The organism is Lysobacter tyrosinilyticus, assembly GCF_054779815.1.
The window spans coordinates 1,396,324-1,451,893 of record NZ_BAAGXN010000001.1; the positions used below are offsets into that span (position 1 = coordinate 1,396,324).

Genomic DNA, 55,570 nt, shown 5'->3' on the forward strand with positions numbered 1-55,570 from the left:
GATGCACGCAGCAGGGCGCGCAGCTGGGTCTCGAGCAGATTGCCGCGCGCCAGCGAGAGGCGCACGCCGCGCAGGCCGAGCGCGGGGTTGGGTTCGTCGCGCAATGCCAAGCCAGTCCGGTCGGCCTTGTCCGCGCCCAGGTCCAGCGTGCGGATGGTGACGGGGCGGCCACTCATGCCCAGCACGACGTCGCGGTAGGCCCGGAACTGTTCCTCCTCGTCCGGCAGTTCCATGCGCTGCAGGAACAGGAACTCGGTGCGATACAGGCCGATGCCCGTGGCGCCGAGCGCGTGCGCTTCGGCCACGTCCTCGCGCGATTCGGCGTTGGCGTAGAGGTTGATGTCGACGCCGTCGAGGGTGCGCGTCGGTTCGCGACGAAGCCGGTGCAGTTCCTTGCGCTCGCGGATGTATTCGCGTTCGCGCGTGCGATGCGCGCGGAGGTCGGCGGGACCGGGTTCGGCCACGACGAGGCCGCTGCCGCCGTCGACGACCAATGCGTCACCGTCGTTGATCTTCAGCAGCGCGCCGGGCACGCCGACGATCAATGGCAGGTGCAGGCTGCGGGCGAGGATCGCGCTGTGCGAAAGCGCGCTGCCGACGGCGGTCACGATCGCCACCACGCCTTGCGCCTGCAACTGCGCAAGTTCGGCAGGCGCGACGTTGTCGGTGATCAGGATCTCGCCGGCGACGCCCTCGGTACCGTTGTCGCGGCTGTGCAGGGCGGCATGGATGCGGCCGACGACCTGGTCGATATCGTCGATGCGACTGCGCAGGTACGGATCGTCCATGCCGGAAAAGACGGCGGCAATGCGGTCGCGCTGCAGACGCAGGGCATAGTCGGCCGTGTAGCGGCCGGTGCGGATCAGTGTGTCGAGGCCTTGCAGGAGCTCAGGGTCGTCCAGCAGCAATGCATGCAGATCCAGGAATTCGCCGATCTCGTGCGCCAGGGCGCCATGCAGACGCTCGCGCAGGGCATGCATCTCCACGCGCACCATGTCGATCGCGCGCTGCAGGCGTGCGCGCTCGGCGTCGACCTGCGATTCGGGAATATGTTCTTCGGCGACTTCCAGGGCGTGTGGCAAGCGGACACGTGCGCGGCCGAGCGCGCTGCCGCGCGATGCGCCGAGTCCCTTGAATTCCTGCCGCATCCGTTAGCGGTCCTTACGCGTCTTCGTCGAAGCGGCGTTCGAACAGCGCGCACACGGCGTCGGCCGTGGCGGCTTCGTCCTCGCCTTCCACACGCAATTTGACCTGCGTGCCCTGGCCGGCGGCGAGCAGCATCACGCCCATGATGCTCTTGGCATTCACTTCACGGCCCTTGGCGGTGAGCGTGGTCGTGCTGCGGTAAGCCGAGAGCAGCTGCACGAGCTTGGCTGTGGCGCGCGCATGCAGGCCGAGGCGATTGCTGACGGTGAGTTCCCTTTCGATCATCGTCTCAAGTCTCGTTTCAGGCCTCGTCAATGATCACGCCGTTGCGCGCACCGGCGGATGCGACGTTCGGCAGTTCGTCCAGGTCCTGCTCGGCGTAATTCATCACCCGCAGCAGCATCGGCAGGCTCAGGGCCGAAACGCGCCGCACCGGGGTGCCCAGGCGCGCGACCTTGGCCGCGAGGTTGCTTGGTGTGGCGCCATAGAGGTCGGTAAGCACGAGCACACCCTGGCCGCTGTCGACGCGTCGCAACGCGGCGCTGGCGAGCGGGAGTAGGGCGTCAGGGTCGCCGTCGAACGGCACCTCCAGCGCTTCGGTGCGCAAGGGCAGCGTGCGCAGCAGGCGCGTGGCGACGGCCAGCAGGGCCGAGCCGATGCCTTCGTGGGTAATGAGCAGGATGCCGACGGACATGCCTGCAACTTAGCAGAGCCGGGTTACGCTCAGGAAGCGTCCGGGCGGACTAGCTTGCAACAGTGCTGGTTGAAGCCGCTGCTAATCAAGCTCGCGGTGATGGACGGCGACTTCCTGCCATCCCCGCTGCCGTGCGTGCTCGGCCAGCCGTTCGGCCAGGTAGACCGAGCGATGGCGGCCACCCGTGCAGCCGAAGGCGATGGTCACGTAGCTGCGCGTTCCTTCCGACTTGAGCTTGGGCAACCAGGTGTCGAGGAATTCGGTCACCTGCCCGACGAACAGGGCGACGTCCGGCTCGGCATCGAGGTATTGGCGCACATCGGCATCCCGGCCGGATAGCGGACGCAGACTGGGGTCCCAATGCGGATTGGGAAGGGCGCGGGCATCCAGCACGAAGTCGGCGTCGCTGGGCACGCCACGGCGATACGCGAACGACTCGAACAGCAGCGAGACCGTCGTATCGCCGCCAATGGCGAATTCGGTGATGACGTGCCGGCGCAGCTTGTGCACGTTCATGTCGCTGGTGTCGACGATGGCATCGGCGATCTGCCGCAGCGGTCGCAGCACCTGGCGCTCCAGGGAAATCGCATCGAACAGGGGCAGCCCCAGCGTGCTGAGCGGATGCCGACGGCGGGTGTCGGCATAGCGCTTGAGCAGCACTTCGTCGCTCGCATCGAAAAACACCAGCTTCGGGTCGAGCCCGAGCGCGCCGACCGCCGACAACCATTCGGGCAGGTTGGCGAGATCGCGGCGGTTGCGCACGTCGATACCGACCGCGAGCTTCTCCGGTGCATTGTTCTGAGCGGTCACACTCTGCACGAACTGCGGCAGCAGTTCCGCCGGCAGGTTGTCGACGCAGTAGAAATCCAGGTCTTCGAACGTATTGAGCGCCACCGACTTGCCGGAGCCGGACATGCCGCTGACGATGATGAGGGTGGGGGCTGGCGTGGTATTCACGTCGGATCGCGTGGGCGTGAGTTGAAGGTCGCGGTCATTCCGCGCGTTCGAGGAAATGACTGTGCCGCGCCATGAAGGCCGCGGCCGGATCGACGCCCTTGGCTCGTAGGATGTGCGTGCGCGTCGCCGCTTCGGTCAGCACCGCAAGGTTGCGGCCGGGCATGACGGGCAGGGTGATCATCGGCACGTCCAGATCGAGTACGCGACGCGAACTCAGATCGCCGGTCAGTCGCTCCATGCCGCTGGGTTGCGGCTCGAGCGCAGGCTTGGTGAGGTGGACGATCAGGCGCAAGTACTTGTTTTTCTTGACCGAGGTGTCGCCGAACATCTGGCGCACGTTGAGCACGCCCAGGCCGCGCACCTCCAGCAGGTCCTGCAGCAGGTCCGGACAGGTGCCGTCGAGCACGTCCGGGGCGATCTGGGTGAATTCCGGCGCATCGTCGGCGACCAGGCGATGGCCACGGGTAACCAGCTCGAGCGCGAGTTCGCTCTTGCCGGCGCCAGACTCGCCGGTGATCAGCACGCCGATCGAATAGATCTCCATGAAGACACCATGCAGCGTCACACGCGGCGCAAGCTTGCGCGCGAGGTGGTACTGGATGTGATTGAACAGCTCGTGCCCACGCCGAGGTGAAACCCACAGGGGTGTATCGCTTTCTTCCGCGAGCCGGCGCAGATCTTCGGGGCAGGACTGGTTCTTGCTGATGACCAGTGCTAGTGGCTTGAAGTCGATGATCTTGACGATGGTGTCCCAGCGCTGGCGCGAATCGAGCGCGTCCAGCCAGGCCAGCTCCTCGCTGCCGAGGATCTGCACCTTGTTGGGATAGATGATGTTGAGATAGCCCGCCAGCGACGGACGGCGCGCGACGGTGTCACCGGCTTCGAGCACACGCTGGCCGCCGATATGTTGGCCAGCCAGCCAGCGCAGCCCCAGCTTGTCGTGTTGCTGTTCGAACAGCTGTGCCGCGCTGATGCTCAGGTTCATGCCACCGTCCCGATGGGGTCCTGGCGCCCATGGTAACTGGGCAATTGAGTGGCGCCCAAACGGCGGCGGGGACGGATCCCTGCGAATCCGTCCCCGCGCAGCTTTTGATTCAATGGGCAGCCCTAAGGCGGCGCTGTGGCTCAGGCGTAATCGCCGTTGCGGGCCAGGCTTTCGCCGCGATGGTGGTCGACGATCTTTTCCTTGTGTTTCATCAGCAGGCGATCGAGCTTGTCGGCCAACAGGTCGATCGCAGCGTACATGTCGATCGCGGCGGCATCGGCGTGGAGCACGCGACCGGAAAACGTAACCGTGGCCTCGGCCTTGTGATCGGGTTTGTCCAGGCTTAGCTGGGTGCGGACATCGAAGGGTTGATCGAAGTGGCGCTTCAATCGCGCCAGCTTGCTTTCAACGTAGTCCCGCAACGCAGTGGTGACCTCGATCTGCTGGCCATAGGTTTCGATACGCATCGTTGACCTCCTTACATCGCTGGCTACGGGATGGATCCATTCAACGCCTCTTTGGCGGGAATGGCAATGCAACGTAAGGGTGGGGAAAAACGGACGAAAGAAACCGTTATTCCGGTAGCAGATCGGGATGAATGCAACCGGTTCAAGCGAGCCTGGAGGTGCCCAGGAAGGGACTCAGATCCGCACACGATCCTGGGACGACGGGATGCTCATGGCTTCGCGGTACTTGGCGACCGTTCGTCGGGCGACGGGAACGCCAGTGGCCTTGAGCGTCTCAGCCAGGCGTGCGTCCGAAAGCGGCTTGCGCGGGTTCTCGGCCTCGATCAGCTGGCGGATCATGGCCTGGATCGCGGTGCTGGACGCCTCGCCGCCCGCGCCCGTCTCGATGCCGGAGGCGAAGAAGGAGCGCAGCGGGACGGTGCCACGCGGGGTCCGCGCGTATTTGCGGGCGACCGCACGCGAGACCGTGGATTCGTGGAGGCCGATTTCGGCGGCGACTTCGCGCAGGGTCAGCGGGCGTAGCGCACTGTCGCCGAACTCGAGGAATGCCGCCTGCTCATGCAGCAGGCAGCGCATGACCTTGAGCAGCGTCTCGCCGCGCGCTTCCAGGCTCTTGAGCAACCAGCGCGCTTCCTGCAGATGGCCGCGCAGGTAATGCGCGTCGGAGGCGTTGGCATGGCGGATCATGCCTTCGTAGCCGCGATGGATGCTGACGCGCGGACGCATGCTGTCGGACAGTGCGACGCGCCACAGCCCGTGCTGTCGCCAGATCACGACGTCCGGTGCAACGTAGGTGTCGCTGCTGATCGCGCCGATCTGCAAGCCGGGCTTGGGGTCGAGCGAGCGCAACAGGTGCACGGCAGTCTCGACTTCATTCACATCGAGCTTGAGCTCGGCGGCGATACCGGTCGCACCGACTTTTGGCAGACGCTCCAGGGGACCGTTCGCCAAGGTATGAGCCAATGCCTTGCCCGGCGTGTCGCCGGGCAGCGTGGAAAGCTGCAGGCGCAGGCATTCGCCCAGACTGCGTGCGCCGACGCCAACTGGATCGAAGCGTTGCACCTGATGCAATGCAGTGAGGATTTCCTCCGGCTGCGCATGGAAGTCGGAGCCGAGCGTCTCGGCGATGTTTTCCAGCGACTCGCGCAGATAGCCGTCGTCTTCGATCGCTTCGATCAGTGTGACAGCGATGAGGCGGTCGCGCGGAGAGAGTGGGCTGAGATGCAACTGCCAGAGCAGGTGGTCCTGCAGCGACTCGCCTTCGGCAACCTGTTCGGCGGCGGGAGTCTCGTCATCGGCATCGGCAGGCCCGGTGCGTTCGTACCACGCTTCGCCATCACCCGGTCCCCAGTCGGCTTCACCGGGGGCGAGGGTTTCGGTTTCGTAAGCGCCTTCGGATTTGCTGCCGTCGCTTGCGCCATCGGCTGGCGCGGCGTCGCCATTGGTCGTGAGGCTGGTTTCGGTCCAGTCGAGCAGTGGATTGCTTTCGACGGCCTGTGCGATTTCGATCTCCAGCTCGGCGGCGGACAACTGCAACAGGCGAATGGCCTGCCGCAGTTGCGGCGTCATCACCAGCTGCTGTCCTAGCGTGGCCTGGAGGCGGGGCTTCATAAAAAATTTGAACGGATTGTGGCGGTACCGACGGCCTGTCCGTCAGGAAGCCACGCCATGATGCACCGCGCCGAGGGGTGCGTCGATGCTGCCTGTTCAGCCCCGAAGCAACGGAACTACGGTTCCGGAACCACGATCACAAGCGGAAGGTGTCGCCCAGATAGACGCGACGCACGTCCGGGTTGGACAGAAGTGCGTCGGGCGAGCCCTGCGCCAGCACTTTGCCTTCCGCGAGAATGTACGCACGGTCGCAGATGCCCAGGGTTTCACGGACGTTGTGATCGGTGATCAGCACGCCGATGCCACGGTTCTTGAGATGGCGAACGATGCGCTGGATCTCGCCGACCGAAATCGGGTCGACGCCGGCGAACGGTTCGTCGAGCAGCATCAGGCGTGGCTTCGCGGCGAGCGCGCGCGCGATCTCGACACGGCGGCGTTCGCCGCCGGAGAGGCTCGCGCCGATCTGGTCGGCGACGTGCGTGATCTGCAGCTCGTCCATCAGGCTGGCGAGCTCCTTTTCGATGCCTGCCTTGTCCAGGTCATCGCGCAGTTCCAGCACCAGGCGGATATTGTCGGCGACGCTGAGCTTGCGGAACACCGAAGGTTCCTGCGGCAGGTAGCCGACGCCGTGCTTGGCGCGTGCGTACATCGGCTGTCCGGTGATGTCCTTGCCGTCCAGGATGATCTGGCCGGCATCGGCCGGGACCAGGCCGACGATCATGTAGAAGCAGGTGGTCTTGCCGGCGCCGTTGGGGCCGAGCAGGCCGACGACTTCACCAGCGTCCAGCGTGAGGGCGAAATCGCGGACGATTTCCCGGGAACGATAGGCCTTGCGCAGGCCCTTTGCGGCCAGCATCAGTTCGTTCCCTTCTTCGCAGGGGCAGCAGGCTTGGCCGTCGGCGTCGGCGTCGGCGCCGGCGCGGCAGGCTGCTGGCGCGGCTGGATAGTCATCTTCACGCGACCGCTGCTGTCGGAGCTGCTGTTCACCATGCCCGTCTTCATGTTGTAGACCACGCGCGGACCCGACAGGCTGCCACGCGGCTGCTGGATGTTGACCTTGTCGTTGAAGATCACGACTTCCGTGCTGAGGTCGTAGTCGACCTTGCCCGCGGTGGCATTCATCGGTGTGCCGTCGTCGAGCAGCTGTTTGAGTTTCACTGGGTTGCCGGTGAACACGGCACGGACCGGTTCGCCGCCGCGGGTCGTGACGGTCGCCGAAGCGGCTTCGATCTGTAGCGAGCCCTGGACGATGGTGACGCCATTCGAAAACACGGTCGGATGACGGTCATCGAGCGCACCGGTGGTGTTGCCGGCCTCGATCGTCATGATCTGGCCCCGGTCCGCGGACTTGGCCCACAGCACGGGCGATGCCACCGCGAGCCCGACGACCAGGGCTGCAGCCGCGAGGGCAACGTTGGATTGCTTAGCGTGCGGTGCGGGCATATTGATAGCGGACCTCGGACTTGAACGAGTACTGCTTGCTGGCCAGATCCAGTTCCAGGCCGCGGCCGCTCAGTATAGAACCGGGGCGGTTGATCACCACTTGACCCGGCGAGCTGGCGCGCCGGGCATCCGGGTAAACATTCAGTTCGCGCGTGCTCAGCGTAGTAGCTGGACCGGAGAGGCCGGAACTGACGCCTTTCACGGTGCCGCGCAGACGCAGCTCATCGCCGTCGGCGCTGACCCAGCCATTCTTCGAACGTACTTCCCAGGCATCGCTACCGGTGCTTTCGCCCGGCGGGATCAGGAACAGCGGCGTGGCGATGTCGAGGGTGCGAGTGCTGGGATCGCGCGCGAGACGCGGGGCGCGCAGCGTGAAGGACTCCTTGCCCTGCTCGTTCAGTGCCGTGAGCTCGAAATCCATCAGCACGTAGTCCGAGCGCGCCGCGGCGCCGGTGGGAAGGACGTCCTTGCTGCGCTGGTTCCAGACCGACCAGCCGCTGGCGATCGCGCCGGCGAGCAGCAACAAAGTGATGATCGCGCGCCAATTCACGCCGTGCCCTCGATGCGTTCGCCTTCCACGCGCGTGACTTCGGCGAGCAACGCTTCGGCATGGCCTTGCGCCGCCAGCACCAGGTCGCAGAACTCGCGTGCGGCGCCGTCACCTGCGCGCGCGCTGGTGCGCCAATGCACGCGTTCGCGGACCCAGGCATGGGCATTCGTGGGCGCGACCGCGAAGCCGACCTGCGACATCACGCGCAGGTCTGGCAGGTCGTCGCCCATGAAGGAGACTTCATCCATGCCGACGCCCAGTCGCGCGGCGATCTGCTGCACGCAGGCGAGCTTGTCCTTCACGCCGGTATGCGCTTCCAGACCGAGTTCAGCCGCGCGCTGCTCAGCGATGGCGCTGGCGCGTGCGGTGACGAAGGCCACCGCAATGCCGGCCTTGCGCAGCAGCACCAGCCCCTGGCCATCGTGCACGTGGAACGCCTTCAGCTCGACGCCTTCGCTATCGAAGAACAGCCGGCCATCGGTCAGCGTGCCATCGACGTCGAAGCACGCCAGACGCACGCGTGCGGCGCGTTGGCGGATGTCGGCGGGATAGTCGTTGAGATGGCTGTACGGCATGGAGGCAGTGGTCGCTTCGCAGTAGTTCAGTGGCGGGTCGGATCGGTCGAGTTCCGACCGACTATCGACGGAGGGTTCCGTTAGACCACCCGGGCCCGCAACAGGTCATGAATGTTCAAAGCGCCGACCACGCGGCGATCGGCATCGATCACCAGCAGGCCGCCGATCTTGTGCGCTTCCATCAGCTGCGCGGCTTCCACGGCGAGTGCGTTGGAGCCGATGGTCTTGGGTGAGCGCGTCATCACGTCGGCGATGCGTGTGCTGCGCACGTCGACGTTCTTGTCGTCGAGTGCGCGGCGCAGGTCGCCGTCGGTGAACAGACCCAGCAAGCGGCCCTCGGCATCGACGATCGCGGTCATGCCTAGGCGCTTGCGGCTCATCTCGACCAGCGCTTCGCTGAGCGTGGCGTCCGCTTCGACGCGCGGCACGTCGTCGCCGGCATGCATCACGTCGGCGATGTGCAGCAGCAGCCGGCGACCCAGCGCGCCGGCCGGATGCGAGCGAGCGAAGTCGTCGGCGGTGAAGCCGCGTGCGTCGAGCAGCGCCACGGCCAACGCATCGCCCATCGCCAGTGAGGCGGTGGTGCTGGAGGTCGGGGCGAGGGCGAGCGGGCAGGCCTCTGCGGGGACGCTGACGTCCAGATGCACGTCGGATTCGCGCGCCATCGAGGAATTTGGCCGGCCGGTCATCGCGATCAGCTTGTTGCCCTGGCGACGCAGCACCGGGAGCAGCAGCAGGATCTCGTCGCTCTCGCCCGAGTAGGACAGGGCCAGCACGACATCGGCGTCGGTGATCATGCCCAGATCGCCGTGCGCGGCTTCGCCTGGGTGCACGTAGAAGGCCGGCGTGCCGGTCGAGGCAAGCGTCGCTGCGATCTTGCGGGCGATATGGCCGGATTTGCCCATGCCGGTGCAGACCACGCGGCCGCGGGTCTGGAGCATCAGGCGACAGGCTGCGGTGAATTCGCCGTCCAGGCGGGCGGCGACGGCGGCCAGGGCCTCGGCTTCAACGGCGAAGACGCGACGGCCGCTTTCGGCCAGGCCGATGGCGGAGTCGGGGAGGGAATGAGAGGGCGAAGTCGCCATTTCGGACATTGCCATTTAAGGCCGGGGGGCTTTCCGTTAGGCTAATCCGTTCATTTTATGCGCAAAGTGCCGTGCGATGCCCGTACGGTGCCGCCGCACCGCCCAAACATTGGATTTGAGCAGACCGACTTGAACGCCGAAACCATCCGTCAATTGATCGAACAGGGCCTGCCGGGCGCCCGCGCCGATGTGCGCGGCGACGACGGGGTCCATTTTGAGGCCACCGTCGTGGCCGAAGCCTTCCGCGGCAAGCTGCCGCTGGCCCGCCACCGCATGGTCTACGCCACGCTCGGAGAGCGCATGGGCGGCGAGATCCATGCCCTGGCACTGAAGACCGTCACGCCGGACGAGGCTGCCTGATGGACAAGATCGTGGTGGAAGGTGGCCAGCCGTTGAACGGCGAGGTCCAGATCTCCGGTGCCAAGAACGCAGTCCTGCCGATCCTGTGCGCCACCTTGCTGGCGGACGAACCGGTCGAGATCAGCAACGTCCCGCATTTGCACGACGTGGTGACCACCGCCAAGCTGCTGGCCGGGCTCGGCGCGGGCATTACCGTCGACCAGGGCACCATTGGCAAGGGCAGCGAGAGCGGCGTCATCGTCGACCCGCGCAGCGTCAACAGCCATGTCGCACCCTACGAGCTGGTCAAGACCATGCGCGCGTCGGTGCTGGTGCTGGGCCCGTTGCTGGCCAAATACGGCGATGCGGAAGTGTCGCTGCCGGGCGGCTGCGCGATCGGCTCGCGTCCGGTCGACCTGCACATCAAGGGACTGCAGGCGCTGGGCGCCAACATCAGCGTCGATCACGGTTTCATCAAGGCCAGCGCCAAGCGGCTCAAGGGCGCTCGCCACGTGTTCGAGATTGTCAGCGTCGGCGCGACCGAGAACGTGATGATGGCGGCCACGCTGGCCGAAGGCACCACCGTGCTCGAGAACGCGGCGATGGAGCCTGAAATCGTCGATCTGGCCGAGTGCCTCAAGACGATGGGCGCGAAGATCGAAGGCGCCGGTACCGGCCGTATCGTCATCGAGGGTGTCGAGCGCCTGCACGGCGGCCGGCATGCCGTGGTCGCCGATCGCATCGAAACCGGTACGTTCCTGGTTGCCGGCGCGATGACCGGTGGTCGCGTGATCGCACGCAAGGCGCGTCCGGACACGCTCGATGCCGTGCTCGACAAGCTCACCGAAGCCGGCGCGGACATCACGGTCGACGGCGACCGCATCACCCTGGACATGCATGGCCGCCGGCCGAAGGCGGTGAACATCACCACTGCGCCGCATCCGGCGTTCCCGACCGACATGCAGGCGCAATTCATGGCGATGAACTGCGTTGCCGATGGCGTCGGCGTGATCAATGAAACGATCTTCGAAAACCGCTTCATGCACGTCAACGAGCTGCTGCGACTGGGCGCCGACATCCGCGTCGACGGCCATACCGCCGTGGTCCGCGGCGTGGGGCAGCTCAGCGGTGCGCCGGTGATGGCGACTGACCTGCGTGCGTCGGCTTCGCTGATCCTCGCCGGCCTGGTGGCCGATGGTGAAACCATCATCGACCGCATCTACCACCTCGATCGCGGCTACGAGAATATCGAGGAAAAGTTGTCGGGCCTGGGGGCACGGATCCGCCGTATCAGCTGAGGCGATGCAACGAAAAAAGCCCCGCTCTGGCGGGGCTTTTTGTTGGACGATCGCTTTGCCGTCTCAGTGCAGCGCCTGCAGTCGCAGATCCATTTCGTCCTGCCCATCCTTGCGGCGGAGGATGCGTGCGGGGACCGGCATCCCGTCGACGAGCCACAGCATTTCCTGCTTGTCGCCATCCACGCGGATGACCTTGGTGGCCTGCCGCGCCTTGCCCGCCACGGTAATCGTTTCCTTGCCGCTGACCTGGTAGTTCAGCTGCTTGGCGCGGCCATCGTCGACCATGCGATAGCGCAGCGGCTTGCCGGCGGCGACGTCGCGCGCGATGGCGAGGTTGATCATCATCGCGTCGAGGTCGCCACTCTGCAGCTTCACCGGGCCGGCGCGCTCGGGCTTCACATCGCCGCTCCAGCGTGCCTCACCGCGCGACCAGTCGTAAATCGCATTCTTCTGCTTGCGCTTGATCAGCACGGCGGAGGTATCGCTGTTGGAAATCGGGCGCCATTGGCCGTTGCTGTCCTCGAACACGGTGGTCTGGTTGAGGTTGGCCATCGAGCCGCCGATGTCGAGGCTGTACTTCCAGCGATTCGCACCGGCCTGCGCGAGCACCATGCGGCCGATGCCTGCGATGCCCATGTAATTGGCTTGATAGTCGGCGGTGAACGGCTTGACCTCGCCCGCGGACACCATCGCGCTGGCCAGCAGCGCGGCAGCGCCGAGCAGCGAGGTGAGGATGTGCTTGGTTTTCGTCATTGTCATTGCGCTCCCTTGTACTCCACCAGGCGCAGGTCGTACTTGTCCGCACCGTTCTCGCGCTGCAGCAGCCGTACCGGCGTGGGTACGCCATCGACCACCCACAGCACCGTTTCTTCGTTGCCGGACTGGATACGAGCGACTCGCATCGCGCTGTAGCTCAGATCACCGACCTTCACTTCTTCCAGTTGCGTGGACACATCGTAGCGATGGTCGCGAACGCGACCGTCGTCAACGAAGCGGTAGTTCAGCGATTTGCCCGGCTGAGCATCGCGGATCACTGCCAGATTGATCAGCAGGCCGCTCTGATCGCCGTCCTGCAGGCCGACCGGGGCCCGGCGCGATTCCTTCACATCGCCGGTCCAGCGTGCCTGATGCGAGCGCCAATCGTAGACGCCTACAGTCTGCTTCTTCGTGAACAAGGTCTTGCGCAGTGTGCTTTGCGCCAGAGGGCGGTAAGTCGTGCCGGCGACATCGAAAACCGTGCTTTGCTGCGCGGCGAGGCCAGCAAGGCCAATCAAGCCCTCGGTCCCGCGAATATTCAGATCGACACGCCAGCGGTGGGCATCGTTCCGGACGACTTGCATCAGGGCTTCGCCCAGCACGCGGCCGTCCTTGTATACCTGGTATTGCGCGACAAATGGTTCGAGCTGGCGCGGGCCGCTGGTTGTACCGGCGGTGGTCGTCGCGGACGAGTCATCGGCCAGGGCAGGGACCGTGAACAACATGAGCAGTGCGAACAGGCCACGATGTAGAAGCGTCATGCGCTGATTTCCCCGGTCAGTCGATTGTTGTCGTCGAGCTGCAAGGGTGCGACCAATGCATGACCATCGAAATGTACCCGGCCATCGCGTAACGCAATGCGACCGGCCGCCAGTTCCCGCAACGTGGCGATGAGCAGCGGGTGTTCGCGCTGCAGGACCCGTGAGGCCAACCGTTCGGCGTCGTCGTCGGCTTCCACCGGGACGCGCGCCTGCGAGATCACGGGGCCGCCATCGAGTTCGGGGGTGACGAAGTGCACGCTGGCCCCATGCACCCGCGCCTGCGCATCGAGCGCCTGCTGGTGCGTGTGCAGGCCCTTGAAGTCGGGCAGCAACGAGGGGTGGATGTTGATCATGCGTCCGATCCGTGCAGCGACGGCGGTGTCGCCGATCAGGCGCATATATCCGGCACAGACGATGAGATCGGGCTGAACTGCTTCGACCAGACTGAACAGGTGTTCATCGAAAACCGCGCGCGACGGGAAGTCGCGCGGCGAGAGCGCCTGTGCGGGCACGTTCGCATTACGTGCATGCATGAGCGCGGGCGCCGCGGGCTTGTCGGAAAACACGCCCGCGACTTGCGCATCGAGGTCGCCGCGAGCGATGGCGTCGAATATGGCCAGCAGATTGCTGCCGCGGCCGGACGCGAGGACGGCAAGACGCATCAGTGCGGTTGGCGCTTAGAAAATGCGCAGGCGTTCGTCGCCCGTGGCCGGAACGACCTGCCCGATCTGCCAGTGCGCCAGGCCCAGACGATCCAGGTCCGCATTGATCGCGGCGACGTCGCCCGGCGCCACCATCAGCACGAAACCGACACCGCAGTTGAAGGTGCGCCACATCTCCTCGCGCGGCACGTTGCCTTCGCGCTGCAGCCAGTCGAACACCGGCGGCAACGGCCAGGACGAGGTGTCGATCTCGAGGCCGAGCGGCTTGGGGACCACGCGGATAATCTTCTCAACCAATGCACCTCCGGTCACGTGGGCCATCGCGTGGATGTCGTGTTTGGCGAGCAGTTCCAGCACCGGCTTCACGTAGATGCGGGTGGGTTCCATCAGTGCGTCGGCCAGCTTCACGCCGCCGACGTCGAGATCCAGAGGATTGCCGGCGCGGGCGAGGATCTTGCGGATCAGCGAATAGCCGTTGGAGTGCGGGCCGCTGGAAGCGATGCCGATCAGCACATCGCCGGGCTGCACGCGGCTGCCGTCGATCAGCTTGGCCTTTTCGACGGCGCCGACAGTGAAGCCGGCCAGGTCGTATTCGCCCGGCGGATACATGTCGGGCATCTCGGCGGTTTCGCCGCCGATCAGCGCGCATCCGGCGATCTCGCAGCCCTTGGCGATGCCGCCGACCACGTCGACCGTGGTGGCCACGTCGAGCTTGCCGGTGGCGAAATAATCGAGGAAGAACAGCGGCTCGGCGCCCTGCACCAGCACGTCATTGACGCACATCGCGACCAGATCCTGGCCGATGGTGTCGTGGCGGTTGAGCTGCTTGGCGAGGATCAGCTTGGTGCCCACGCCGTCGGTGCCGGACACCATCACCGGCTCCTTGTACTTGCCCGACAGGTCGAACAGGCCGCCGAAGCCGCCGATCCCGCCACCCAGCACTTCGGGCCGCAGGGTGCGCTTGATCGCGGGCTTGATGCGTTCGACGACTTCATTACCCGCGTCGATGTCGACGCCGGCGTCACGGTAGGTGAGCGGGGTGGTGTTGGTCACGGGGGGCAGTACAGGACGGAAGAGCGACGATTTTACCAGTCGTGACCGGTGCGAATGGACGTCTCGGGGTCCGTACGGCACCATTTCCGACGGTTCCACCCATCAGGGACAGCAATGGTTCGCGCATTTCGAGGGTTCTGGCTGGCTGCTTTGCTGCTGGCGAGCTTTACCGCCACGGCGCAACGCGTTGAAGGCGACCGTGCCGGCGCCCAAGGGCCCTACGAGGCCGAGGTGACTGTGAACGGGCAGGGCGAGCCCGAGCGCAACACTGGATTCGCCCGCGCCCTGTCGACGGTGCTGGGCCGGCTTTCCGGCAATCGCAGCGTGGCGGGCCAGCCAGGCGTAGGCCAGGAGCTGCGCCGGGCGAAGGATCTGGTGAAGAGTTACGACTATCGCCAGGACGAAGGTGTGGGCCCGACCGGGGCGCCGACCTTCGGCACCACCCTGATCGTCCGCTTCGATCAGCAAGAGATCGACGACCTGATCGAGACCCTCGGCCTGCCCGTTTGGCCGATGCCCCGGCCCAAGCCGGTGCTGTGGCTGGGCATCGATGATGGCAAGGGGCCGCGCCTGGTCGGCCTGCCGCAGGCCAATGCCGCGCGCACCGCGCTGAACCGGGCCAAGGAGCGCGGCTACGCGCTCGGGCTGCCGACCGGCAATGCCGCGGAACAGGCCACCATCGGCGCGATCTGGCGCGGAGACAGTGCCGCGGTGGCGCGGGCCTCGCTGCGCTATGCGCCGCCCATGCAGCTGATCGGCAAGGTCTATCGCAGTGCCGAGGGCTGGAAGGGCGACTGGACCTTCGTCGACAACGGCAAGGTGCTGGCGAACTGGAGCATCACCGATACCGATGCGCGGCGCGTGATCGCCTCCGGCGCGGACGGCGCGGCGGACGCATTGACCAAGCGCTACGCCAAGCGCGGAACGGCTGGTCCGCCGGGCAGTTATGCGGTGACCTTCACCGGTATCCACAGCAGCGATGACTACATGCGCCTGGCGGGTTATCTCGACAAGCTCGCGATCGTGCGCAAGATCACGCCGCAGCATGCGACGCCGGATAGCGTCACGTTCGCGCTCGATCTCGCTTCCGGACTCAGCGGCTTCAACCGCATGGCCGATCGCGACGGCGTAATCGTGCCGGCCGACGGCGAGACGGCCGTGTACCGGCTGCGTTGACGGGACCTTAGCGATGGAGTCCCAAGGCTCGTTGTACGAGATCGCCCGCTTCCTGCGCCGGCTGCAATGGACCGCGCTCGGCCTGGGCGCCCTGTGGCTGCTGTGGTTGCTGGCGCCGGTGCTGACGCCCTTCGTGGTTGCGGCGATGCTGGGGTGGCTGGGCGATCCGCTGGTCGATGGCCTCCAGCGTCGGGGGCGTTCGCGCAATACGGCGGTGACCCTGGTGTTCACCGCGATGGCATTGGTGGTGATCCTGGTGATGGTGATCCTGGTGCCGCTGATCGAGCGGCAGATCGCCACGCTCATCGCCTCCATGCCGCATTACCGCGATTGGCTGGTGCAGATCGCGATCCCGTGGCTGGAAGCGCACACCCGGATCGAGATCTCCGACTGGCTCGACTTCAATCACCTGATCGAACTGGTGCGCAGCAACTGGGAACGCGCGGGCGGTATCGCCACGACCCTGCTGGGTTACCTCTCGCGTTCCGGCTTCGCCATCCTTGCGCTGGTGGCCAACGTCGCGTTGCTGCCGGTGCTGACGTTCTTCTTCCTGCGCGACTGGGACCTGCTGGTGGCGCGCGTGGCATCACTGATCCCGCGCGATCACCTCGAAACGGCTTCGCGTCTGGCGCGCGAGTCCAGCGACGTGCTGGGCGCGTTCCTGCGCGGGCAGTTCCTGGTGATGATCATCCTGGGCGTGATGTATGGCGTCGGTCTGTGGGGCGTGGGGCTCGACCTGGGCATCCTGATCGGCCTCATCGCCGGCCTGCTGACCTTCGTGCCGTACCTGGGCCCCGCGAGCGGCATCATCCTGGGCTGTGTCGCGGCGCTGGTGCAGTTCGGCGATTGGGAACACATCGCGGGTGTGCTCGCCGTATTCGGCGTCGGCCAGGTCATCGAAAGCTATTGGCTGACGCCCAAGCTGGTGGGCGACCGCATCGGGCTGCATCCGGCGGCCGTGATCTTCGCGGTGCTGGCGGGCGGGCAGCTGTTCGGCTTCCTCGGCATGCTGCTGGCGCTACCGGTGGCGGCCGTGGCGAACGTGCTGCTGCGCTACGCCGAACAGCGCTACACGCATAGCCGGCTGTATGCAGGCGAACAGGCACCCGCGATCGCCGCCGCGGCGAAGGCGGCCGCCGCCGCTGAAGAAGTGGAGCACACGCCCGAGTGAGCCGTACCGTGCAAGGGGTGCCGCAACTGCCGCTGACATTGCGCTACCCGCCCGATCAGCGCCTGGAAACGTTCGTAGGCGCGCCGGATGGCGCGATCGGGTTGCTACGTGCGGCGGCAGCCGAAGCCGCCACGTCGGCGGCACGCGATGCGTTGTATCTGGCCGGTCCGTCCGGCGTCGGCAAGACGCACCTGTTGTTGGCGACCTGCGCCGCTACCGAAAGCGCCGGCCGCCGTGCCGCGTACTTGCCGATGGTTGCCGCGGCAGGGCGCGTGCGCGACGCGCTGCAGGCGCTGGAGGGCAATGATCTGATCGCGCTGGACGGCCTGGACGTAATCGCCGGCCAGCGCGACGACGAAATCGCCCTGTTCGATGCGCACAACCGGGCGCGCGCCGCCGGTGTGGCACTCGTGTATGCGGCGCGGGACATTCCCGATTCGATCGGGCTGGTGTTGCCCGACCTGCGTTCGCGCCTCGGGCAATGCACACGCATCACGCTCGCGCCGCTGGAAGAGGAAGGTCGGCGCGAAGTGCTGCAGCAACGCGCGCAGCGCCGCGGGCTGATTCTCGAGGACGCGGCATTGGACTGGCTGCTCAAGCGCGTGGGGCGTGATCTCGGCGGCCTGACGGCGTTGCTCGACAAGCTCGATCGTGCCTCGTTGGCGGCGCAGCGCCGTCTTACGGTGCCGTTCCTGCGGCAGACGCTCGACCTGTAACGACCGAGCGCCGATAGCCGGTGGCTTAGTTCGCCGCTGCGGGCTTGAGGTTCACCGACCAGATCACCGAGGCGATCTTCCAGCCGTCCTGCGTCCGCAGCAGGTGCCAGGCTTCCTGTCCGTGATTGGTTTCCTTCCCGTTCCTGAGGAAGGCATAGTCGAAATGGACCGACGCGATATCGCCGTCGGTATCGATCTTCACGTTGGAGAACGTTTCCTCGGAACTGTCCTTGTCCGCGACGATGCCGGCAATGAAGGAGTAGGGCGTCTTCGTGGCATCGACCGTGAGCTTGCTGGCGGTCGGCACTTTCTGGCGGACGCGCTGCAGCGCTTCGTCGCCTTTCACCGATTGCCAGGTGATGTGTTCGTGCAGGAACAGGCGTTCGAATGCGGGCTTATCGCGCTTGATGATTGAAGTCCGGAACGTTTCAATCACGTTGCGGATTTGCGCGGTTGCCGATTCGGGAGAACTGGCTGCAGTTGTTGTGGCCAAAGGTTCCGGCGTGGCTTGGGCGAAGGCAGGGGACGACAGCAGGCACGCGAGGACGAACGGCAGGAATTTCACTGGGCACTCCATTGCAAGGGGAAGAGTGGGATTGGTCAGCGGGCGGACGACAGGAGTTCCATGTCCAGTTGCGCCAGACGCTGCGGCGTACCGACATCGGTCCAGCGGCCCTGGTGATGTTCGCCGCTCACGCGCGACTGCGTCATCGCAGCGCGCAGCAGCGGTGCGAGCTTGAAGCGCGCCGGTGTCTCGTCGGCACCTGGTGCGTCGCCAATGATGTCGCGCCAGCCAGCGAACAATGTCGGGCGATATACGCCGATGCCGGAAAAGGTCAGCCGCTGCGCACCGTCGCTGTGAATGTGGCCATCGTTTGACAACGCGAAATCGCCCTGCGGATGCTGTACCGGGTTGTCGACCAGAACCAGGTGCGCATCACCGTCGAGGTCGCGCGGCAGCCGGCCGAGGTCGTAGTCGCTCCAGATGTCGCCGTTGATCGCAAGGAACGGTTCGCCATCCGACAGCAGCGGCAGCGCGTTCCACATGCCACCACCGGTTTCAAGCGGCGTCGGGCCTTCGTACGAAAAATGCAGATTGAGGCCCCAGTAGTCGCCATTGCCCAGAGCCGCGGGAAACTGCTCGGCCAGCCAGCTCGTATTGACGACGACATCGCGCACGCCGATCGCAGCCAGTCGTTCCAGATGCCAGACGATCAGCGGTTTGTTGCCGGCGGAGAGCAGCGGCTTGGCGGTGTGATTGGTGAGCGGCCGCATGCGTTCGCCCAGGCCGGCGGCAAAAATCAGCGCCTTCATGCGCCAACTCCCGCCATTGCCGGGCGGATGCGCCCATCGAGCAGTTCGCGCAACGGTGCGAGTTCGGGGTAACGCGGCAGGACTTCATCCAGGTAAGTGATGAAGCGTGGCGCGTCCGCAAGGTATTTCGACTTGTGGTCGCGGTAATGGAGGCGCGAGAAGATGCCGAGCACCTTCAGATGCCGCTGCACGCCCAGCCAATCGGCATCGCGGCGGAACTGCGCCAGTTCCGGCACCGGCAGGCCGCTCGCCAGTGCGCGTTCGTGGTAGCGCGCGAGCCAGCCGTCGACGCGTTCCAGCGGCCAGCTCAGGAATGCATCCTTGAACAGACTGATCGGGTCGTACGCGATCGGGCCAAGCACGCAGTCCTGGAAATCGAGTACCGCCGGCCCATCCGCCACAGGCATCAGGTTGCGCGGCATGAAGTCGCGATGGGTCAGCACACGCGGTTGCGCCAGGGCGTTGTCCATCAGGCGACGCTGCACGAGCTGCAGCTTTTCGGCCTCGCCGCAGTCGAGTTCGATGCCGAGATGACGCCGTAGAAACCACTCTTCGAATAGTCCGGCGTCGCGCTGCAGCAGCGCTTCGCCGAATTCCCCCATGCCTTCGGGTGCCGCGATCTTCTGCAGCTTTAGCAGTTGGTCAATCACGGCGTCGAAATGCACATCGGCGTTGTCGGCATCGATCACCTGGGCGAGCGTGGGGCCGCCGAGATCTTCCAGGAGCAGGAAGCCGGAATCGATGTCCTGCACCAGCACCTGCGGAACGCGCACGCCGCCATTTTCCAGCAGTGTGCGGATGCGCAGCCATGGACGCACGTCTTCGAGGTCTGGCGGCGAATCCATCACGATCACACTGGTCGACAGCGCAGCGCCATTCGAAGTGACCGCGCGCCAGTAGCTGCGGAAGCCGGCATCGACCGACGCGCGCTGGAGCTGCAGGCCGGCATCGCCGGTAGCGGATCGTGCCCAGGCAAGACGGGCGAGTTCGCGGTCGGTAGGAACGTTGGCGGTCATCTGATGCGTCATCGTGGATCGGACGCAAGATTAACCGGATCGCGAGTTTGCGGGACGCGGTTCATCGACCACGCCCCGGATTTGTGACTTGTAGAGCGGAGCTTGCTCCGCTGCTCTTGTCTGGGATGCCGGATGACTTCCCTCGCTCGGGCGCTCGAAAAAGCAGCGGAGCAAGCTCCGCTCTACAAAGGCTGGTCAGGCGACCGCGGCGGCCTTGGTTTCCAGCGAAGCCAGCCACTCGTCGTCGGAACCTTCGGCCACGCCTTCGAACAGGAAGGTCGACAGGTAGCGTTCGCCGGTGTCCGGCAGCATGGCCAGTAGCACGGTACCCTCCGGCGCGCGCTCGGCAACCTGCAATGCCGCGGCGATGGTCGCGCCAGCGGAGATGCCAACGAACACGCCTTCCTCCGCGGCGAGACGACGCGCGGTATCGCGCGCCGCGACTTCGTCGATCGGCAGGATCTCGTCGGCGATGGTGCGGCTGAGCACCTGCGGCAGGAAGTCCGGGGTCCAGCCCTGGATCTTGTGCGGTGCCCATTCCTTGCCCGAGAGCAGCGCGGCGCCGGCCGGTTCGCTGGCGATCACCTTGAGGTCGGGGCGCGCCAGCTTCAGCACTTCGCCGGCACCCGTGATCGTGCCACCGGTGCCCCAGCCGCTGACGAAGTAATCCAGGCGCTTGCCGGCAAAGTCGCGGAGGATTTCGGGGCCGGTCGTGCTGCGGTGATAGGCGGGATTGGCTTCGTTCTCGAACTGGCGCGCGAGGAACCAGCCGTGCTTGTCCGCAAGTTCTTTCGCCCTGCGCACCATGCCGCTGCCGCGTTCGGATGCGGGCGTGAGAATTACTTTGGCGCCATAGGCGCGCATCAGCTTGCGGCGTTCGACGGAGAACGAATCCGACATTACCGCCACGAACGGATAACCGCGTGCCGCCGCCACCATCGCCAGCGCGATACCGGTGTTGCCGGACGTCGCTTCGATGATGGTCTGGCCAGGCTTCAGCAGTCCCTTCTGTTCCGCGTCGAGCACGATGGCGAGTGCGAGACGGTCCTTGACCGAGCCGCCCGGATTGAAGGCTTCGTTCTTCGCATACAGCGTGACGTGCCTGGGTGCGATGCGGTGCAGCTTCACGATGGGCGTGGAGCCGATGGTGTCTAGGATGCTGTTGTAGATAGTCATGTCGGGGGTCTGTACCTGGAAAGAAGGGCGGAATCAGGCGGCCTGGGCGAGCGTCGCGAGTGGATCGCATCCTGCGCCCGTCGTCGTTAAAGGTTCGCTACCGAACCAGTGCAGGCTCGCCGCGAGCGCGGCGACCTCTCCAATAACCAGCAATGCCGGCGCGCCCACGTTGTGGGAACGCGCTAGTTCGGGAAGAGCGGCCAAGGTGCCCAGCACCACCCGCTGTTCAGGACGCGTGCCGTTCTCGATGATCGCGAAAGGCGTCGATGGCGCGCGACCATGCGTGATGAGGCGATCGCGGATGCGTTCCAGGCCCGACACGCCCATGTAGAACGCGAGCGTCTGCTTTTCCTGTGCCAGTGCGGCCCAGTCGAACGCGTCGCTGTCGTCCTTGGTATGCGCGGTGATGAAGCGAACCGACTGCGCGTGTTCGCGATGCGTCAGCGGAATGCCGGCGTAGGCACCGCATGCGATCGCGGCGGTGATGCCGGGGACGACTTCGAAGTCGATGCCATGTTCGCGCAGGACCTCGAGCTCTTCGCCACCACGGCCGAAGATGAAGGGATCGCCGCCCTTGAGGCGCACCACACGCTTGCCCTGCAACGCGTGTTCGACCAGCAGGCCATGAATGCGCTCCTGCGTGGCGTTATGGTCGCCGCCAACCTGCTTGCCGACTTCAATGAATTCGGCATCGCGGCGGGCAAGGGCGAGCACGTCGGCGCTGACCAGGCGGTCATGCAGGATCACATCCGCTTCGTTCAAGACGCGCAGGGCGCGCAGCGTCAGCAGCCCCGGATCGCCGGGGCCCGCGCCGACCAAGGCGACGCTGCCGCCTTGCACCTGCGGACGCTGTTCCAATGCGGCGATGAGCGCGCGCTGTGCCTTCGCCTGCTCGCCGCGGCGAAGCAGGCCCGGGATCGGGCCCTGCAACACGCGGTCGAAGAAGCGCCGGCGTGCCGGCAAGTCGGGCAGGCGATCGCGGATCCGCTCGCGAGCCTGCGTGAGCAGCGCGGCGAGAGCGCCGAGCGACTCGTCGAACTGGGTTTCCAGCTGCTCGCGCAGATGTCGGGCCAGCATCGGCACACCGCCGCCGCTAGAAATGGCGATCTGCACCGGGCCGCGTTCGACCCGGGCCGGCAGATGGACGCTCGACAGCTCAGCATCGTCGACCACATTCGCCCAGATGCGGCGGGCTTCGGCCGCATCGGCCACCGCGCGGTTTACCGCGGGATCGTCGGTTGCGGCCACCACCAGCCAGACGCCATCGAGCCAGGCCGGGTCGAATTCACCCCGCACGGTCTCGATTTGGCCCTGTTCGGCCCAGGCCGCGAGCTGCGGCTCCAGTTCCAGGGCGCCGACCCGGACCCGCGCCCCGGTCGGGAGCAGGCCGAGCACCTTGCGTCGGGCCACGGCGCCACCGCCGACCACCAGGACGGCACGGCCGCTCAGGTTGGTGAACAGCGGGAAGAGGGGAGGCGCGGAGGACATGACGGCAAGGGGCTTGGGGTGGTCCGTGCAACCTAGCGTTGTGACATGAGTGGCGGAAATGACCGGCGGATGTGGCTTCATGCTCTGATGGCATGACCGGCGCTGGACATGCTCCCCCCGCTCCGGCTAATGTTTATCTGTCCATCCGCATAAAGAGATAACCAATGAAACTTATTCCGATGATTACCTGGTGTCACTCGTTTATTTCCGTAACCCCGGCCGCCGTGCGCCTGTCCCCCGCCCAACAACCTTCTCGACCCTCGACGCCGCCATGACCCTCACGCAACTGCGTTATTTCGCCGCCATCGCCGATTCCGGCCTGAACATCACGCTAGCCGCCGAGCGCGTCCATGCCACGCAGCCCGGCCTGTCCAAGCAGCTCAAGCAGCTCGAGGACGAACTCGGATTCCTGCTGTTCGCACGCAAGGGCCGCAGTCTTGAAAGCATCACCCCCGCCGGCTCCCAGGTGCTCGCGCATGCGCGCCGCCTGCTCGCCGAAGCCGCAAACATCCGCTCCTACGCCGCCAACCAGCGTCGTGATGGCGTGGGCCGTCTGGTCCTGGCCACCACGCATACGCAGGCGCGCTTCGTCCTTCCGACCGCCATTGCCCAGCTCAAGCGCTCGTATCCACGCGTCAGCGTGCACCTGCTGCCGAGTTCGGAAGGCGAAGTGCTGGACCTGCTCGCCCGCGGCGAATCCGACTTTGCCCTGATCAGCACCGCAGGCGAGACGCCTGCCGGCGGCATCGCCGTGCCGTTGTTCCGCTGGAAGCGCGTCGTGCTGGTGCCGCGTTCGCACCCGCTCGCCCGCAGCGGCGCCGCGCCGACGCTGGCACAGCTCGCCGCCTATCCGCTGGTCAGCTACGAATCGTCGGTGCGCCCGGAATCGTCATTGCGCCGTGCCTTCGCCGAAGCCGGCGTCGAGCCGCAACTGGCGATGACCGCGCGCGACGCCGACCTCATTAAGACTTATGTGCGCACCGGCATCGGTGTCGGTCTGCTCGCCGAAATGGCGGTGACGATCGAAGACACTGACCTGGTTGCGCTGCCCGCTCCGGCGGCGATTCCCGAGTGCGTCGCCTGGGCCGTGCTGCCGCGTGAACGCGTGCTGCGTGATTACACGCTCGACCTGCTGCACGCGCTGGCGCCGCAGATCGATCCGCGTGATCTGCAGCGCGTCCTCGCTGGTAACCAGGAGCCAGAATGGCCGCTTGCGCCGCAGTGGGACGAGCTGAGCCACAAGCTCGCGGCTTGATCGGTCGCGTCAGGCAGCAACAGAAAAGGCCCGGCTCCCCGGGCCTTTTTCTTTCGAGTTTGCCTTGTAGAGCGGAGCTTGCTCCGCTGATTTTTGCTTGTGGCTTGCGCAGACGCGTTTGCTCCGCGAAGGCGCCGGCAGGCCCGGCGCTACAACCCAGCGGAGCAAGCTCCGCTCTACAAAGCAACAACAACGCGGATCCGAGGATTACGCCGCCTGATTCGCCTCATCCCACGCTTCGTGCAACCCGCACTCGCGCTTGAGTCCAAAGAAGCGCGTGTCCTCCTCGCTCATGCCGGCTTCCAGGCGGCGTGTGGTGTGCACGTCGCCGATCGAGACATAGCCGTCGTGCCACAGCGGGTGGTACGGCAGGTCGTGCTTCTGCAGGTACATCCACACGTCGCGGTCGCTCCAGTCGGCGAGCGGATGCAGCTTCCAGCGGCCGTCGTGCAATTGCAGGAACGGCGTGTTCGCGCGACTGCGCGACTGCGCACGTCGCAGGCCCGAAATCCAGGTGCGTGCGCCGAGTTCGCGCAACGCGCGCTGCATCGGTTCGACCTTGCGCATACGGTTGTAGCGCTCGATGCCGTCGACGCCCTGTTCCCACAGCTTGCCCAAGCGCGCTTCCATCCAGGCGATGCCGATCTGCGGGCGATACACCTTCAGATTCAGCGAGAGCCGCTCGGTAAGCTCGTCGACGAAGCGATAGGTCTCGGGAAACAGATAGCCGGTGTCGACCAGGATCACCGGAAGGTCCGGCTTCTGCCGCGTGACCATGTGCAGCGACACCGCGGCCTGTGCACCGAAGCTGGACGACAGCGCATGGCCGCCGGCCAGGTTGGCCACGCCCCAGGTGACGCGGTCTTCGGCCGATTGCGCGGCCAGCCATTGGTTGAGTTCGTCCAGCGAACGCGGCGACTCGGCGGCGGTGATGGGGTCGGGCGGGCTCATGCGACCAGTTCCAGAGTGATGGCCTTGCTGACGACGACGCCCGTGCGGATCAGGAAGTCGCCGAAGTATTCGCCGCTGTCGCGGCCGGAGGCGTACTGCGCAAACAACTCGTCGAGTGCGGCGAGAATCGCCGCTTCGTCGATGTTTTCGCGGTACAGCGAGTTCAGGCGCGTACCGCGATGGCTGGCGCCGAGCATGAGGTTGTAGCGGCCCGGTGCCTTGCCGACGAGCGCGATCTCGCCGAGGTAGGGACGCGAGCAGCCGTTCGGGCAACCGCTCAGGCGGATGTTGATCGGCTGGTCGCGCAGCGCGTGCTTGTCGAGCAGCGCTTCGACGCGGGTGAGGAAGTCGGGCAGGTAGCGTTCGGCTTCCGCCATCGCCAGGCCGCAGGTCGGCAACGCGACGCAGGCAATGGCGTTGAGCCGCGTGGGCGATGCGATGCGATGGCCGTCGAGTGCGTACTGCGCGACCAGCCCATCGATGTCGGCGCGCTGGGCCTCGGTGACGTTGGCTATGACCAGGTTCTGGTTCGCGGTCATGCGGAATTCCGCGCGACCGCCATCGTCCAGCAGACGCTGCGCGATTTCGCGGAAGCCGGTGAGGTGCTGCACGCCGTCGCGGTCCCAGATGCGGCCGGCGATGATGCGCAGAGTCAGGTGCCACAAACCGTCGTCGCCCTGCAGCCAGCCAAAGCGATCGCCGTTGTGGACGAAATCGAAACGCCGCGCCGGGGAGAGGGAGAAACCGGCGCGGCGTTCGACCTCGGCCTTGAAGTTGTCGAGGCCGCGATCGTCGATCGTGTACTTCAGACGTGCGCGCTTGCGCACGACTCGGTTGCCCCAGTCACGCTGCGTGGTGACCACGGCTTCGGCGACGGCGGTGAGCTGATCGGGGGAGATGAAGCCGATGACATCGGCCAGGCGCGGGTAGGTCTCCGCATCGCCGTGCGTCGCGCCCATGCCGCCGCCGACGGTGACGTTGTAGCCCGCGACTTCGCCGTTCTCGAGGATGGCGATGAAGCCCAGATCCTGCGCGAACACGTCGACGTCGTTAGACGGCGGAATCGCGAAGCCGATCTTGAACTTGCGCGGCAGGTAGGCCTCGCCGTAGATGCGATCTTCCTCCTCTCCGCTGCCGGCGACGCGCTCTTCATCCAGCCAGATCTCGTAGTAGGCGCGGGTGTTGGGCAGCAGGTACTGCGACAGCGCGGCTGCTTGCGCATGCACGAAGGCATGCGCCGCGGATTCGTGTGGATTGGCGGCGACCGCGATGTTGCGATTGACGTCGCCGCACGCGGCCAGGGTGTCGATCAGCGCCGCATTGATCGCGGCCATCGTCGCCTTCAGCTCGCGCTTGATCACGCCATGGAACTGGAACGCCTGGCGCGTGGTGATGCGCAGGCCGCGCTCGGCGTAAGTGGTGGCGATCCGGTCGAGCTTGAGCCACTGCTCCGGCGTGACCACGCCGCCTGGCGTGCGGGTGCGGATCATGAAGCTGTAGGCCGGTTCCAGCTTCTGCTGGCGGCGTTCCTCGCGGATGTCGCGGTCGTCCTGCTGGTAGCTGCCGTGGTACTTGATCAGGGTCTGATCGTCTTCGTGCAGCGCGCCGGTGATCTGATTGGCGAGCGACCCCAGCAGCGTGCCGCGCAGGCGGGCGCTGGATTTCTTGATGTCTTCGACGGAATGCGTGCTCATTGCTGTTTGGTCCTGCTCAGTACACGTCCCGTGCGTAGCGGCCCTGCGCCTGCAGGTCGTTGAGGTAGTCGTTGGCGTCATCGGCGGACTTGCCGCCGTGCGTGGCGATGATGTCCAGCAGCGCGGCGTGCACGTCGCGGGCCATGCGGGTGGCATCGCCGCAGACGTACAGGTGCGCGCCGTTTTCCAGCCAGGCGTAGAGGTCGGCACCGTTCTCGCGCAGGCGGTCCTGCACGTAGACCTTGTGCGCCTGGTCGCGGGAGAAGGCGAGGTCGAGGCGATGCAGCACGCCGCGCTTGAGTGCGTCCTGCCATTCCAGCTGGTAGAGGAAGTCGCTGTGTGCGTGCGGGTTGCCGAAGAGTAGCCAGTTGCGGCCGTTCGAACCTGTGGCAGCACGCTCCTGCACGAAGCCGCGGAACGGCGCGACGCCCGTGCCCGGGCCAATCAGGATCACGTCGCGCGAACTCTCCTTCGGCAGGCGGAAGCGCTCGTTGTGTTCGATGAAAACCGGCAGCTTTTCGCCTTCGGCCGCGCGCGCCAGGAAGTTGGAGGCGGTACCCCAGCGCCGGCTGTCACCAGACGTGTCGCCATCGACGTCGTATTCGACGTGCGCGACGGTGAGGTGCGCTTCCTCGCCCACCGCCTTGGCGCTGGAGGCGATCGAATACAGGCGCGGTACGAGCGGCCGGAGCGCGGCGACCAGTTCCTCTGCGGACCAGGCGCCGGGATAGGCGCGCAGCAGGTCGATCACCTGCTGCTCGGCGAGCAGCTTCGCGAAATCGGCTGCACGATCGGGCGCGAGCAGGGCATTGAGCGCCTCGCTCTGTGCATGCGCGGCGTGCGTAGCCACGAACGGACGCGACAATCGGGTGAGCTCGCGCCGCTGCGACAGCCATTCGCGCAGTGGCAGCGTCTGTTCGCCATGCGTGACGACCTGTGCGCCATCGAGATCGAGCGTGGCCAGCACGGCATCGACCAGCAGCGGCGGATTGACCGGCCAGATTCCGAGTGCGTCGCCAGCTTCGTAATGCAGGCCCGAGCCTTCCAACGACAGCTCGAAATGCCGGATGTCCTTGTCGCTGCCGCGTCCGGTGATGCGCTGGTTGACGAGCAATTCAGCGGGGAACGGATTGTCGCGGGTATACGCGCTCACAGCCGTAGCGAGCGGACGCAGCGGAGTGACCGTGGCGAGCGGTGCTTGTGGCTTCAGCGCTTCCTTGGCCGAAGTCAGCGCACTGGCGAGCCAAGGCGTGGCGACGGTATCGATGTCGAGATCGGCCTCGGCGCGCGCAAACCAGCGCTTCGCGCCGAGTTCGGCCAGACGCTCGTCCAGGCGACGCCCGATCGCGCAGAACTGCGGGTAGCTCGAATCGCCCAGCGCCAGCACCGCGAACTGCAGCTCTGGCAGCTGCGGCGCACGCTTGCCGCTGATGAAGTCGAAGAAGCCACGCGCGTCATCCGGTGGATCGCCGTCGCCCTGCGTGCTGATGATGATGGCGAGATGGCGCTCGTTCTTGAGTTCGCGGGTGGGGTAGGCGTCGGCGCGCAGCAGGCGCACGGGGAGGCCGGCGGCCTCGACCTGCTGCCCCAGTTTTTCGGCGACGCGCTTGGCGTTGCCGGTCTGGCTGCCGTAGACGATGGTCAGCTGGCCGGCCGGCTGGAGGTCGGCCACCGCCACCGCGGCGGGGCGTGCCAAAGGCAGGGACTGCGAGCGCGCCAGCCCGGCCGCATAGCCCGACAGCCACCATAGGCTCGCGCCGTCGAGGCCGCCGGTCAGCTGATCGAGCAGCGCGGCCTGCTCCTGGGAGAGCAGGGAAGGCGGTGCGGTCAATGCGGGGGCGGCGGACATGCGTGCAGCTCGGATGGAATCGATGCTGCGAGGCTAGTTATGCGCAGGGGCGGGGAGAAAGGACTTGCCGCTATGCACTTATGCCGAGGACGCATTTAGACGCTGCGCTGCAGCGGGGATACTGGCGACCTTACCCACGGTCCGCCTATGCCGGGCACGTGATCCCGTTTTGAGTCACGATTGGGCGATTCCCGCGCCTCACCTGCCGATGTCCCTGCCGTCCCTGAGCCAATCCGCCCTGCAACCGGCTGCCCTGAGCCATCTGGACCGCCTTGAGGCGGAGAGCATCCACATCCTGCGCGAAGTCGCCGCCGAGTTCCGCAACCCGGTGATGCTGTATTCGATCGGCAAGGACAGCTCGGTGCTGCTGCACCTGCTGGCCAAGGCGTTCGCGCCGGGCCGCTCGCCGATCCCGCTGCTGCACGTCGATACCGGTTGGAAGTTCCGCGAGATGATCGGCTTTCGCGATCGCCGCGCTGCCGAAACCGGCATCCCGCTGCACGTGCACACCAATCCGGAAGGCGTGGCGCAGGGCATCGGCCCGATCAGCCACGGTGCCACCGTGCACACCGACGTGATGAAGACGCAGGCGCTGAAGCAGGCGCTCGACAAGTTCGGCTTCGATGCGGCGATTGGCGGCGCAAGGCGTGACGAGGAAAAGTCGCGCGCCAAGGAGCGCATCTTCTCGTTCCGCAGCGCACAGCATCGCTGGGATCCGAAGAGCCAACGCCCCGAGTTGTGGAGCCTCTACAACACCCGCATCCACAAGGGCGAATCGGTCCGTGTCTTCCCGATTTCGAACTGGACCGAGCTGGATGTGTGGCTCTACATCTATCGCGAGAAAATTCCGGTGCCGTCGTTGTACTTCGCCGCGCAGCGCCCGGTGATCGAACGCGATGGCGCGTTGATCATGGTCGACGACGAGCGTCTGCCGTTGCGCGATGGGGAAGCGGCGCAGACGAAGCAGGTCCGCTTCCGCACGCTGGGCTGCTATCCGCTTACCGGCGCGATCGAATCCGATGCGGACACGCTGGAAAAGATCATCGCTGAAATGCTCGTCGCCACGACTTCGGAACGACAGGGGCGCGTGATCGACCACGACCCGTCCGCTTCGATGGAGAAGAAGAAGCAGGAGGGCTATTTCTGATGTCCGCCGCTGTACTTCTTCACGATATCTCTGAGTCCGTTCGCCCTGAGCGTAGCGCCGCAGGCGCGAAGTCGAAGGGCATTCCTGGATCTCGGACGCCCTTCGACTTCGGCGCTTTGCGCCTACGCTCAGGACGAACGGATTGCCTGCAAGACGGAGGAGAGGCATGAACGCCGCGAACGACAACGCCGCGGCCGCCGTTGCCGCCTACCTGCATCAGCACGAGACCAAAGGTCTGCTGCGTTTCATCACTTGCGGCAGCGTCGACGACGGCAAGAGCACGCTGATCGGCCGACTGCTGTACGACACCAAGGGCCTGTTCGAAGACCAGCTGGCCGCGCTCGATCGGGACAGTCGTCGTCACGGCACGCAGGGCGAGAACATCGACTATGCCCTGCTGCTCGACGGCCTCTCCGCCGAACGCGAGCAGGGCATCACTATCGATGTCGCCTACCGCTTCTTCAGCACTGACAAGCGCAAGTTCATCGTCGCCGACTGCCCCGGGCACGAGCAGTACACCCGCAACATGGCCACCGGCGCTTCGACCGCGGACGTCGCGGTCGTACTGGTCGATGCGCGCAAGGGCCTGCTCACGCAGACGCGCCGTCACAGCTATATCGTGTCGCTGCTGGGTATCCGTCATGTGGTGCTGGCGGTGAACAAGATGGATCTGGTCGGTTACGACCAGTCGGTGTTCGAGGAAATCGAAGCCGGCTATCGCGAACTGGCCACGCAGCTGGGCATTCGCCATGTCACCGCGATTCCGCTGTCCGCGCTCAATGGCGACAACCTGCTGCAACACTCCGCGCACACGCCGTGGTACCTCGGGCCGAGTCTGCTCGAATACCTGGAAAGCGTGGAGATCGAACAGAACGGCAACGACATCGGCTTCCGGCTGCCGGTGCAGTGGGTCAATCGTCCCGATCAGGATTTCCGTGGCTTCGCCGGCACGATTGCTGCTGGCAGGGTGAAGCCGGGCGACGAGATCGTCGCGTTGCCGTCAGGGCGCCGTTCGAAGGTCGCGCGCGTGATCGGTGCGCAGGGAGACGTCGATGTAGCGGTCGCGGGGCAGGCGATCACGCTGACCCTGGCCGATGAGCTCGACATCAGTCGCGGCGATGTGATCGCCGCTGCGCAGCAACCGCCGCAGGTCGCCGACCAGTTCGCCGCGCACGTGCTGTGGATGGGCGAACAGCGCCTGCTGCCGGGGCGCCCGTACTGGCTGAAGATCGGCACGCGCACGGTCAGCGCCAGCATCACCGAGATCAAGCACAAGGTCGACGTCAACACGCAGGACCAGCTGGCCGCAAAGCACCTCGAGCTCAACGAAGTAGGCTATTGCAATCTCTATCTCGATCATGAGATCGCGTTCGAGGCCTACGCCGACAACCGCGAGCTGGGCGGCTTCATCCTGATCGACCGCCAGACCAATGCCACGGTCGCCGCGGGCACCATCGACTTCGCCCTGCGACGCGCCGGCAACATTCATTGGCAGCACGTCGATGTCGACAAGGCCGCGCGTGCGCGCAGCAAGGCGCAGGCGCCGCGCTGCGTGTGGTTCACCGGTTTGTCGGGCTCGGGCAAGTCGACCGTGGCGAATCTGGTCGAAAAGCGCCTGCATGCGATGGGCCACCACTGCTACATCCTTGACGGCGACAACGTCCGCCACGGCCTCAACAAGGACCTGGGCTTCACCGACGAGGACCGCGTCGAGAACATCCGCCGCGTCGCCGAAGTGGCCAAGCTGATGGTCGATGCCGGCCTGATTGTGCTGGTGAGCTTCATTTCACCATTCCGCGCCGAGCGACGGATGGCGCGCGAACTGTTCGAGTCGGGCGAATTCGTCGAAGTATTCGTCGACACACCGCTGGCGGTGGCGGAAGAGCGTGACGTGAAGGGCCTTTATGCGAAGGCACGCGCGGGCAAGATTCCGAACTTCACCGGTATCGATTCGCCTTACGAAGCCCCGGAGCACGCCGAACTGGTGCTCGATACGGTGAATCAAACGCCGGAGGCACTGGCGCAACAGGTAATCGCGCAGTTGCTCGATTGAACCCGCTTCGCTGGCTCGCGTTAAACAAAAAACCCCGGCTTCGGCCGGGGTTTTCGTTTGCGCGCGTGCGCGTGAGATCAGGCGGTCTTCGCGGTCTTCTTGCGTATGGCTTCGTAGATGAAGAGCAGCACGATCGCGGAGATGATTGCGCAGACCCAGATCATGATCGTGCTGCCCAGACCGAGCATCGCCGCCAGTCGGACTCCGACCACGGCGCCGGCGATGCCGAGCAGGATGGTGAGGATCCAGCCCATCGGGTCCGCGCCGGGCTTGAAGAAGCGGGCGAGAATGCCGATGACCGCGCCGCCGATGATGTAACCAATGACGCCTTCGAACATGGAGATACTCCTGTTGAATCGCTGGTTGTGTGGGGCGCGGCAATCCTAACAGCGACTTCCGGCGGGGCACGCTGCGGTGCAGCGGAGGCCGATCCAGAGTCCTTCTCCCCGCACGCGGGGAGAAGACGCCCGAAGGAAGCACCCTTGGGGTGTGAGGGGCGCTCTCTTGCGGTTGCCGCTCCGGCACCTCCCCTCACCCTGCGTTGCTGCGCAACGCTGTCCCTCTCCCCGCAAGCGGGGAGAGGGAGGCGATCATCAGCAGCAGCCGTGATCGCCGTGATGCTCGCCGCCGGCTACCGCCGCCACGCCGCGGGTTTCACCGCGCTGGCTGGCCAAGTGGTGTTCGGCGATCACGCGCGACACCGAAGCGGTCACGCGCTTGCCCATCGGGATGTGCAGGAATTCATTCGGACCGTGTGCGTTCGAATGCGGACCGAGCACGCCGGTGATCATGAACTGCGCGCCGGGGAACTTCTCGCCGAGCATGCCCATGAACGGAATCGTGCCGCCTTCGCCCATGTACATGGCCGGCGCGCCGAAGAACTCCTGGCTCGCCGTATCGATCGCCTGCGACAACCACGACGACATCGCCGGCGCGTTCCAGCCGGTGCTGGCCTTTTCCAGTTCCAGCGTGACCTTGGCGTTGTTGGGCGGATTGGCTTCCAGCGTCTGCTTCAACAGTTCGCCGGCCTTCTTGCCGTCCAGCGTCGGCGGCAGGCGCAGCGAGAGCTTCACCGAAGTGAAAGGACGCAGCACATTGCCCGCCGACGACAGCGGCGGCATGCCATCGACGCCGGTCACCGACAACGCCGGACGCCAGGTGCGGTTGAGGACGAGTTCGTTGAGCTCGTCGGCCATCGGCTTCATACCCGGCAGCAGCGGGAACTTGTCGAAGACGGCCGTGTCGAGCACGCGCGCGGCTTCCTTGGCTTGTTCCTGACGTGCTTCCGGAATCTCGTCGTGCAGACCTTCGAGCAGGATGCGGCCGGTCTTTTCGTCCTCGATACGCGACAGCAACTGGCGGACCAGGCGGAAGCTCGAAGGCACGATGCCCGAGGCGTCGCCCGAGTGCACCCCTTCTTCCAGCACCTTCACGGTGAGGTTGCCGCCGGCGAGGCCGCGCAGCGACGTAGTGCACCACAGCTGGTCGTAGTTGCCGCAACCGGAGTCGAGGCACACCACCAGCGACGGCTTGCCGATGCGCTCGGCGAGATGGTCGACATAAGCGGGCAGGTCATAACTGCCGGATTCCTCGCAGGCTTCGATCAGCACAACGCAGCGCGAATGCGCGATGCCCTGCGCCTGCAGCGCCATGATCGCGGTGAGCGAACCGAAGATCGCGTAACCATCGTCGGCGCCACCGCGACCGTACAGGCGGTCGCCCTTGATCACCGGCTTCCACGGGCCGAGGTCGTCGTCCCAGCCGGTCATTTCCGGCTGCTTGTCGAGGTGGCCGTAGAGGATCACGCAATCGTCATTGCTGCCGCCGTTGGCGGCCGGGATGTCGATGAAGATCAGCGGCGTGCGGCCTTCCAGGCGCACGACTTCCAGCTGCATGCCGGGGACGGTCTGAGCGCGAGCCCACTTCTCCATCAGGGCGACGGCGGCGTCCATGTAGCCGTTCTTGACCCAATCGGCGTCGAACATCGGCGACTTGTTGGGGATGCGGATGTATTCGACGAGTTGCGGGACGATTTCCTCGTCCCACTTGGCGGTCACGAACTGCTCGATCTTGCGGCTATCCATTGGGGTTCCCGGCAGCGGGCCTTTCGGGGAAAAGCCCGGAATGAAGATGCGAAAAGGCTGGCCAGTTTAGCGCAGGTCGGATTTTTCCTACCCCGGAAGCGGGGCTTTCCCACCCCCTGTGGCGGCATTCGCCGATCGGAATGGGGAGTCCGGATCGGGAGACTGTCCTCACCGGCCAGCGATGCCGGAACGGAAGCCGGAAGTCCTCGAATCGCCCATCCAAGGAGCCATGCCATGAACAAGTTCGTCACGCTGCTGCAGACCCTCGTTCTTACGCTGCTGTTTGCCGGCAGCGCCTTTGCCGCCGAGAAGGTCAACATCAATACCGCCGACGCCGCGACCATCGACCGCGTGTTGCTCAATATCGGCAAGAGCAAGGCGGAAGCCATCGTTGCCTATCGCAAGGCCAATGGCGCCTTCAAGAGCGCCGAGCAGCTGACCCTGGTGAAGGGCATCGGCCTGAAGACGGTCGAGAAGAACCGCGACCGTATCGTCATCGCAGGTGGCGCACCCACCGCACCGCGCCAACCGGCTGCCACGGCCCGCCCGGCCACGGCCGCCGCACCGAAGCGCTGAGCAGGAGTTGTCAGGGCAGGATGCCCGCGGAACACAGACCTGGTCTGGACAAGGACGTGTCGCTTGGCCACGAAGGGAATCGTGGCCGGGCGAAATCCGCATTTTTTGGATTCGCGCCGTCAGGACCGCTGGCCGACGGCCTTGGGCATCGCCGTTAAACTGGGGGCATGGCCAATTCCACGCAAACCGCCCATTCCTGGGTCATCCCTGCCAACGAATACCGACGCGAACGTTGGCGCAACCAGCTCGGCTGGACGCGCGAGATCTATCGGGCACCGGAGGAGGGGGAGTGGAGCTGGCGCCTCTCGATCGCCGAGATCGAACGCGACTCGGCGTTTTCGTCCTTTCCGGGTATCGATCGCGAGCTGGTGCTGCTGTCTGGCAACGGCATGCGCCTGGCCTTCGACGATGGCGAGGCGCATGAACTGCATCCTCCCCACGGCAAGCTGCGCTTTGCCGGTGAGCGCGCCGTCACTGGCGAACTTCTGGACGGCCCCACGCACGACTTCAACCTGATGTGGCGGCGCGACCAGGTACAGGCCGAACTGTGGCATCGCCCATTGGTCGGGCCCATGGTGATCTTTGCCGAACCCGGTACGACCTGGGCCGTGCATCTGCTCGGCGGTCGTGCGCGGTTTGCCGACGACTCCGGCTTGCCTGCACTAGAGGCCGGCGATACGGCGATCCTGCAGGCGGGCGGCGAGCGCTTACGTCACGTGATCGAAGGCGGCGGCGAACTGCTGCTGGTGCGTGTCAGTCCGCTCGACTGAGTGCAGCGCGCGGGCGCCTTCAGATACCAGGCCGGCATCGGCCTTTTGTTACGCAAGTCTTCTACGGGCGGCGGCCCGGGAATTAGGACAGCGCCGCTCCCACCACCAATATCAGTACTCCGGCCGACAAGCCCAGCACGCTGAACACCATTTCCTTCAGCGTACGACCGCGCGCCCACATCCAGATGCCGGATAGCCCGAGTAGCAGCAGGCCGAGAGCGAAGCTGTCGGCCAGCAGGTTCCAGATCCAACCGCCGCCGACACCCTTGTGCAGGCGCGTGATCGCCGCTAGCAACGTATGCGAACTGCGCTTGAGTTCAGCGCTATCGCTTCCCGGGCTGTATTCCAGCGACCACGATTCGCTCGCCGTGCCCCCGATCAGGTTCCACTTCGGCGCTTGCTTGCCGTCCTTGCCGCCCTTGCGGATGACCTGGGCGTCGAGGCGCTGCGCGTCCCGCAGCCACAGCGACAGTTCTTCAGGTGTGCGTCGTGCCAGGGCAGGGATCTGCAGTGTCGTGCGATTCGCCTCCCTGGTGTTGCCCTGCGGCCACGCGTTGTCGCCGAAACGGTTGTTCATCACCAGACCGGTGAAGCCGTAGATGATCGCGGCCAGAGCACCCCATGCGCCGATCCACAGGTGCAGCTGGCGCACCAGGCGATAGATGCCATTGCTTCGGCGGCCAGGTCGGGTGTGTGGAGTGGTGTTCATTGGATTTCCAAAAATGCAAAGAGCCCGCAGCAATTGCGGGCTCCCTGGTTGGTCGGATCAGAACTTCAGATTGGCGCTCAGGTACGCCGCGCGCGGCGAGCCGGGGGTGATGTTGTCGTTGCTGTTGGTCGAAACGAAGTACTTCTTGTCGAAGATGTTTTCGATGTTGAGCTGGAGCCCGAGCACCTCGTTGAGCTGGAAGAAGACTGCCGCGTCGTAGCGGGTGTAGCCCTTCACCACAACCTGGTTGTCGATGTTGGGATAGAGCGCGCTGCGATAGATGGCACCCAGCCCCGCGCCCCACTGCTTGTTGAAGTCGTAGCGGTTCCACAGCGAAGCGGTCTGCTCCGGCAACTGCGCCGGCTTGTGGCCGCGATTAAGCCCGGCAAGGAGGACCTCGCCGTCCTGCCTGGCGTAGCCGCCCATGACGCTCCAGGCCTTGGTGATGTTGCCGGCCAGGCCGATCTCGACGCCTTCGACGCGCTGGCCATCGGTCAGGATCGACTGGCTCGGATTGGAGGGATCAGCGGTGATGACGTTCTTCTTGTCCAGGCGATAGGCGGCGGCCGTCAGCGACAGGCCAGGGATCACGTCCCACTTGGCGCCGATTTCCTGGTTGCGCGACTCTTCCGGATCAAGCGCCTTGTTGGTGGTGGTAAGCGACGACATCTGGTCGCCCGAGCGCGGCAGGTAGGTCATGCTGTAGCTGGCGTACAGCGACAGCGGTTCGACCGGCTTGTAGACCACGCCGACGCGCGGTGAAAGGAGATTGTCGGTCGACGAAAGATCATGACTTGCCGGCGGCGTCGAGGCACGGTGGTCGTCGAAGTCGACGTCGAAGCGGTCGTAGCGCAGCCCGAGGATCGCCTGCCATTGGGGCGAGAACTCGATCTGGTCCTGTACGTAAAGGGCGGCGACCTTGGCGACGGTATGGTTGTCGGCGTCGCTGCCGGCTTGTACGAAAGCAAGCGGACCCGTGTAGATGGGATCCGAGAAGGGCACGCAGACGCGGTTGGTGGCAGCGGCGCCGCAGGTCGTGTTGGAGGGGAAGGCGCCAGTCTTGCGCAGGTTGTCGGTTTCCTGGCGGCCGAGCTCCGTGCCGAACAACAGCGTCTGCTTGATGCTGCCGTCGAGCTTCCAGACGAAATCGGTCTGGTTGAAAATGTTCTTGCGCTGGGTGGCGTTGCTGTAGGCGCGGATATCAGCCAGGGGCGCGCCGGCGACGAACACGATCGGGCCACCCGCATACACGTTCTGGTAGAACTTGTCGTAGTCGGCGACGCGGGTGCGGTTGCGCAGCGTCAGGCCGTTGCCGAAATCATGGTCGACCAGTGCGCTGAACGCATCGACGTCGGCAGTGACAGTGCTGCGATCGGGATCGCCGAAAAAGGTCGAGCTGTCGGTTTCCACGGGCAGGCGACGGCCGTTGAACGCGATCAGGGAAGACGGAACGCCGCGGTCGGCGACGCGCTCGTCCTCGAAGTGTTCGTAGCCGAGGGTAACCGTCGTGTCCTCGCCGGCCTTGAAGGCATAGGTCGGGTTGATACCCCAGCGCTGCGCGTCGTAGCCGTCGCGGTAGCTCTCGGAATCTTCGAACATGCCGGTGACGCGGAAGGCCGAGGTGTCGTTGATTCCCTGGCCGAAATCTCCGGCAATGCGGCGCTTGTTCCACGATCCGACCTGCAGGGTGAGTCCGCGCACGGTTTCCCAGTCGGCCTGCTTGCTGACGCGGTTGATAACGCCGCCGCTGCCACCGCGGCCGAAGATCATCGCGTTGGGCCCCTTGAGGGCTTCAACGCGTTCGATGTTGTAGAGGTCGCGGAAGTACTGCGTGTCGTCGCGCACGCCGTCGATGAACATATCGGCGGTCGAACTGTTGCCGCGCATCACGGGCGTGTCGCGGTTGCCTTCGCCCTGCGCCATGGTGATGCCCGGCACGTAGCGCACGACGTCGGCGAGATTCTGCATCGCCTGGTCGCGGATCAAGTCCTCAGTGACTACGGTCACCGACTGGGGAACATCCTTCAGTTCGGTGTCGGTCTTGGTGGCTGTCGTGGAGCGGTTCTGCACATAGCCGTAGTCGACTTTTCCGTAGACCTGGACCGCATCGAGGTCCGTGGCGCTGGCCGAGTCGAGTGATTCGGCATGGGCCTGCGCGCAAAGGGCAAATGCGAGGGCAGCGGCCAGCGGGGCGATGGCCGGAATCTTCCTGTTGATCATTGGGCTCACGAAAGTCGGGGCGCAGATGCGCAGCACCGAAATTTTAAGTGAGAACAGTTCTCAAATGCAAACGATTCGCGTTTGCCTGATCTGTCAGTTGCGGTCGTCGCGGGTCCAGACGCCTGTGTCGTCCACCTTCACCGGAAACTTCGTCACCGGTTCATAGGCCGGGGCGCAAAGGGGCCTGCCATCGCGCACATCGAACTTCGCGCCATGCAGCGCGCATTCGATCGTCGCTTCTTCCGGGTCGAAATGCCCGGCGGAAAGCTCGAAGTCTTCATGCGAGCACTTGTCTTCCATCGCGTAGTAGTCGCCGTCGTAGTTCACGACCAGGATCGGCGTGTCGCCGTCCCAGGCGACAGCGGATTCGCCTGGAAGCAGTTGCGAGGTGGCGCAGACGAAAACCCAATCGCCCATATCGATTCAATCCTGCTGAAGTAGCGTCAGTCCAAGTTGCCGAACGGAGGAGCCGCGGAAGTTAGAGCGACTTTTCGAGCACTTCGAAGCGGAGGTCCTCCCGCTTGGGAATGCCGAAACGCTCGTCCCCGTACGGGAACGGCTTCTTGATGCCGGTGCGGCGGTAACCGCGACGCTCGTAGAAGGAGATGAGTTCATCGCGGATGTCGATGACGGTCATCCGAATCGCCGGCAGTTGCCATTCCTCGCGTGCGATGCGCTCGGCTTCGGTGATCACGGCCTTGCCGATGCCGCCACCCTGCAGATTGGGGCGTACCGAGAACATGCCGAAGTAGCCGGCGCCATCCTCGATGGCGATATGGGCGCAGGCGAGGAGCTCAGATAGGCCATCCCGGTTGGCGCGTTCGGCCATCAGGATGCGGCTGTCCGCGCGAGTGATGCAGGCTTCGATGTCGTCGGCGCCGGTGCGGCGGCCTTCGAGCATGTCGGCTTCGGTGGTCCAGCCCTGCTTGCTGACGTCGCCGCGATAGGCGGATTCGACCAGCGCCACCAGGGCAGTGATGTCGGCCAGGGTGGCGTTGCGGAAAGTCAGTGGGGTTGCGTGGCTCATGCGAAGAGTTTTGGAAGGTAGGAAAGCAGCATCAGGCCCAGAAGCAGGCACACCAGCGGTACCGCAACCCATGCGACGACCTTGATGGCCTTGCCCGCGCGCCCCTGGATCGCCTCGGCGCGGTCGTTGATGCGCTCGATGCGGCCCAGTTGTTGCTGGTACATGGACATGTATTCGCGCTGCAGGGACAGCGCTTCGCGCTGGTTGTCGCGGATCTCGCGCAGCAGTGTGAGCAGCTCGGGATTGTCGGACATGGCAGTGTTCCGGCGAAGGTGCAGCAAGGGTATCGCAGTGTAGGGCGGGCCCAGCGCTAGATTGCTCTCCAGCCCGCAGCTGACTTGTGGCGGACCGCGGCCCGCCCAACAGGGATTACGCGAGCAGCCTGCGCACCTTTTTCAGCGCCGCTACGAACGCCTCAACTTCCTCGTGCGTGTTGTAGAACGCAAACGAGGCGCGGCAGGTGGCAGGGACACCGAAATGCTGCATCAGCGGATGCGCGCAGTGGTGGCCGGAACGGATCGCCACGCCTTCCAGGTCGAGCAGGGTGGCCAGGTCGTGCGCGTGCGCGCCTTCGACCAGGAAGCTGATCACGGCGGCCTTCTCGGCTGCGCGGCCGAAGATGCGCAGGCCTTCGACCTTGTCCAGTTCCTCAGTGGCGTGGCGCAAGAGCTCCTGCTCACACGCTTCGGCATTGGCCATGCCCAGCGCAGACAGGTAGTCCACGGCGGCGCCGAGTCCGACGAAACCGGCAATGTTAGGGGTGCCGGCTTCGAACTTGTGCGGCGGGTCGTTATAGACCGTGCCCTCGAAGCGCACTTCCTTGATCATCTCGCCGCCGCCGATGAAAGGCGGCATCGCGGCCAGGTATTCGCGCCGCGCCCACAGCGCGCCGGTGCCAGTGGGGCCGCACATCTTGTGGCCGGTGAAGGCATAGAAGTCGCAGCCGATCGCCGCGACATCGACGGGACGGTGCGGCGCCGCCTGCGAACCATCGACGGCGGTGATGATGCCGCGCTTGCGCGCCTCGCGGCAGATCTCGCGCACCGGATTCACCGTGCCGAGCACGTTGGAGACGTGCGTCAGCGAGAGGATCTTCACTTCAGGTGTCAGCAGGGCGTACAGCGTCGGCAGGTCGAGTTCGCCGGCTTCGTTGATCTCGGCGACCTTGATCTTCGCGCCCGTGCGTTCGGCCACGAGCTGCCACGGCACGATGTTCGCGTGGTGCTCCATGCGCGTGAGCACGATCGCGTCGCCCGGCTGCAGTCGCGGCAACGCGTACGAATAGGCGACCAGGTTCAGGGCAAAAGTCGTGCCGCTGCACAGCACCAGCTCGTCCGCGCGCACGTTGAAGAACGACGCCAGCTTGCGGCGCGCGCCTTCGTAGGCATCCGTCGCCTCGGTGCCGAGCGTGTGCACGGCGCGGCTGACATTCGCGTTGTGACGGCGGTAAAAGTCGTCGACTGCGTCGATCACGCTCGCCGGCTTCTGCGCGGTATTGGCGGTGTCGAGATAGATCAGCGGCTTGCCATGCACCTCGCGCGTGAGCAGCGGGAAGTCGGCGCGGACGCGAGCCCAGTCGATGGCGGTGACCGGCGCGGCGTTCATGCGACGGACTCCAGGCGCGCCAGCGCTGCATCCAGCTTGGCGGTCACCGATTCGCGCAACGCGGCGTCTTCGATCACGGCCAGCGTCTCGCGGCAGAACGCGGCGGTGAGCAGGGCGCGGGCCTGTTGTTCCGGGATGCCGCGGCTGCGCAGGTAGAACATCGAAGTCGCGTCGAGCTGGCCGACGGCGGCGCCGTGCGCGGCCTGCACTTCGTCGGCATGGATTTCCAGCACGGGCTGGGTGTCGATTTCGGCGCCCGCGGACAGCAGCAGGTTCTTGTTCGAGAGCTCGGCGACACTGCCGTCCGCGCCTTCGCGAATCGTGATGCCGCCATGAAACGCCGCTTTCGAACGGCCTGAAGCGAGGCCGCGCCACAGCAGTTCGCAGCGCGTGTCGCGCGCGGCGTGGTCGATGCCCAAGCGAGTGTCGAGATGACGCTTGCCGTCGGCGAGCAGTACGCCGTTGGCAATGACCTGCGCGCCTTCGCCCTGCAGCGAGGCATTGAGTTCGTGGCGCGACAGGGCGCCGCCGAGCTCGAGATCCAACCGCACATAAGTGGCGCTGCGTGCCAGCACGGCGTCGGTGCGGGTGATCAGCGAGGCACCGATGGCTTCGTCCTGCACGCGCACATGGGTGAGACGCGCGCGAGCTGCCAAATGCACATGCATGAGGCTGTTGGCGAAGTGGGTGTTCGCTTCGCCGGCAATGTGGTGTTCGACCACGGTCAGCTCGGCGTCGCCGCGCAGTTCGATGAAATGACGGCAGTGCGAGGCGAGATCGCGTTCTGTCGATGCGCCGACGAAGACCAGATGGATCGGCCGCGACGCGCTGGCGCCTTCTTCGGCGCGCAGGACTACGCCTTCGTCTGCCAGCGCTGCATTGATGCGCGCGAAGACTTCATCGGCGCGGTCGAAATTGCGGGCGAGGAAATTGACGTCGCGTTCGCTGCCCTCGGCCAGCACCTGCGAAAGCGGCTGCAGGGTGACACCCTTCGGCAGCTCGGACAGGTCGCTGTGCGCGGCATCGAAGCGTCCGTTGACGAACACCAGGCGCGGCGCCGGTATGTCGGCAAGGATCGAGCCGTCGACGACAGCCGGCTGCGAGGTGGCGGGAACGAACGCACGGCGTTCGAACGCGCGCAGCGGCGTGTACTTCCAGCGTTCGCTACGTGTCCCAGGCAAACCGTCGCGCAAGGCAGCGTCCAACGACTGGCGGCGGGCGTCGCCGAGCCCGGCGGCGTCGCGGTTGGGCAACGCATCGAACGCGGTGGAGAAGGAGTCGAGCAGGGCGCTCATGTCAGACCGCCGCTCCACGCGAGACCTGTGCCGGTGCGATGCGTTCCTTGATCCAGGCGTAGCCATGTTCTTCCAGCTGCAGCGCGAGCTCCGGGCCGCCGCTCTCGACGATACGGCCGTCGGCCAGCACGTGCACCACGTCCGGCGTGATGTAGTCGAGCAGGCGCTGGTAATGGGTGACGACCAGGAAGGCGCGCTCCGGCGAGCGCAGCGCATTCACGCCTTCGGCGACGTTCTTCAGTGCGTCGATGTCGAGGCCGCTGTCGGTTTCGTCGAGGATCGCCAGCTTGGGCTCGAGCAGAGCGAGCTGGAAGATTTCGTTGCGCTTCTTCTCACCGCCGGAGAAGCCTTCGTTCACCGCGCGCTGCAACAGGTCGTCCTTGAGATGCAGCACGGCCAGCTTCTCGCGCACCCTCTTCAGGAACTGCATGGAGTCCAGTTCGCTCTCGCCGCGCGCCTTGCGCTGGGCGTTGAGCGCGGCGCGCAGGAAGTAGGTGTTGTTCACGCCCGGGATCTCGACCGGGTACTGGAAGGCGAGGAACATGCCGGCGGCGGCGCGTTCTTCCGGCTCCAGCGCCAGCAGGTCGCGGCCTTCGAAGCTCACCGAGCCTTCGACGACTTCGTAGCCCTCGCGTCCCGCGAGCACGTTGCCCAGCGTGGACTTGCCCGCGCCGTTGGGACCCATGATCGCGTGCACCTGGCCCGGCTGCACTTCCAGCGAGAGGCCCTTGAGGATGTCCTTGCCGGCGACACGGACGTGGAGGTTTTCGATCTTCAGCATGTTTCGTCTCTTGTCTTTAAGCCCCTCTCCCACCGGGAGAGGGGTTGGGGTGAGGGTTCGGCGGAGCGGTTTCGGTGAACTGGCAGCAAGCCTCAAGGGCCGATCACTTACCTCGTTGTTCACCCGTATCGTTTCGTCGCACCCTCATCCGCCCTTCGGGCACCTTCTCCCGGAGGGAGAAGGAAAAAGCAAAGCATCAACCGACAGCCCCTTCGAGGCTGACTTCCAGCAGCTTCTTGGCTTCCACCGCAAACTCCATCGGCAGTTCCTTGAACACCGACTTGCAGAAGCCGTCGACGATCATCGATACCGCGTCTTCTTCGCTGATTCCGCGCGAGCGGCAGTAGAAGAGCTGGTCGTCACTGATCTTCGACGTCGTGGCTTCGTGCTCCACCGTCGCCGAGGGATGCTTGACCTCGATGTACGGGAAGGTGTGCGCACCGCACTTCTTGCCGATCAGTAGCGAGTCGCACTGGGTGTGGTTGCGTGCGCCTTCGGCATTCTTCTCGACGCGGACCAGGCCGCGATAAGTGTTTTGGCCGCGGCCAGCGCTGATGCCCTTGCTGACGATCTTCGACTTGGTGCGCTTGCCGATATGGATCATCTTGGTGCCGGTGTCGGCCTGCTGGCGATGGTGGGTCAGCGCGACCGAGTGGAATTCGCCGACCGAGTCGTCGCCGAGCAGCACGCAGGACGGGTACTTCCAGGTGATCGCCGAGCCGGTTTCGACCTGGGTCCACGAGATCTTCGAACGCGCCCCGCGGCATTCGCCGCGCTTGGTCACGAAGTTGTAGATGCCGCCGACGCCGTTCTCATCGCCGGGATACCAGTTCTGCACCGTCGAGTACTTGATCTCGGCGTCTTCCAGCGCGACCAGTTCGACGACTGCCGCATGCAGCTGGTTCTCGTCGCGCTGCGGCGCGGTGCAGCCTTCCAGGTAGGAGACGTAGGCCTTCTCTTCGCACACGATCAGGGTACGTTCGAACTGGCCGGTCTCGCTGGCATTAATGCGGAAGTAGGTGCTCAGCTCCATCGGGCAACGCGTGCCCTTGGGAATGAACACGAACGAGCCGTCGGAGAACACCGCCGAATTCAGCGCGGCGAAGTAGTTGTCGTGGGTCGGAACGACGCTGCCGAGGTACTTGCGGACGAGGTCCGGGTACTCATGGACCGCTTCGGACATCGAGCAGAAGATCACGCCCTTTTCGGCCAACTCCTTGCGGAAGGTGGTGCCGACCGAAACCGAGTCGAACACCGCATCTACCGCGACGCCGGCGAGCTTGGCGCGCTCGTGCAGCGGCACGCCCAGCTTCTCGTAGGTGTCGAGCAATTCCTTCGGAACTTCGTCCAGTGACTTGTACTTCGGGCCCTTGGGCGCGGAGTAATAGCTGATCGCCTGGAAGTCGATGGGCGCGATATCGAGCTTGGCCCAATGTGGCTCGGCCATGGTCAGCCAATGGCGATAGGCGGCCAGACGCCATTCCGTCATCCATTCCGGTTCGTTCTTGCGCGCAGAAATGGCGCGGATCGTGTCCTCGTCGAGGCCGGGGGGCAGCGACTCGGATTCGATCTGCGTGACGAAGCCGGCTTCGTACTTGCGGCCGAGCTGTTCGTGGATTGCCTGGTTTTCGATGGTTTCGGTGGCCATTTGGCTGCCTACGGGAATCTGTTGCTATTGCTTCGACTGCATGGCGGGTCGAGACCCGCCCTACGCATTGGCCAGGCGCAGGTCGATGCGCTTGGCCGGTTTGGGGCTGCCCCGTTTGGACCGGGTCGGAGGCGGTGCCAGCATCTGCGCGAGGGTCACGTCGCGCAGCGCATCGATCACCACTTCGTTGATGCGGTTCCAGTTGGCGCGCACGCCGCAGGACTGCTCGATCCCACAGTTGCCGGTATGGACGCTGCATTCGGTCATGCCCAGCGGCCCTTCCAAGGCTTCCACGATGTCGATCAGCCCGATCGCTTCCGCCGCACGCGCCAGCCGGTAGCCGCCATTGGCGCCGCGGTTGGCGGCGACCAGCCCGGCCTGGGCCAGGGGCTTCAGGACCTTGGCCACGGTCGGCGTCTCCAAGCCCGCGCGTTCAGCCAGCTCGGACGCGCTCAAGACGACATCCGGCGCGCTGCCGTGCTGGGCAGCGAGGACGGTCATGACGACCGTGGCGTAGTCGGTGAGCTTGGCGACCCGGAGCATGGGGGGACGGGGGTTCGAATTCGTACTGAAATTGTACGGATTTAGGGCGGCCGGGTCGAGCGGCTCAGGCCCGCCCTTGGGCGGAACGGCGCAAACCCACCGGACAGGCAGCGGGGGCAGGACACGCGTGGGATTCGGGTGCCAGAGCCCCGCCCAAGTTGGCCCCGACCGCATCAACGCTTTTCAGGCGACAATCGCGCCCCTCGCCATCAACGGTTCAACGGATTCCGTAATGCCAAGCAAGATCGCAACCCGTCGCTCCACCATCCACGGCAATGGCGTGTTCGCCATCGCAAAGATCAAGAAGGGCGAGCGCCTGATCGAATACAAGGGCCTCCGCCGCACGCACGAGGAAGTCGATGCCGGCGACAGCGGAGACATCGATTCCGGCCACACCTTCCTGTTCACGCTCAACGACGAGTACGTGATCGACGCGAACTTCAAGGGCAATTCGGCGCGCTGGATCAATCACAGCTGCGACCCCAACTGCGAAGCCGTGCTGGAAGAGGACGAAGGCGACGACCGCCGCAAGGATCAGGTCTTCATCGAAGCGATCCGCGAAATCGCGCCGGGCGAGGAGCTGTCCTACAACTACGGCATCCGCCTCGAAGAAAAGCACACCAAGGAGCTGAAGAAGATCTGGGAATGCCGCTGCGGTTCGCCCAACTGCACTGGCACCATGCTTCAGCCAAAGAAAGACAAGTCCAAGAAAAAGGACAAGAAGAAAAAGAAGAACAAGAAAAAGAAGGATTGAGAGGTACCTTCTCAGCGCGCCGGGCCCAGTCCCGGCGCTTCTTTTTCTGGCATGCCAACGTTGGCGTATTCGCGCCCCTCTCCCTGCGGGAGAGGGGTTGGGGTGAGGGTTCGGCGAAGCGATATTGCTGGAGTTCTGGTCCAGGCAATCAGCTTCCCTCTCCGCGGCCCAAGTTTCGTCGTTTCGCCGAACCCTCATCCGGCCCTTCGGGCCACCTTTTCCCGAAGGGAGAAGGGAAGGGCAACGCGCGATGCGCGGCGTAGGCAATTGGTTGGCATGACTTCCGCCATTCGGTAATGGCCCGGCTCGGCAATACGCTGCGCGCACTATCGTGCGGCCATCGTGCGGCCGCGGCATGCGGCGCGAACGGACACGAGCCGCCAAATCCTCACCGGACCTTCCATGCGCGCAACGCTTACTACCGCCATCCTGGCCGCGCTCGCCGCGCCTCCCGCTTTCGCCGCCGTCGAGATCGATGGCCGCATCGACCCGGCCGAATGGCAGGGTGCCCAGCACATCACCGATTTCCGCCTGACCCAGCCGCTCTCCCGCGCGCCGGCGCCGCAGCCGACCGAAGCCTGGATCCTGGCCACCGAGGAAGGCCTCGCCATCGCCTTCCGCAACCAGCAGGCCCCGGGCATCCCGCGTACCCGCCAGCGCGCGCAACGCGACCAGGGTGCACAGGCTGATCGCGTCAACCTGTACATCGATTTCGACGGCGACGGCCGCTCCGGCTACAACTTCACCGTGCTGCTGTCCAACAGCATCATCGACACGACGATCACCAACGAGAACCAGTTCAATCCCGACTGGGACGGCGACTGGCGCCACGCCACCAGCGAAGACGACACCGGTTGGTCGGCGGAAATGTTGATCCCCTGGCACATCGCACCGATGCGCGACGCCGAAGGAGCCACGCGCACGCTGGGCATCCAGCTCGATCGGGTGATCGGCGCCACCGGCGAACGCGCCGCATGGCCGGCGGTCTTCTACCAGGAAAGCCGCTTCCTGACCGCGCTCAACAAGGTGGAGGTGCCGGCGTACAGCCAGTCGCTGCTGGCGATCACGCCGTACGCGTCGGTCGTGTACGACAACGTCGACCACAAGGCGGACTTCGATGCCGGTGCGGACATCTTCTGGAAGCCCAACGGCAAGTTCCAGCTCAGCGCCACGCTGAATCCCGATTTCGGCCAGGTCGAAAGCGACCAGCTGGTGGTGAACTTCAGCGCGAACGAAACCTTCTTCAGCGACAAGCGGCCGTTCTTCACCGAGAACCAGAGCTATTTCGACGTCCCGTTCGGTTCGCTCAACACTTCCAACAAGCTGATCTATACCCGGCGCATCGGCGCCAATGCGGACGATGGCAGCGGCGCGGGCGACGTCACCGCGGCGGCGAAGGTCAATGGCAGCGTGGGGGCGATGAACTATGGCGTGTTCGCGGCCACCGAAGCCGACGAGGCCGGGCGCGATTTCTATGCTGTGCGCACCTCGCACGATGGCGACAAGCAGGGCATCGGCGCGATGGTGACCCGGGTCGAGCGCCCGTGTTACGGACAGGACGTGGATGGGTGCATCGGTCGCGAAGCCAACGTCTACGAAGTCGACCATCGCTGGACGCCGACGCCGCAGTGGTCGATCCGCACCACGCTGGTGGGCTCGGACGTCGACGGATTGGGAACGGACGCCTTCGGGCGCCGTGATGCGGACGAGTCCGGCAGCGACATGGGCGGACAGATGCGCATCGACTGGGACATGGGCGAGGGCTGGCGGCAGCAGCTGTACATGCTGCACCTGGGCGACAAGCTGCAACTCAACGATTTCGGTTTCCTGGAGCGCAACAACTTCAACTACGCGCGTTACGACCTGGGCAAGCGCTTCACCAATCTGCCGGAGAGCTCGCAATACAACGCGGCCGACTGGCACTGGGCGGTATCGCGCCGGGTCAACGACCATGGCCTGCACATCGCCGACGCATGGGCGATCAACCGCAACGGCCAGCTGCGCGACGGCGGCAACGATTTTGCCGAGGCCGCGATGTGGACGTCCGGTCATGACGACCGCATCCTGCGCGGCAACGGCATCGTGAACATGCCGGCCAAGTACTTCCTGTTCTACGAGCGCAACCGTCCGCGTCAGGGCGATGGCCACTGGCAGTTCTACGGCAACATGCGCTGGACCTCCGAGGGCCTGGACACACCAGGCAAGGGACAGATCCAGCTCGACTTCGAGCCGACCTACCACGTCAACGATCGCCTGAGTTTCTTCACCGCGTGGTACTTCGAGCACAACCAGGACTGGCTGTTGTGGCGCGGCGACAACCTGCTGGGCAGGTACGAGGAGAACATGGTCCTCCTCAACGCCGGCAGCGTCTGGCTGATCAACGACAAGCAGGAACTGCGCGTGCGCCTGGAAGCGATCGGCCTGGACGGCAAGGCGCAGCAGGCCTTCCGCGTCGCGGCCAATGGCGATCCGGTGGCGTCGGCCGAAGCGATTCCTGATGTGGGTTTGCGCAATCTCGGCTTCCAGATCCGTTACCGCTACGAGCTCGCACCGCTGTCGTACCTGTACGTCGCCTACGTGCGTGGCGGCTCGTTCTTCGAGGAGCTGGAAGGCGGTGGTTTCCGCGCCCGCGAGGAATTCCAGGACGCCTTCAGCCTGCGCGACAGCGAGCAGTTGCTGGTGAAGCTCTCGTATCGCTTCGAGCTGTAGTTGTTGCGTCCGGCTTTGTAGAGCGGAGCTTGCTCCGCTGCTCTTCCTGACACCTGACCGCAAAGCAGCGGAGCAAGCTCCGCTCTACAAGGTGCGCAGCCGGGAATGCGGCTCAGGATGTGGGGGCTAACCCGGCGTCCAGAGCTGAGGCGGCTGGATCGTGAACATGCCGTCCCGCTCCGCACGGCGCGCCAATACGAGCAGATGGTCGTCGCGCGTGAGCAACCAGCGTGCCCGCGCGCGAATCGCCAGGTCGAGGAACTTCTGATCGTCGGGGTCGCGGCAACGCGGCGGCTTGGGCGCATCCGGTTCGGCGGGTGAGGTGGGCCACATCCGCATCATCGCGTCGTAGCGAACAAGCGCGGCTGCGCGTCTGTCCGCATCGAGCGCCAGGGCCGGATAGCTCAGTACACGCAGCCATTCGGCACGACAGGCCTCGTCCGTCACCGCGACGACGTCGCCGGCGCGCAGGCTGTCGCGCAGCCGTGCACAACGCGGATCGTCGAACACGAACAGATCCAAACACACGTTCGTGTCCAGCACGATCCGGTCGCGATCTACATCCATGACGCGGGGTTACAGATCGTCTTCGCCCGGGAAGGACACCGACAGCTCGCGCACGACGACGATCTGGCCCTGCTGCGGATACTTGGGATCGTCGCTGGAGAAAGTGCCGTCGCCGACCGGATAGGCGTTGTCGGGATAGCCCTCTTCGCGCTCGGCCGAACCCAGTTGCCAGTGCGACATCACCGCGGCGTCTTTGGGTACGGCGAGCGCGCCGTCATGCAGGTCGGTGACCGTGCCGCCGTAGTCCCAGTCCAATCCCATGTATTCGATCGGTTTGCCATTGCGTCGCACCAGTTCCGCCAGCGGCATGCCCATGGTGATGCCGGTTGCGAGCCGCCAACGCGTATCGGATTCGAATACGCGCACCAGGCTCAGGCCGCGCAGGGCCTTTTCGTCCTGGAAGTACAGGTAGGCGCGCCGGGTGCTGTCTTCGGGAAACAGGATGACGCCGCGAAACATCTCGCCTTCGGCGCCGGGAACCTCGCCGATCTGCACCTGCGCCGCACCGAAGCGCTTGCGCAGCGCCTCCACATCGGTGTCGGGAGCAAAATCGCCGGGCAGTACGTATGACGTGGCTTGTGCGTCTTGTGCTGCGGTCGCGGCGGGCAATGGCGCCGCTGCAACCGCAGTGGGCTTCGCAGGCGCAGGCGTTACGGCCTGCGTAGGCTGCGGTTGCGAGCACGCGACCAGCGTGCTCGCAGCGATGATGGTGAAGACGCGCACCTTCCTCACGGCGCGGATTCGCCCAGATCGGCGGAAGCGATCCGCCACGCCTTCTGCTCGTCCGTAGCGCCGTCGACAACGGAGCGGCGCAGCACGTATTTGCCGGTATAGCGGTGCTGGCTGCCATCGCGGCGCGTAGCGATGATCGTCACCGGCACTTCGATGTAACGCGAGCCCGCGGCGGCATCCATTTCACTGGGCGCCTGCATCTCCACCGACACGCCCGTGGTGTCGGCGAAGCCGGCGGCGAACTGCTGTGGACTTTGCCCGCTAGCGCGGCCGCCATCGGACCACAGCGCGTGGGCTCGACCGAAGTCGCCGCTGTTGATCGCGCCGTAGTAGTCGCGGATGACAGCGACGGCGTCCTCGGAGGTAGGTTCACCGGTGTTTTCCGGAGATTCCGGCGTGAGCGGATTGCCGTTTTCGTCGACAGGTACTTCAGGTTGCTCCGCCACCGGCGGGCCGATGGGGCCGGGGCCGGGCCGGTCGGGCATGCCGGTCACGCCGCCCGGCGTACCCGCGGGTGTCGGGAGTTGTTCGACCGATCCGTCGTTGGCGGTGGTTCCCGGAGTGTCGTCTTTGCCGCAGGCGACCAGCAGCAATGCGACGAGCAGGGACAAGGCAATAGGAGCAATACGCATGGAATATTTGTTTTCAGTTGTCGCCAAGGTGGACCACGACCTGGCCATTCTCGATGTCGGTGCGGCCGATGCGGCGCGAACCCAGACGATCGAGCAGGCTGTTGTCGAAGCGGTAAACGGGTTCATCGCGCGCGTAGTCGGCCAGCCACGAATTCAGCAGGCCACGCGCCGAGGTATTCATCATCCCGCCAAGCGACGGGACATTGACCTGCTCGATGCTCGGATCCTGCAGATGCAGGCCGCGCGTGGTCGGGTCGTAGCGCAGTGCGCTGCTGAGAGCGAAATGGCCGCTCGGCCGGCTGCTGTCGCTGCCCAGCGCACCCATGCCGAGATCGAAGTCCAGCCGCAACCGGTGGCTGCCCTGTGGAATCGACAACCGCGGATTCAACAGCGTCATCGACACCAGCCCGCCCAACTTGTCGTAATGCTTGGGGAAGTTGCGATTGAGCGACTGCTGCAGCTGCAGCTGGGTGAAGTTGACCTGGTTGCCCAGCAGCGCGGTGACGGCCTCGAGAGTCGAACAGCCGACCAGAGCCAGCAGGCTGCCGGCGAACGCGGCGATGAAGAGTCGGCGACGCAGGTTCATCGGAATTCCTCTTCACTACTCGGTGTGTGGCGAAACGATACCCGGGCCGCGTGAAGAGAGTCCATTCGTTGCGTTGTAGGCGCTTCAGGCGCGCTGCTGCAGGGCCAGGCGCAGGCCCAGGCCGATGAAGAATGTCCCCATGGCGCGCTGGCGCCACTGCGCGAGACGCTTGTTGCCGGTGGCCAGACGACGTCCGAAGCGCCCGACCATGGTGCTGAGCACCGCGCTGTTGGTGAAGCCGATCATCGACAGCAGCGATCCGAGCACCAGGAACTGCAGCCACACGAGCCCGCGTTCGGGATGCACGAACTGCGGCAGGAAGGCGAGGAAGAACAGCGCGACCTTGGGATTGAGCACGCCGGTCATCACCGAGCGCCAGTAGACGCCGCCGGTGTCGCGCGTCGGCGCCGGATGCGGGTCGTCGGAAGCCGGCAGCGCGCTGCTGCGCCAGGCCTTGATTCCCAGCCACACCAGATAGAAAGCGCCGGCGTACTTCACGACCTCGAACGCCATCGCGGACGTCGCCAGCACTGCGGACAGGCCGAACCCGGCCGCAAGCGCGTGGATCAGCGTTGCGGTTTCCAGGCCCAGTCCGGCGCGAAGCCCGCGGGCGGTGCCGCCGGTCATGGCCTGCGCGACGATCCAGGCCGTACCGGGGCCGGGAATAATCACCAGCACCGCGGCTGTGGCAAGAAAAGCGAGCAGGGTGGGGAGATCGAACAGGTGCATGGCGGGATCCCGTTGGGAAGCGCGCCATTTTAGTCGAGCTGGGCCTGTCGGCCGGCACGCCCAGGCGGGCAACAATGTCCCGCCCAGGCTGGTAATGGTCGAGCTAGTGGATGCTGCGAGCAGCCTCTTCGATCAGCGAAACCACTACATCCGGATGCGACGCCAGCGACGCGTGGCTCGCGGGCAGCGAGACGATCTTCTGCGGCGACATGCGTTCGGCCATCCATTGCTCGGTGGCCGGCGGAATCATGTGGTCCTGCTCGGACACCTGGTACCAGGACGGCTTGACCTTCCACGCCGGCGGCCCGGACTTGTCTTCGAAGCAGCGCCCAGCGATCGGCTTCTGCGTGGCCGCCATTACGTCTGCTTCGTCGTCGGAAAGATCCTGCGAGAAGCTCTCGTGGAATTTGTCGCGATCAATCCATAGGAAGCCATCCGAATCCGGCCGAATGCTCGCCGCGCCGGACGGCGGTTCGCGCTGGGCGAAGAGACTGCCAAGGCTGTCGCCTTCATCGGGTGCAAAGGCGGCGATGTAGACCAGCGCCTTGACGTTGGGTTCGTTGCCGGCCTGGGTGATCACCGCGCCGCCGTACGAATGCCCGACCAGGATTACCGGTCCGTCCTGCGCGGCGATCAGTTTGCGGGTGCGTTCGGCGTCGTCTTCCAGCGACGTCAGCGGATTTTCCACCGCGGTGACGTTATAGCCCTTGCGCTGCAGCGGCAGGATGACCTTGTTCCAGTGGGAAGCATTGCCCCACGCGCCGTGCACCAGCACGACATTCGGTAGCGTCGCCATATTCGTACTCCACTACGGGAAATCGCGCGGAAATGCGCGAAGCGGCAGCATGCGCGGCTATGCATTAAGCAGGCGTAATCGTTCCCGCAACGGACTCTGCGGCTATTGCGACACAGGATCGCCAGGTAATCCCGCAGTCAGCCAGCTCAATTTCGCCCCGCGCATCCCCGAGCGCGCGATCACCGCTTCGCGAAATGCGAGCGTGCATTCTGGAAACGCGCCGGGCATCAGGCTGTGGAGTTCGATCTGGGCGACGACGTCACCGAGCCGGTGGGCCCGCGCGTGCGTTTCTGCCAGGGCGCTCGTCGCGCGCATCGGGTCGCCCTTGGCCAGCGCGACAGCCGCGTCGATGACATCCAGGCGGTAGCGCAGCGACCAGTCATCCGTGGGCAGGTCGCCGCGTGCCGCGGCGACGTGCAGTGGTGCCTCCCGCCAGTCGCCACGCGCCGCGGCGTTCTCCGCCATCCCGGTTTCGGCCTGGACGATCAGCGCCTGGTATCCGGAGGCGCGCAGTTTCGGCAGGAGCTCCCGGTAGAGCGCGTCGGAGCCGGCGTAGTCGCCCGCGCGCGTCAGCAGCGCGGCCAGCATCATCGCGTGGCCCCAGCGATCCGGACCGTCAGGTACGGCCAGCAGGGCTGTCCGGACGTGCGGCAGTTGTTCGCGAGCCGCCGGGAGGTCTCCGGCGAGCAGCTTGGTGTAGGCATCGAGTGCCTTGGCCTGCGTGCTGGTGTTGGGGTCGGCGGAGGTCCCGCAGCGCTTGCCGTCGGCACGCGCGCCACTCAGGTCTCCCAACGCCAGATCATTCTCGCCTTTGGCGCAGGCGAGCTCCGCTTGCGCCTGGGTGACCCGGTCTTCATCGGGCTGAAGTGCAGCGAGCTGGCGCTCGCCTTGCGTGAGGATGTCACGTGAGCGAGCGTGCTCACCGCGGGCGGTATGCAAGGCGGCTTCCAGGCGATGCAACAGCGAGGCCGCATGTCCCTCCAGACCTGCGCGCTTGAGTCGCCCGATGCGCGTGTCCGCGCTGGTGTAGCGCAGGCGCATGAGGTCTTCGTACACCATCGCCAGTTCGAGCATGTCGCGGCGGCCGGTGTCGCCGGAGGTTTGCGCCACGGTCACCGCCTTCATCAGGTAGTCGCGATAACGATCGATGTCGCCCGCGCTATGGGCCTGATCGGCCGTAACCAGCAGGATCAGCAGCTCCAGGCTGCGATAACCACCGGCATGGGCCTGGGCGAGGAGGGTGCCCAGATGCTGCTCCTGCCCGGGCGCCGGCGCGCGAGCGGCTTCTGCCCGGAAGCGTGCATACAGTGCTGCCGTGTGGTTGCCGGCTTCTTCGAACAGTTGCGCGGCCTGATCGATGCGCGCGACGCGACGTTTCTCATCGAGTGCGGGGTCGATCAACGCCGTCTGCAGGATGGCCGCGCCGCGTTCGAGGTTCCATTGCTTGCCGGCGGCCTCGGAGAGGCGTTCGGCGGCCTGCGCGCTTTGCAAGGCCCGCTGCGCATCGCCCAGCGCGGTGTACGTGCGCGACAGCAGCACCAGGTGTCGGATCCGTACCCCCGTGGGTTCGTGCTCCCACCTGGGTGAAGTGAGCGCCTTCAACGCGAGGGCGATGTGGACGTTCTGCAGCAGCAGGGTGGCGTGGGTAAGTGCGATCGCGGAATTGTCGGGATGGCGTGCGGCCAGCGCGGCGTAGGCCTCCAGGGCCCGCTCCTGGCTCTGCGGATCCAGATTCATGGCCAGGCGTTGCGCCTGCAGCAAGGCGATCGTGTCGGCCGGCGCCGGCTGCAGCAGGGTCATGGCCTTGTCCATGCTGTCGACGGCTTCCACCGGCTGCGACAGAGCCGATCGCGCCAGCGCCTGCTGCAATCGCGCGAGACCGAAGTGCGGCGCCCGCTTCACGATTTCATCGGCGAGGCTCGCTGCTGCGATCCAATCGCGTTGCTTCATCGCCACCGACAGATCCGCGTAGCGGCGCGCCGCGACGGCGTCGAGCCGCAATGCGGGCCACGGTCCGGCGCGACCGGGGCGCAGGCGTTCGACGATCTGACGGGAGAGTTTGTCGACCATCGCTGGCACTTCGTCGACCGAACCGCGTACTTCGATCCGTTGCTCGCCTGCCGCTTCCTGAAAGCGCGAGCGCAGCACGATCTGTTCCGGATCCCGCGGATCGCTCGCCGAGGAGAGGAACATCACCGTCGGTTGCATCGCTTGAGTGCCTGCAGCGAGTTCGGACTCGGTCAGGAGAGTCACCTCTGGCAGGCTGCCCAGCTTCCAACCCAGCCAGTCGTGCAGCAGCGCAACCGGCCAGTGTTGGCCGCTCGCGGCGTCTTCGACGTCGATCAGGGCAATGGTCAAGGGGGCGGCGGCAGCAGGCGTTGGCTTGTCCACGCGCTTGCCGTACCACGTGTTGCCAAAGATCAGGCCAATCGCGAGCGCGGCGGCAGCACCCAAGCCAACCCAGACGCGCCAGCCGGTGTGTTGCTTCGGATGGGATCCTCCGTCCGATGGCGTTGCAGCAGCGGGGGCTTCCCCCGGTTGGTCATGCGGAGTCACTGAAACGGTCGAGTCGCCATCCGCGTCCGGGGAAGTGGCGGAAGCCAGAGACTCGGGCCGCTCCATGAAGGATTCGACGGGTCCCGGTGGCTCGAAGACATAACCGCTCCCGGCCACGGTACGAATCCAGTCTTTGCGCGCGTCACCCAACGCCTTGCGCAGCAGCCACACGCTCTGCGAGAGGTTGGCATCTTCGACCACCAGTCCAGACCAAAGGCGCTCGAACAGTTCGGCGCGCGAGTGCAATGCATGCGGTTCTGCCAGCAGTAGCAACAGCAGATCGAAGATGCGTTGTGGCAATACGACTTCGTTGCCTGCGTCCGAGACACGTCGATAGCGAAGGTCGATCAGCAGATTGCCGATCTGCAGGTATCGGGCATCGCGTGGCCAGGGCATGTCCAAAGGCGTGATCAAGCGGTCCTCCAACGCCTGCTCATGCCTCCGGCATTTGCATTGGCGTCCTGTGAGCGGCGAACCGACGTCGCAGTGCGGCCCCTGCGCGTGTCTGCTGTCTGGCTCGGACAGTCGACGATCGATTCTAAGCCGCCGAGAGCGGTGAGTTGTGTCTCAAGCGGCACCGAACCTCGGGTGCCGCATTCATCAGAAACGCAGACTCGATGGCGCCGCCCCCATAACCAATCGCTATGACGGCGCGCGGGTATCGACGGCGTGCAGGCGGCGCTCGCCATTCGCTCGCGTACGCAAGCGATGAATGGTTGCCGCTGTTACCAAAACCGCTGCAACGGAGTCGCATCGAACGGCACACGGAGCGTGACGTCTTTCACGATTGATCTGAAATGAGACAGAAGTGATCTCTCGCCAGAAGTCGCCGCGGATGTCTGCCGACTAAATCACGCCATCCG

Annotated in this window: 55 protein-coding genes (1 of these 55 cut by a window edge); 12 read left to right on the top strand and 43 right to left on the bottom strand. The window is 65.3% G+C overall.

Annotated elements, in window-relative coordinates; translation table 11 throughout:
* The 12 genes from ptsP to ACYVGK_RS06055 all read right to left on the bottom strand — a co-directional run.
* Positions 1–1,148, bottom strand: partial view of a phosphoenolpyruvate--protein phosphotransferase gene (gene ptsP / locus ACYVGK_RS06000; protein ID WP_460732331.1) — the 5' portion only. It extends 577 nt beyond the left edge of the window; 1,148 of the gene's 1,725 nt are visible here — the first part of the coding sequence; its start codon is at positions 1,146–1,148; its stop codon lies off the left edge, out of view.
* Between the two features lie 13 nt (positions 1,149–1,161).
* Positions 1,162–1,431: an HPr family phosphocarrier protein gene (locus tag ACYVGK_RS06005; protein WP_460732332.1), complete on the bottom strand. Its 270-nt coding sequence runs from the start codon at positions 1,429–1,431 to the stop codon at positions 1,162–1,164.
* Positions 1,432–1,447: 16 nt separating this feature from the next.
* Entirely contained in the window at positions 1,448–1,840 is a 393-nt protein-coding gene (locus tag ACYVGK_RS06010; protein WP_460732333.1) for a PTS sugar transporter subunit IIA, read from the bottom strand.
* A gap of 81 nt (positions 1,841–1,921) precedes the next feature.
* Positions 1,922–2,797, bottom strand: a complete 876-nt coding sequence (rapZ, locus tag ACYVGK_RS06015) for an RNase adapter RapZ (RefSeq protein WP_460732334.1) — start codon at positions 2,795–2,797, stop codon at positions 1,922–1,924.
* A 34-nt stretch (positions 2,798–2,831) separates the two neighbouring features.
* Positions 2,832–3,782, bottom strand: coding sequence for an HPr(Ser) kinase/phosphatase (gene hprK / locus ACYVGK_RS06020; RefSeq protein WP_460732335.1), 951 nt, complete (start codon positions 3,780–3,782; stop codon positions 2,832–2,834).
* Between the two features lie 140 nt (positions 3,783–3,922).
* On the bottom strand, positions 3,923–4,249 hold the full coding sequence (hpf, locus tag ACYVGK_RS06025) for a ribosome hibernation-promoting factor, HPF/YfiA family (protein WP_460732336.1): 327 nt from the start codon (positions 4,247–4,249) through the stop codon (positions 3,923–3,925).
* Positions 4,250–4,423: 174 nt separating this feature from the next.
* Complete coding sequence (locus tag ACYVGK_RS06030) at positions 4,424–5,860, bottom strand: RNA polymerase factor sigma-54 (protein ID WP_460732337.1); 1,437 nt, start codon at positions 5,858–5,860, stop codon at positions 4,424–4,426.
* Between the two features lie 136 nt (positions 5,861–5,996).
* Positions 5,997–6,716 carry an LPS export ABC transporter ATP-binding protein gene (lptB, locus tag ACYVGK_RS06035; RefSeq protein ID WP_460732338.1) on the bottom strand — a complete coding sequence of 240 codons (720 nt, stop codon included), beginning with the start codon at positions 6,714–6,716 and terminating at the stop codon, positions 5,997–5,999.
* Complete coding sequence (gene lptA, locus ACYVGK_RS06040; protein WP_460732339.1) at positions 6,716–7,303, bottom strand: lipopolysaccharide transport periplasmic protein LptA; 588 nt, start codon at positions 7,301–7,303, stop codon at positions 6,716–6,718. Before lptA ends, lptB begins: the two co-directional genes overlap by 1 nt.
* On the bottom strand, positions 7,284–7,853 hold the full coding sequence (gene lptC / locus ACYVGK_RS06045) for an LPS export ABC transporter periplasmic protein LptC (protein ID WP_460732340.1): 570 nt from the start codon (positions 7,851–7,853) through the stop codon (positions 7,284–7,286). The genes lptA and lptC overlap by 20 nt, the downstream gene beginning before the upstream one ends.
* Positions 7,850–8,428: a KdsC family phosphatase gene (locus ACYVGK_RS06050; protein ID WP_460732341.1), complete on the bottom strand. Its 579-nt coding sequence runs from the start codon at positions 8,426–8,428 to the stop codon at positions 7,850–7,852. Before ACYVGK_RS06050 ends, lptC begins: the two co-directional genes overlap by 4 nt.
* Before the next feature lie 80 nt (positions 8,429–8,508).
* A complete protein-coding gene (locus tag ACYVGK_RS06055) occupies positions 8,509–9,513 on the bottom strand; it encodes a KpsF/GutQ family sugar-phosphate isomerase (protein WP_460732342.1) in 1,005 nt (334 codons plus the stop codon).
* A 129-nt stretch (positions 9,514–9,642) separates the two neighbouring features.
* Between ACYVGK_RS06055 and ACYVGK_RS06060 the strand changes: the two genes are divergently transcribed.
* Complete coding sequence (locus ACYVGK_RS06060) at positions 9,643–9,873, top strand: BolA family protein (RefSeq protein ID WP_460732343.1); 231 nt, start codon at positions 9,643–9,645, stop codon at positions 9,871–9,873.
* Positions 9,873–11,150 carry a UDP-N-acetylglucosamine 1-carboxyvinyltransferase gene (gene murA / locus ACYVGK_RS06065; RefSeq protein WP_460732344.1) on the top strand — a complete coding sequence of 426 codons (1,278 nt, stop codon included), beginning with the start codon at positions 9,873–9,875 and terminating at the stop codon, positions 11,148–11,150. Before ACYVGK_RS06060 ends, murA begins: the two co-directional genes overlap by 1 nt.
* Positions 11,151–11,213: 63 nt before the next feature.
* Here the strand turns inward: murA and ACYVGK_RS06070 are convergent, their stop codons facing one another.
* From ACYVGK_RS06070 to purM, 4 genes are read right to left on the bottom strand one after another with little or no spacing between them, the layout of a single operon-like run.
* On the bottom strand, positions 11,214–11,903 hold the full coding sequence (locus ACYVGK_RS06070; protein ID WP_460732345.1) for a DUF3108 domain-containing protein: 690 nt from the start codon (positions 11,901–11,903) through the stop codon (positions 11,214–11,216).
* Between the two features lie 2 nt (positions 11,904–11,905).
* Positions 11,906–12,667, bottom strand: a complete 762-nt coding sequence (locus tag ACYVGK_RS06075) for a DUF3108 domain-containing protein (protein ID WP_460732346.1) — start codon at positions 12,665–12,667, stop codon at positions 11,906–11,908.
* Positions 12,664–13,329 carry a phosphoribosylglycinamide formyltransferase gene (gene purN, locus ACYVGK_RS06080; protein WP_460732347.1) on the bottom strand — a complete coding sequence of 222 codons (666 nt, stop codon included), beginning with the start codon at positions 13,327–13,329 and terminating at the stop codon, positions 12,664–12,666. The genes ACYVGK_RS06075 and purN overlap by 4 nt, the downstream gene beginning before the upstream one ends.
* 15 nt (positions 13,330–13,344) lie before the next feature.
* Positions 13,345–14,382 carry a phosphoribosylformylglycinamidine cyclo-ligase gene (purM, locus tag ACYVGK_RS06085; RefSeq protein WP_460732348.1) on the bottom strand — a complete coding sequence of 346 codons (1,038 nt, stop codon included), beginning with the start codon at positions 14,380–14,382 and terminating at the stop codon, positions 13,345–13,347.
* Between the two features lie 114 nt (positions 14,383–14,496).
* On the opposite strand from purM, the gene ACYVGK_RS06090 reads away from it, so the two are divergent.
* The 3 genes from ACYVGK_RS06090 to hda are packed head-to-tail and all read left to right on the top strand — an operon-like array spanning position 14,497 to position 17,445.
* On the top strand, positions 14,497–15,558 hold the full coding sequence (locus tag ACYVGK_RS06090) for a DUF2066 domain-containing protein (protein ID WP_460732349.1): 1,062 nt from the start codon (positions 14,497–14,499) through the stop codon (positions 15,556–15,558).
* 13 nt (positions 15,559–15,571) lie between these two features.
* On the top strand, positions 15,572–16,729 hold the full coding sequence (locus tag ACYVGK_RS06095; RefSeq protein ID WP_460732350.1) for an AI-2E family transporter: 1,158 nt from the start codon (positions 15,572–15,574) through the stop codon (positions 16,727–16,729).
* Positions 16,726–17,445: a DnaA regulatory inactivator Hda gene (hda, locus tag ACYVGK_RS06100; RefSeq protein ID WP_460732351.1), complete on the top strand. Its 720-nt coding sequence runs from the start codon at positions 16,726–16,728 to the stop codon at positions 17,443–17,445. Before ACYVGK_RS06095 ends, hda begins: the two co-directional genes overlap by 4 nt.
* A gap of 25 nt (positions 17,446–17,470) precedes the next feature.
* On the opposite strand, the gene ACYVGK_RS06105 is transcribed toward hda, so the two are convergent.
* From ACYVGK_RS06105 to cysG, 5 genes are all read right to left on the bottom strand, one after another.
* The gene (locus tag ACYVGK_RS06105) at positions 17,471–18,010 is read right to left on the bottom strand and encodes a Cif family virulence factor (RefSeq protein ID WP_460732352.1); all 540 of its coding nucleotides are present in this window, start codon (positions 18,008–18,010) and stop codon (positions 17,471–17,473) included.
* 35 nt (positions 18,011–18,045) lie between these two features.
* Positions 18,046–18,759 (bottom strand): N-acetylmuramate alpha-1-phosphate uridylyltransferase MurU, encoded by a 714-nt coding sequence (murU, locus tag ACYVGK_RS06110; protein WP_460732353.1) that lies wholly within the window; start codon positions 18,757–18,759, stop codon positions 18,046–18,048.
* Positions 18,756–19,775: an aminoglycoside phosphotransferase family protein gene (locus tag ACYVGK_RS06115; protein ID WP_460732354.1), complete on the bottom strand. Its 1,020-nt coding sequence runs from the start codon at positions 19,773–19,775 to the stop codon at positions 18,756–18,758. Before ACYVGK_RS06115 ends, murU begins: the two co-directional genes overlap by 4 nt.
* Before the next feature lie 195 nt (positions 19,776–19,970).
* Positions 19,971–20,951 (bottom strand): cysteine synthase A, encoded by a 981-nt coding sequence (cysK, locus tag ACYVGK_RS06120; RefSeq protein WP_460732355.1) that lies wholly within the window; start codon positions 20,949–20,951, stop codon positions 19,971–19,973.
* A 33-nt stretch (positions 20,952–20,984) separates the two neighbouring features.
* A complete protein-coding gene (gene cysG / locus ACYVGK_RS06125) occupies positions 20,985–22,439 on the bottom strand; it encodes a siroheme synthase CysG (RefSeq protein ID WP_460732356.1) in 1,455 nt (484 codons plus the stop codon).
* A 271-nt stretch (positions 22,440–22,710) separates the two neighbouring features.
* Here cysG and ACYVGK_RS06130 point away from each other — a divergent pair, with 271 nt between their 5' ends.
* Complete coding sequence (locus ACYVGK_RS06130; RefSeq protein ID WP_460732357.1) at positions 22,711–23,694, top strand: LysR family transcriptional regulator; 984 nt, start codon at positions 22,711–22,713, stop codon at positions 23,692–23,694.
* A gap of 207 nt (positions 23,695–23,901) precedes the next feature.
* Here ACYVGK_RS06130 and ACYVGK_RS06135 read toward each other — a convergent pair whose 3' ends face one another.
* From ACYVGK_RS06135 to ACYVGK_RS06145, 3 genes are read right to left on the bottom strand one after another with little or no spacing between them, the layout of a single operon-like run.
* Positions 23,902–24,645: a phosphoadenylyl-sulfate reductase gene (locus ACYVGK_RS06135; RefSeq protein ID WP_460732358.1), complete on the bottom strand. Its 744-nt coding sequence runs from the start codon at positions 24,643–24,645 to the stop codon at positions 23,902–23,904.
* The gene (gene cysI / locus ACYVGK_RS06140) at positions 24,642–26,420 is read right to left on the bottom strand and encodes an assimilatory sulfite reductase (NADPH) hemoprotein subunit (protein ID WP_460732359.1); all 1,779 of its coding nucleotides are present in this window, start codon (positions 26,418–26,420) and stop codon (positions 24,642–24,644) included. Before cysI ends, ACYVGK_RS06135 begins: the two co-directional genes overlap by 4 nt.
* A complete protein-coding gene (locus tag ACYVGK_RS06145) occupies positions 26,356–28,188 on the bottom strand; it encodes an assimilatory sulfite reductase (NADPH) flavoprotein subunit (RefSeq protein WP_460732360.1) in 1,833 nt (610 codons plus the stop codon). Before ACYVGK_RS06145 ends, cysI begins: the two co-directional genes overlap by 65 nt.
* A 208-nt stretch (positions 28,189–28,396) precedes the next feature.
* On the opposite strand from ACYVGK_RS06145, the gene cysD reads away from it, so the two are divergent.
* Positions 28,397–29,335: a sulfate adenylyltransferase subunit CysD gene (gene cysD / locus ACYVGK_RS06150; protein ID WP_460732361.1), complete on the top strand. Its 939-nt coding sequence runs from the start codon at positions 28,397–28,399 to the stop codon at positions 29,333–29,335.
* Positions 29,336–29,501: 166 nt separating this feature from the next.
* Positions 29,502–31,388: a sulfate adenylyltransferase subunit CysN gene (gene cysN / locus ACYVGK_RS06155; protein ID WP_460732362.1), complete on the top strand. Its 1,887-nt coding sequence runs from the start codon at positions 29,502–29,504 to the stop codon at positions 31,386–31,388.
* Positions 31,389–31,465: 77 nt separating this feature from the next.
* On the opposite strand, the gene ACYVGK_RS06160 is transcribed toward cysN, so the two are convergent.
* Complete coding sequence (locus ACYVGK_RS06160; RefSeq protein ID WP_460732363.1) at positions 31,466–31,726, bottom strand: GlsB/YeaQ/YmgE family stress response membrane protein; 261 nt, start codon at positions 31,724–31,726, stop codon at positions 31,466–31,468.
* A gap of 255 nt (positions 31,727–31,981) precedes the next feature.
* Positions 31,982–33,472 carry a M20 family metallopeptidase gene (locus ACYVGK_RS06165; RefSeq protein WP_460732364.1) on the bottom strand — a complete coding sequence of 497 codons (1,491 nt, stop codon included), beginning with the start codon at positions 33,470–33,472 and terminating at the stop codon, positions 31,982–31,984.
* Positions 33,473–33,706: 234 nt separating this feature from the next.
* On the opposite strand from ACYVGK_RS06165, the gene ACYVGK_RS06170 reads away from it, so the two are divergent.
* Complete coding sequence (locus ACYVGK_RS06170) at positions 33,707–34,048, top strand: ComEA family DNA-binding protein (RefSeq protein WP_460732365.1); 342 nt, start codon at positions 33,707–33,709, stop codon at positions 34,046–34,048.
* A gap of 167 nt (positions 34,049–34,215) precedes the next feature.
* Positions 34,216–34,818: a HutD/Ves family protein gene (locus tag ACYVGK_RS06175; RefSeq protein WP_460732366.1), complete on the top strand. Its 603-nt coding sequence runs from the start codon at positions 34,216–34,218 to the stop codon at positions 34,816–34,818.
* A gap of 82 nt (positions 34,819–34,900) precedes the next feature.
* On the opposite strand, the gene ACYVGK_RS06180 is transcribed toward ACYVGK_RS06175, so the two are convergent.
* The 10 genes from ACYVGK_RS06180 to ACYVGK_RS06225 all read right to left on the bottom strand — a co-directional run bounded on the left by ACYVGK_RS06180 (position 34,901) and on the right by ACYVGK_RS06225 (position 44,646).
* Positions 34,901–35,527, bottom strand: coding sequence for a PepSY-associated TM helix domain-containing protein (locus tag ACYVGK_RS06180; protein ID WP_460732367.1), 627 nt, complete (start codon positions 35,525–35,527; stop codon positions 34,901–34,903).
* 57 nt (positions 35,528–35,584) lie between these two features.
* Entirely contained in the window at positions 35,585–37,747 is a 2,163-nt protein-coding gene (locus ACYVGK_RS06185; RefSeq protein ID WP_460732368.1) for a TonB-dependent receptor, read from the bottom strand.
* Between the two features lie 93 nt (positions 37,748–37,840).
* A complete protein-coding gene (locus ACYVGK_RS06190) occupies positions 37,841–38,164 on the bottom strand; it encodes a non-heme iron oxygenase ferredoxin subunit (protein ID WP_460732369.1) in 324 nt (107 codons plus the stop codon).
* Positions 38,165–38,225: 61 nt separating this feature from the next.
* A complete protein-coding gene (locus ACYVGK_RS06195) occupies positions 38,226–38,774 on the bottom strand; it encodes a GNAT family N-acetyltransferase (RefSeq protein ID WP_460732370.1) in 549 nt (182 codons plus the stop codon).
* Positions 38,771–39,028, bottom strand: coding sequence for a hypothetical protein (locus tag ACYVGK_RS06200; protein ID WP_460732371.1), 258 nt, complete (start codon positions 39,026–39,028; stop codon positions 38,771–38,773). Before ACYVGK_RS06200 ends, ACYVGK_RS06195 begins: the two co-directional genes overlap by 4 nt.
* Positions 39,029–39,143: 115 nt before the next feature.
* Positions 39,144–40,379 carry a cysteine desulfurase gene (locus ACYVGK_RS06205; RefSeq protein WP_460732372.1) on the bottom strand — a complete coding sequence of 412 codons (1,236 nt, stop codon included), beginning with the start codon at positions 40,377–40,379 and terminating at the stop codon, positions 39,144–39,146.
* On the bottom strand, positions 40,376–41,674 hold the full coding sequence (gene sufD, locus ACYVGK_RS06210; protein WP_460732373.1) for a Fe-S cluster assembly protein SufD: 1,299 nt from the start codon (positions 41,672–41,674) through the stop codon (positions 40,376–40,378). Before sufD ends, ACYVGK_RS06205 begins: the two co-directional genes overlap by 4 nt.
* A 1-nt stretch (position 41,675) precedes the next feature.
* Positions 41,676–42,455: a Fe-S cluster assembly ATPase SufC gene (gene sufC, locus ACYVGK_RS06215; RefSeq protein WP_460732374.1), complete on the bottom strand. Its 780-nt coding sequence runs from the start codon at positions 42,453–42,455 to the stop codon at positions 41,676–41,678.
* Positions 42,456–42,651: 196 nt separating this feature from the next.
* A complete protein-coding gene (gene sufB / locus ACYVGK_RS06220; protein WP_460732375.1) occupies positions 42,652–44,103 on the bottom strand; it encodes a Fe-S cluster assembly protein SufB in 1,452 nt (483 codons plus the stop codon).
* Positions 44,104–44,163: 60 nt separating this feature from the next.
* Positions 44,164–44,646 (bottom strand): SUF system Fe-S cluster assembly regulator, encoded by a 483-nt coding sequence (locus tag ACYVGK_RS06225; protein WP_460732376.1) that lies wholly within the window; start codon positions 44,644–44,646, stop codon positions 44,164–44,166.
* A gap of 232 nt (positions 44,647–44,878) precedes the next feature.
* On the opposite strand from ACYVGK_RS06225, the gene ACYVGK_RS06230 reads away from it, so the two are divergent.
* Together ACYVGK_RS06230 and ACYVGK_RS06235 are read left to right on the top strand one after the other, a co-directional pair.
* On the top strand, positions 44,879–45,400 hold the full coding sequence (locus ACYVGK_RS06230; RefSeq protein WP_460732377.1) for an SET domain-containing protein: 522 nt from the start codon (positions 44,879–44,881) through the stop codon (positions 45,398–45,400).
* Positions 45,401–45,802: 402 nt separating this feature from the next.
* On the top strand, positions 45,803–48,109 hold the full coding sequence (locus ACYVGK_RS06235) for a DUF5916 domain-containing protein (RefSeq protein WP_460732378.1): 2,307 nt from the start codon (positions 45,803–45,805) through the stop codon (positions 48,107–48,109).
* 126 nt (positions 48,110–48,235) lie between these two features.
* Here the strand turns inward: ACYVGK_RS06235 and ACYVGK_RS06240 are convergent, their stop codons facing one another.
* From ACYVGK_RS06240 to ACYVGK_RS06270, 7 genes are all read right to left on the bottom strand, one after another.
* Complete coding sequence (locus ACYVGK_RS06240; protein ID WP_460732379.1) at positions 48,236–48,676, bottom strand: putative toxin-antitoxin system toxin component, PIN family; 441 nt, start codon at positions 48,674–48,676, stop codon at positions 48,236–48,238.
* 9 nt (positions 48,677–48,685) lie between these two features.
* Positions 48,686–49,408, bottom strand: coding sequence for a hypothetical protein (locus ACYVGK_RS06245; protein ID WP_460732380.1), 723 nt, complete (start codon positions 49,406–49,408; stop codon positions 48,686–48,688).
* Positions 49,405–50,040, bottom strand: a complete 636-nt coding sequence (locus ACYVGK_RS06250) for a hypothetical protein (protein ID WP_460732381.1) — start codon at positions 50,038–50,040, stop codon at positions 49,405–49,407. Before ACYVGK_RS06250 ends, ACYVGK_RS06245 begins: the two co-directional genes overlap by 4 nt.
* Before the next feature lie 13 nt (positions 50,041–50,053).
* The gene (locus ACYVGK_RS06255; protein ID WP_460732382.1) at positions 50,054–50,626 is read right to left on the bottom strand and encodes a DUF1439 domain-containing protein; all 573 of its coding nucleotides are present in this window, start codon (positions 50,624–50,626) and stop codon (positions 50,054–50,056) included.
* Positions 50,627–50,710: 84 nt separating this feature from the next.
* Positions 50,711–51,355, bottom strand: coding sequence for a LysE family translocator (locus tag ACYVGK_RS06260; protein ID WP_460732383.1), 645 nt, complete (start codon positions 51,353–51,355; stop codon positions 50,711–50,713).
* 103 nt (positions 51,356–51,458) lie between these two features.
* Positions 51,459–52,151 (bottom strand): alpha/beta hydrolase, encoded by a 693-nt coding sequence (locus ACYVGK_RS06265; protein ID WP_460732384.1) that lies wholly within the window; start codon positions 52,149–52,151, stop codon positions 51,459–51,461.
* Between the two features lie 102 nt (positions 52,152–52,253).
* Positions 52,254–55,103 (bottom strand): winged helix-turn-helix domain-containing protein, encoded by a 2,850-nt coding sequence (locus ACYVGK_RS06270; protein WP_460732385.1) that lies wholly within the window; start codon positions 55,101–55,103, stop codon positions 52,254–52,256.
* Between the last annotated feature and the right edge of the window lie 467 nt (positions 55,104–55,570).

Coding starts and splice junctions, on each gene's coding strand:
- murA (WP_460732344.1), top strand. CDS start 9,873: ATGGACAAGATCGTGGTGGAAGGTGGCCAGCCGTTGAACGGCGAGGTC.
- ACYVGK_RS06090 (WP_460732349.1), top strand. CDS start 14,497: ATGGTTCGCGCATTTCGAGGGTTCTGGCTGGCTGCTTTGCTGCTGGCG.
- ACYVGK_RS06070 (WP_460732345.1), bottom strand. CDS start 11,903: ATGACGAAAACCAAGCACATCCTCACCTCGCTGCTCGGCGCTGCCGCG.
- ACYVGK_RS06240 (WP_460732379.1), bottom strand. CDS start 48,676: ATGGATGTAGATCGCGACCGGATCGTGCTGGACACGAACGTGTGTTTG.
- ACYVGK_RS06200 (WP_460732371.1), bottom strand. CDS start 39,028: ATGTCCGACAATCCCGAGCTGCTCACACTGCTGCGCGAGATCCGCGAC.
- ACYVGK_RS06205 (WP_460732372.1), bottom strand. CDS start 40,379: ATGAACGCCGCGCCGGTCACCGCCATCGACTGGGCTCGCGTCCGCGCC.
- murU (WP_460732353.1), bottom strand. CDS start 18,759: ATGAAGGCGCTGATTTTTGCCGCCGGCCTGGGCGAACGCATGCGGCCG.
- ACYVGK_RS06175 (WP_460732366.1), top strand. CDS start 34,216: ATGGCCAATTCCACGCAAACCGCCCATTCCTGGGTCATCCCTGCCAAC.
- ACYVGK_RS06235 (WP_460732378.1), top strand. CDS start 45,803: ATGCGCGCAACGCTTACTACCGCCATCCTGGCCGCGCTCGCCGCGCCT.
- hpf (WP_460732336.1), bottom strand. CDS start 4,249: ATGCGTATCGAAACCTATGGCCAGCAGATCGAGGTCACCACTGCGTTG.
- ACYVGK_RS06005 (WP_460732332.1), bottom strand. CDS start 1,431: ATGATCGAAAGGGAACTCACCGTCAGCAATCGCCTCGGCCTGCATGCG.
- ACYVGK_RS06250 (WP_460732381.1), bottom strand. CDS start 50,040: ATGCGTATTGCTCCTATTGCCTTGTCCCTGCTCGTCGCATTGCTGCTG.
- ACYVGK_RS06195 (WP_460732370.1), bottom strand. CDS start 38,774: ATGAGCCACGCAACCCCACTGACTTTCCGCAACGCCACCCTGGCCGAC.
- purN (WP_460732347.1), bottom strand. CDS start 13,329: ATGCGTCTTGCCGTCCTCGCGTCCGGCCGCGGCAGCAATCTGCTGGCC.
- ACYVGK_RS06165 (WP_460732364.1), bottom strand. CDS start 33,472: ATGGATAGCCGCAAGATCGAGCAGTTCGTGACCGCCAAGTGGGACGAG.
- lptB (WP_460732338.1), bottom strand. CDS start 6,716: ATGCTGGCCGCAAAGGGCCTGCGCAAGGCCTATCGTTCCCGGGAAATC.
- ACYVGK_RS06075 (WP_460732346.1), bottom strand. CDS start 12,667: ATGACGCTTCTACATCGTGGCCTGTTCGCACTGCTCATGTTGTTCACG.
- sufC (WP_460732374.1), bottom strand. CDS start 42,455: ATGCTGAAGATCGAAAACCTCCACGTCCGTGTCGCCGGCAAGGACATC.
- ACYVGK_RS06010 (WP_460732333.1), bottom strand. CDS start 1,840: ATGTCCGTCGGCATCCTGCTCATTACCCACGAAGGCATCGGCTCGGCC.
- ACYVGK_RS06170 (WP_460732365.1), top strand. CDS start 33,707: ATGAACAAGTTCGTCACGCTGCTGCAGACCCTCGTTCTTACGCTGCTG.
- ACYVGK_RS06135 (WP_460732358.1), bottom strand. CDS start 24,645: ATGAGCCCGCCCGACCCCATCACCGCCGCCGAGTCGCCGCGTTCGCTG.
- ACYVGK_RS06185 (WP_460732368.1), bottom strand. CDS start 37,747: ATGATCAACAGGAAGATTCCGGCCATCGCCCCGCTGGCCGCTGCCCTC.
- ACYVGK_RS06270 (WP_460732385.1), bottom strand. CDS start 55,103: ATGCCCTGGCCACGCGATGCCCGATACCTGCAGATCGGCAATCTGCTG.
- ACYVGK_RS06160 (WP_460732363.1), bottom strand. CDS start 31,726: ATGTTCGAAGGCGTCATTGGTTACATCATCGGCGGCGCGGTCATCGGC.
- ACYVGK_RS06225 (WP_460732376.1), bottom strand. CDS start 44,646: ATGCTCCGGGTCGCCAAGCTCACCGACTACGCCACGGTCGTCATGACC.
- sufB (WP_460732375.1), bottom strand. CDS start 44,103: ATGGCCACCGAAACCATCGAAAACCAGGCAATCCACGAACAGCTCGGC.
- ACYVGK_RS06030 (WP_460732337.1), bottom strand. CDS start 5,860: ATGAAGCCCCGCCTCCAGGCCACGCTAGGACAGCAGCTGGTGATGACG.
- ACYVGK_RS06145 (WP_460732360.1), bottom strand. CDS start 28,188: ATGTCCGCCGCCCCCGCATTGACCGCACCGCCTTCCCTGCTCTCCCAG.
- hprK (WP_460732335.1), bottom strand. CDS start 3,782: ATGAACCTGAGCATCAGCGCGGCACAGCTGTTCGAACAGCAACACGAC.
- lptA (WP_460732339.1), bottom strand. CDS start 7,303: ATGCCCGCACCGCACGCTAAGCAATCCAACGTTGCCCTCGCGGCTGCA.
- cysD (WP_460732361.1), top strand. CDS start 28,397: ATGTCCCTGCCGTCCCTGAGCCAATCCGCCCTGCAACCGGCTGCCCTG.
- ACYVGK_RS06115 (WP_460732354.1), bottom strand. CDS start 19,775: ATGACCGCCAACGTTCCTACCGACCGCGAACTCGCCCGTCTTGCCTGG.
- cysN (WP_460732362.1), top strand. CDS start 29,502: ATGAACGCCGCGAACGACAACGCCGCGGCCGCCGTTGCCGCCTACCTG.
- cysK (WP_460732355.1), bottom strand. CDS start 20,951: ATGACTATCTACAACAGCATCCTAGACACCATCGGCTCCACGCCCATC.
- ACYVGK_RS06050 (WP_460732341.1), bottom strand. CDS start 8,428: ATGCCGTACAGCCATCTCAACGACTATCCCGCCGACATCCGCCAACGC.
- ACYVGK_RS06260 (WP_460732383.1), bottom strand. CDS start 51,355: ATGCACCTGTTCGATCTCCCCACCCTGCTCGCTTTTCTTGCCACAGCC.
- ACYVGK_RS06190 (WP_460732369.1), bottom strand. CDS start 38,164: ATGGGCGATTGGGTTTTCGTCTGCGCCACCTCGCAACTGCTTCCAGGC.
- sufD (WP_460732373.1), bottom strand. CDS start 41,674: ATGAGCGCCCTGCTCGACTCCTTCTCCACCGCGTTCGATGCGTTGCCC.
- ACYVGK_RS06055 (WP_460732342.1), bottom strand. CDS start 9,513: ATGGCGACTTCGCCCTCTCATTCCCTCCCCGACTCCGCCATCGGCCTG.
- ACYVGK_RS06230 (WP_460732377.1), top strand. CDS start 44,879: ATGCCAAGCAAGATCGCAACCCGTCGCTCCACCATCCACGGCAATGGC.
- cysI (WP_460732359.1), bottom strand. CDS start 26,420: ATGACGCCAACGACTACCTCAACGACCTGCAGGCGCAGGGCCGCTACG.
- cysG (WP_460732356.1), bottom strand. CDS start 22,439: ATGTCCTCCGCGCCTCCCCTCTTCCCGCTGTTCACCAACCTGAGCGGC.
- ACYVGK_RS06265 (WP_460732384.1), bottom strand. CDS start 52,151: ATGGCGACGCTACCGAATGTCGTGCTGGTGCACGGCGCGTGGGGCAAT.
- ACYVGK_RS06255 (WP_460732382.1), bottom strand. CDS start 50,626: ATGAACCTGCGTCGCCGACTCTTCATCGCCGCGTTCGCCGGCAGCCTG.
- ACYVGK_RS06180 (WP_460732367.1), bottom strand. CDS start 35,527: ATGAACACCACTCCACACACCCGACCTGGCCGCCGAAGCAATGGCATC.
- ACYVGK_RS06130 (WP_460732357.1), top strand. CDS start 22,711: ATGACCCTCACGCAACTGCGTTATTTCGCCGCCATCGCCGATTCCGGC.
- ACYVGK_RS06095 (WP_460732350.1), top strand. CDS start 15,572: ATGGAGTCCCAAGGCTCGTTGTACGAGATCGCCCGCTTCCTGCGCCGG.